Source organism: Streptomyces sp. NPDC048590 (assembly GCF_043199535.1).
Classification (GTDB): Bacteria; Actinomycetota; Actinomycetes; order Streptomycetales; family Streptomycetaceae; genus Streptomyces.
In genome coordinates this window covers 1-57671 of record NZ_JBICWC010000003.1, presented here as the reverse complement: position 1 = coordinate 57671, position 57671 = coordinate 1, and the positions used below count along the sequence as shown (strand labels likewise).

General features: G+C 69.9%; 47 protein-coding genes (1 of these 47 running past the window's edge). 27 read left to right on the top strand and 20 right to left on the bottom strand.

The features are described from left to right. Window positions 1-807: the 3' portion of a proline--tRNA ligase gene (locus tag ACGFNN_RS08535; protein WP_393554088.1), read on the top strand. 897 nt of this gene lie to the left of the window's left edge; 807 of the gene's 1704 nt are visible here — the last part of the coding sequence; its start codon lies off the left edge, out of view; its stop codon occupies window positions 805-807. Window positions 808-875: 68 nt separating this feature from the next. Here ACGFNN_RS08535 and ACGFNN_RS08530 read toward each other — a convergent pair whose 3' ends face one another. From ACGFNN_RS08530 to ACGFNN_RS08520, 3 genes are read right to left on the bottom strand one after another with little or no spacing between them, the layout of a single operon-like run. Beyond that, window positions 876-1790 carry an aminoglycoside phosphotransferase family protein gene (locus tag ACGFNN_RS08530; protein WP_393554086.1) on the bottom strand — a complete coding sequence of 305 codons (915 nt, stop codon included), beginning with the start codon at window positions 1788-1790 and terminating at the stop codon, window positions 876-878. Between the two features lie 28 nt (window positions 1791-1818). Continuing rightward, the gene (locus ACGFNN_RS08525; protein WP_393554084.1) at window positions 1819-2325 is read right to left on the bottom strand and encodes a ferritin-like domain-containing protein; all 507 of its coding nucleotides are present in this window, start codon (window positions 2323-2325) and stop codon (window positions 1819-1821) included. Further along, window positions 2322-2840 carry a hypothetical protein gene (locus ACGFNN_RS08520; protein ID WP_393554083.1) on the bottom strand — a complete coding sequence of 173 codons (519 nt, stop codon included), beginning with the start codon at window positions 2838-2840 and terminating at the stop codon, window positions 2322-2324. The genes ACGFNN_RS08525 and ACGFNN_RS08520 overlap by 4 nt, the downstream gene beginning before the upstream one ends. Before the next feature lie 171 nt (window positions 2841-3011). On the opposite strand from ACGFNN_RS08520, the gene rimP reads away from it, so the two are divergent. From rimP to ACGFNN_RS08470, 10 genes are all read left to right on the top strand, one after another. After that, entirely contained in the window at window positions 3012-3509 is a 498-nt protein-coding gene (gene rimP, locus ACGFNN_RS08515; RefSeq protein WP_362551407.1) for a ribosome maturation factor RimP, read from the top strand. A gap of 2 nt (window positions 3510-3511) precedes the next feature. Then, window positions 3512-4552, top strand: a complete 1041-nt coding sequence (gene nusA, locus ACGFNN_RS08510; RefSeq protein ID WP_362668784.1) for a transcription termination factor NusA — start codon at window positions 3512-3514, stop codon at window positions 4550-4552. 140 nt (window positions 4553-4692) lie between these two features. After that, window positions 4693-4971 carry a YlxR family protein gene (locus ACGFNN_RS08505; RefSeq protein WP_393554081.1) on the top strand — a complete coding sequence of 93 codons (279 nt, stop codon included), beginning with the start codon at window positions 4693-4695 and terminating at the stop codon, window positions 4969-4971. A 149-nt stretch (window positions 4972-5120) separates the two neighbouring features. Beyond that, entirely contained in the window at window positions 5121-8231 is a 3111-nt protein-coding gene (infB, locus tag ACGFNN_RS08500) for a translation initiation factor IF-2 (RefSeq protein WP_393554080.1), read from the top strand. Window positions 8232-8410: 179 nt separating this feature from the next. Next, entirely contained in the window at window positions 8411-8707 is a 297-nt protein-coding gene (locus ACGFNN_RS08495) for a DUF503 domain-containing protein (protein WP_362551395.1), read from the top strand. A 26-nt stretch (window positions 8708-8733) separates the two neighbouring features. Continuing rightward, window positions 8734-9195, top strand: a complete 462-nt coding sequence (gene rbfA, locus ACGFNN_RS08490) for a 30S ribosome-binding factor RbfA (RefSeq protein WP_362551393.1) — start codon at window positions 8734-8736, stop codon at window positions 9193-9195. Continuing rightward, window positions 9192-10106, top strand: a complete 915-nt coding sequence (gene truB / locus ACGFNN_RS08485; RefSeq protein ID WP_393554079.1) for a tRNA pseudouridine(55) synthase TruB — start codon at window positions 9192-9194, stop codon at window positions 10104-10106. Before rbfA ends, truB begins: the two co-directional genes overlap by 4 nt. 328 nt (window positions 10107-10434) lie before the next feature. Beyond that, entirely contained in the window at window positions 10435-13986 is a 3552-nt protein-coding gene (locus tag ACGFNN_RS08480) for a trypsin-like peptidase domain-containing protein (protein WP_393554077.1), read from the top strand. Window positions 13987-14029: 43 nt separating this feature from the next. Then, window positions 14030-14983, top strand: coding sequence for a bifunctional riboflavin kinase/FAD synthetase (locus ACGFNN_RS08475; protein WP_393554076.1), 954 nt, complete (start codon window positions 14030-14032; stop codon window positions 14981-14983). 77 nt (window positions 14984-15060) lie between these two features. Continuing rightward, the gene (locus ACGFNN_RS08470) at window positions 15061-16179 is read left to right on the top strand and encodes an XdhC family protein (RefSeq protein ID WP_393554075.1); all 1119 of its coding nucleotides are present in this window, start codon (window positions 15061-15063) and stop codon (window positions 16177-16179) included. A gap of 9 nt (window positions 16180-16188) precedes the next feature. Here the strand turns inward: ACGFNN_RS08470 and ACGFNN_RS08465 are convergent, their stop codons facing one another. The 9 genes from ACGFNN_RS08465 to eccE form a co-directional block, all read right to left on the bottom strand. Then, window positions 16189-17190, bottom strand: a complete 1002-nt coding sequence (locus ACGFNN_RS08465) for an oligopeptide/dipeptide ABC transporter ATP-binding protein (RefSeq protein WP_393554074.1) — start codon at window positions 17188-17190, stop codon at window positions 16189-16191. Continuing rightward, the gene (locus ACGFNN_RS08460; RefSeq protein WP_393554072.1) at window positions 17187-18248 is read right to left on the bottom strand and encodes an ABC transporter ATP-binding protein; all 1062 of its coding nucleotides are present in this window, start codon (window positions 18246-18248) and stop codon (window positions 17187-17189) included. The genes ACGFNN_RS08465 and ACGFNN_RS08460 overlap by 4 nt, the downstream gene beginning before the upstream one ends. After that, window positions 18245-19168, bottom strand: coding sequence for an ABC transporter permease (locus ACGFNN_RS08455; RefSeq protein WP_393554071.1), 924 nt, complete (start codon window positions 19166-19168; stop codon window positions 18245-18247). Before ACGFNN_RS08455 ends, ACGFNN_RS08460 begins: the two co-directional genes overlap by 4 nt. Continuing rightward, entirely contained in the window at window positions 19165-20256 is a 1092-nt protein-coding gene (locus ACGFNN_RS08450; protein ID WP_393554070.1) for an ABC transporter permease, read from the bottom strand. Before ACGFNN_RS08450 ends, ACGFNN_RS08455 begins: the two co-directional genes overlap by 4 nt. 3 nt (window positions 20257-20259) lie before the next feature. Next, on the bottom strand, window positions 20260-22134 hold the full coding sequence (locus ACGFNN_RS08445; protein ID WP_362668805.1) for an ABC transporter substrate-binding protein: 1875 nt from the start codon (window positions 22132-22134) through the stop codon (window positions 20260-20262). Window positions 22135-22331: 197 nt separating this feature from the next. Beyond that, window positions 22332-25355 (bottom strand): SCO5717 family growth-regulating ATPase, encoded by a 3024-nt coding sequence (locus ACGFNN_RS08440; protein WP_393554069.1) that lies wholly within the window; start codon window positions 25353-25355, stop codon window positions 22332-22334. A 314-nt stretch (window positions 25356-25669) separates the two neighbouring features. Beyond that, window positions 25670-25903 carry a DUF397 domain-containing protein gene (locus ACGFNN_RS08435; protein WP_362551359.1) on the bottom strand — a complete coding sequence of 78 codons (234 nt, stop codon included), beginning with the start codon at window positions 25901-25903 and terminating at the stop codon, window positions 25670-25672. An 81-nt stretch (window positions 25904-25984) separates the two neighbouring features. Beyond that, a complete protein-coding gene (locus ACGFNN_RS08430; protein WP_362668812.1) occupies window positions 25985-26695 on the bottom strand; it encodes a hypothetical protein in 711 nt (236 codons plus the stop codon). Continuing rightward, a complete protein-coding gene (gene eccE / locus ACGFNN_RS08425) occupies window positions 26692-28032 on the bottom strand; it encodes a type VII secretion protein EccE (RefSeq protein WP_393554067.1) in 1341 nt (446 codons plus the stop codon). Before eccE ends, ACGFNN_RS08430 begins: the two co-directional genes overlap by 4 nt. Window positions 28033-28215: 183 nt before the next feature. Between eccE and eccB the strand changes: the two genes are divergently transcribed. The 7 genes from eccB (at window position 28216) to ACGFNN_RS08390 (ending at window position 35405) form a co-directional block, all read left to right on the top strand. After that, entirely contained in the window at window positions 28216-29748 is a 1533-nt protein-coding gene (gene eccB, locus ACGFNN_RS08420) for a type VII secretion protein EccB (protein ID WP_393554065.1), read from the top strand. Window positions 29749-29759: 11 nt separating this feature from the next. After that, window positions 29760-31004, top strand: a complete 1245-nt coding sequence (gene mycP / locus ACGFNN_RS08415) for a type VII secretion-associated serine protease mycosin (protein ID WP_393554063.1) — start codon at window positions 29760-29762, stop codon at window positions 31002-31004. 174 nt (window positions 31005-31178) lie between these two features. Continuing rightward, window positions 31179-31625, top strand: a complete 447-nt coding sequence (locus ACGFNN_RS08410; protein ID WP_393554062.1) for a hypothetical protein — start codon at window positions 31179-31181, stop codon at window positions 31623-31625. Continuing rightward, a complete protein-coding gene (locus ACGFNN_RS08405; protein ID WP_393554061.1) occupies window positions 31622-33316 on the top strand; it encodes a hypothetical protein in 1695 nt (564 codons plus the stop codon). Before ACGFNN_RS08410 ends, ACGFNN_RS08405 begins: the two co-directional genes overlap by 4 nt. Before the next feature lie 26 nt (window positions 33317-33342). Beyond that, window positions 33343-34599: a S8 family serine peptidase gene (locus ACGFNN_RS08400; protein WP_393554060.1), complete on the top strand. Its 1257-nt coding sequence runs from the start codon at window positions 33343-33345 to the stop codon at window positions 34597-34599. Between the two features lie 87 nt (window positions 34600-34686). Beyond that, window positions 34687-35040 (top strand): WXG100 family type VII secretion target, encoded by a 354-nt coding sequence (locus ACGFNN_RS08395; RefSeq protein WP_393554059.1) that lies wholly within the window; start codon window positions 34687-34689, stop codon window positions 35038-35040. An 86-nt stretch (window positions 35041-35126) separates the two neighbouring features. Then, window positions 35127-35405, top strand: a complete 279-nt coding sequence (locus ACGFNN_RS08390) for a WXG100 family type VII secretion target (RefSeq protein ID WP_393554058.1) — start codon at window positions 35127-35129, stop codon at window positions 35403-35405. Between the two features lie 85 nt (window positions 35406-35490). Here the strand turns inward: ACGFNN_RS08390 and ACGFNN_RS08385 are convergent, their stop codons facing one another. The 6 genes from ACGFNN_RS08385 to eccCa all read right to left on the bottom strand — a co-directional run bounded on the left by ACGFNN_RS08385 (window position 35491) and on the right by eccCa (window position 45187). Continuing rightward, on the bottom strand, window positions 35491-36564 hold the full coding sequence (locus tag ACGFNN_RS08385) for a (+)-(1(10)E,4E,6S,7R)-germacradien-6-ol synthase (protein ID WP_393554056.1): 1074 nt from the start codon (window positions 36562-36564) through the stop codon (window positions 35491-35493). Between the two features lie 300 nt (window positions 36565-36864). Further along, entirely contained in the window at window positions 36865-37440 is a 576-nt protein-coding gene (locus ACGFNN_RS08380; protein ID WP_393554055.1) for a hypothetical protein, read from the bottom strand. Window positions 37441-37543: 103 nt separating this feature from the next. Further along, entirely contained in the window at window positions 37544-38089 is a 546-nt protein-coding gene (locus ACGFNN_RS08375; RefSeq protein ID WP_393554053.1) for a hypothetical protein, read from the bottom strand. Between the two features lie 48 nt (window positions 38090-38137). After that, the gene (locus ACGFNN_RS08370) at window positions 38138-40243 is read right to left on the bottom strand and encodes a hypothetical protein (protein ID WP_393554052.1); all 2106 of its coding nucleotides are present in this window, start codon (window positions 40241-40243) and stop codon (window positions 38138-38140) included. A 187-nt stretch (window positions 40244-40430) separates the two neighbouring features. Further along, window positions 40431-40844, bottom strand: a complete 414-nt coding sequence (locus ACGFNN_RS08365; protein WP_393554051.1) for a hypothetical protein — start codon at window positions 40842-40844, stop codon at window positions 40431-40433. A gap of 374 nt (window positions 40845-41218) precedes the next feature. Further along, the gene (eccCa, locus tag ACGFNN_RS08360) at window positions 41219-45187 is read right to left on the bottom strand and encodes a type VII secretion protein EccCa (protein ID WP_393554050.1); all 3969 of its coding nucleotides are present in this window, start codon (window positions 45185-45187) and stop codon (window positions 41219-41221) included. Between the two features lie 240 nt (window positions 45188-45427). Between eccCa and eccD the strand changes: the two genes are divergently transcribed. From eccD to ACGFNN_RS08330, 6 genes are all read left to right on the top strand, one after another. After that, entirely contained in the window at window positions 45428-46936 is a 1509-nt protein-coding gene (gene eccD, locus ACGFNN_RS08355; protein ID WP_393554049.1) for a type VII secretion integral membrane protein EccD, read from the top strand. Window positions 46937-47177: 241 nt separating this feature from the next. After that, the gene (gene rpsO, locus ACGFNN_RS08350) at window positions 47178-47468 is read left to right on the top strand and encodes a 30S ribosomal protein S15 (protein WP_003965855.1); all 291 of its coding nucleotides are present in this window, start codon (window positions 47178-47180) and stop codon (window positions 47466-47468) included. A 272-nt stretch (window positions 47469-47740) separates the two neighbouring features. After that, the gene (locus ACGFNN_RS08345) at window positions 47741-49954 is read left to right on the top strand and encodes a polyribonucleotide nucleotidyltransferase (protein WP_393555079.1); all 2214 of its coding nucleotides are present in this window, start codon (window positions 47741-47743) and stop codon (window positions 49952-49954) included. Continuing rightward, window positions 49951-51330: a M16 family metallopeptidase gene (locus tag ACGFNN_RS08340; RefSeq protein ID WP_393554047.1), complete on the top strand. Its 1380-nt coding sequence runs from the start codon at window positions 49951-49953 to the stop codon at window positions 51328-51330. The genes ACGFNN_RS08345 and ACGFNN_RS08340 overlap by 4 nt, the downstream gene beginning before the upstream one ends. Before the next feature lie 20 nt (window positions 51331-51350). After that, complete coding sequence (gene dapB, locus ACGFNN_RS08335; RefSeq protein WP_362668842.1) at window positions 51351-52103, top strand: 4-hydroxy-tetrahydrodipicolinate reductase; 753 nt, start codon at window positions 51351-51353, stop codon at window positions 52101-52103. 12 nt (window positions 52104-52115) lie between these two features. Next, window positions 52116-52568, top strand: a complete 453-nt coding sequence (locus ACGFNN_RS08330) for a hypothetical protein (protein WP_365095449.1) — start codon at window positions 52116-52118, stop codon at window positions 52566-52568. Window positions 52569-52606: 38 nt separating this feature from the next. On the opposite strand, the gene ACGFNN_RS08325 is transcribed toward ACGFNN_RS08330, so the two are convergent. After that, window positions 52607-53158, bottom strand: a complete 552-nt coding sequence (locus ACGFNN_RS08325) for a hypothetical protein (protein ID WP_393554046.1) — start codon at window positions 53156-53158, stop codon at window positions 52607-52609. Between the two features lie 93 nt (window positions 53159-53251). Beyond that, the gene (locus tag ACGFNN_RS08320) at window positions 53252-53491 is read right to left on the bottom strand and encodes a hypothetical protein (RefSeq protein ID WP_362551305.1); all 240 of its coding nucleotides are present in this window, start codon (window positions 53489-53491) and stop codon (window positions 53252-53254) included. Between the two features lie 174 nt (window positions 53492-53665). On the opposite strand from ACGFNN_RS08320, the gene thyX reads away from it, so the two are divergent. The 3 genes from thyX (at window position 53666) to ACGFNN_RS08305 (ending at window position 57270) form a co-directional block, all read left to right on the top strand. Further along, entirely contained in the window at window positions 53666-54403 is a 738-nt protein-coding gene (gene thyX, locus ACGFNN_RS08315; RefSeq protein WP_393554045.1) for an FAD-dependent thymidylate synthase, read from the top strand. A 151-nt stretch (window positions 54404-54554) separates the two neighbouring features. Next, complete coding sequence (dapA, locus tag ACGFNN_RS08310) at window positions 54555-55454, top strand: 4-hydroxy-tetrahydrodipicolinate synthase (RefSeq protein WP_393554044.1); 900 nt, start codon at window positions 54555-54557, stop codon at window positions 55452-55454. Between the two features lie 130 nt (window positions 55455-55584). Then, window positions 55585-57270, top strand: a complete 1686-nt coding sequence (locus ACGFNN_RS08305) for a ribonuclease J (protein WP_362551296.1) — start codon at window positions 55585-55587, stop codon at window positions 57268-57270. The last annotated feature ends 401 nt before the right edge of the window (window positions 57271-57671 follow it).

Below are 57671 nucleotides of genomic sequence, written 5' to 3'. Positions count from 1 at the left end.
GGCGACCGCGAGGTCGACCTGGGCAAGCTGGGTGAGCACCTGGCCCCCGCCGTCGTGGAGCTCGTCACCGCCGAGGACTTCGTGGACCGTCCCGACCTGGTGCGCGGCTACGTCGGCCCGCAGGGCCTGGAGAAGGTCCGCTACATCGCCGACCCGCGGGTCGCCGCCGGCACCGCCTGGATCACGGGTGCCAACAAGGAGGGCAAGCACGCGAAGAACGTCGTCGCGGGCCGCGACTTCGAGGTCGACGAGCACCTCGACGTCGTCGTCGTCGAGGCGGGCGACCCCTGCCCGAAGTGCGGCACCGGCCTCCAGGTGGACCGCGCCATCGAGATCGGCCACATCTTCCAGCTCGGCCGCAAGTACGCCGACATCTTCTCCCTCGACGTCCTCGGCCAGCAGGGCAAGCCGGTCCGCGTCACGATGGGCTCCTACGGCATCGGCGTCTCCCGCGCCGTGGCCGCGCTCGCCGAGCAGACCGCCGACGACAAGGGCCTCTGCTGGCCCCGCGAGATCGCCCCGGCCGACGTTCACGTCGTCGCCGCCGGCAAGGCGCTGCAGACCGAGCTCGCCCTCGACGTCTCGGAGAAGCTGAACGCCGCCGGTCTGCGCGTCCTCGTGGACGACCGCGCCGGTGTCTCCCCCGGGGTGAAGTTCACCGACTCCGAGCTCATCGGTGTCCCGAAGATCCTGGTCGCCGGCCGTCGCGCGGCCGAGGGCGTCCTGGAGCTGAAGGACCGCCGCACCGGTGAGCGCGAGGAGCTCACCGTCGACGAGGCGATCGCCCGCCTGACCCAGCGGGGCTGACGTCCCGCACACGGACACGAGGAAGGGCCCCGCGCACCGCGCGGGGCCCTTCCTCGTGTCCTGCCTGCCTATAGCCAGCCGGCGAACTCCAGGGAGAGCTCACCGTCCTGGGTACGGCCCACCGTCAGCGCGCGGGTGCCGGACTCGACGGCGCGGAAGAGCGTCCAGCCGCGCAGCCTGGCCTGGTCCACCTCCAGGGAGTCGGCGAGCTTCTTGATCCGGCGACGGGCCGTCGCGGCGCCACCGGGCGACGCGACGAGGTCCTCCACCCGGTCCCGCGCGAGGCGCGCCAGGTCGTAGGCCCGCTCGCCGGTCAGCGGTTCCGGGCCGACCGCGAGCCACGGGGCGCGCTCACCCGACAGGACCTTGCTCTGCCGGAAGTTGCCGTGCAGCAGGAAGTCCTCGGGGGACTCCCGGACCAGTTCGTCCCGTGCCTCGACGGCCGCCCGTACCAGCGGTTCGAGCGCCGGGTCCCGCTCCGCCGCCGCCCGCATGGGCTCCGTCTGCCGGGCGGTGCGTTCCGCGACGGTCTCGAAGCCGTGGCCGGCCGGCGGCTCCACCCACAGGCGCCGCACCGTGCCCGCGGCCTCCAGAAGGGCCTTGGCCTCCGGCAGCGAGCGCAGCGACACCTCGTGGTGGAGCCGTTCGAGCAGCAGCGCGTCACCGGGGACCTCGCCCGCCGGTGCGGCGAGGAGTTCGACAGCGCCCCAACCGCCCCAGTGCGCGAGCGCCGCCCGTTCGAGGTCCGGTCCGGCACCCGCCGGAGCGACCTTCACTACCGCGGGTGTGCCGTCCGCCCGGTGCACCAGGAGCACGAGGCTCGTGCGTCCGCCCGGGGCGCACACCCGGTCGAGCGAGACCGAGAGCGTGGACAGCGCGTCGTCCGCGAGTGCGGGGAGCCGGTCGAGCCACGCGGCGCCGGCCGCGTCCCCGTACGTCTCGCCGAGCGCTCGCACCAGACGCTGCGGCGGTTCGAAACCCATACGTGCCTTGTTCCCTTTCAGAGTGTGCTCAGTGCGTGTCGCCCGTGGCGCCGGCCTCCGCCGTGTTCTCCGGCGGGGCGGCCTTCTCGGCGAGCCCGGGAAAGGCTACGCCGGTGCCGCGCCAGCGCACCGCGCGTACCGCGGCCTCCCGGAGCGCGCCCGCCGCGTCCTTCCGCAACGGCCCCTCGGCCGCCCGGACGAGGTCGGAGTAGACGCCGGCGACCCGGTCCTCCACCAGAGCGGCGAGCCGTATGGCGCTCGCGGGGTCCCGCACCGCGAAGGGCAGAGCGTACGCCGCGCGGGCGGGAACCGGCGCACCGCCCAGGTCACGCACCGTGCGTGCCAGCGCGTCACGCCGCGAGCGGTGCGCGTCGACCGCCGCCGTCGCGTCGGAGCGGCGGTCGCCGTCCAGCCGGCCGCCCAGGACCCCGTACCCGTAGACCGCGGCGTGCTCGGCGGCGAGCGCGGCCTGCGCGGCGCGCAGCGATTCCTCGGAGTCGGTGTCCGTGTCGGCGGTCCGGGCCCGTCGTGTCATGCCGCGGTCTCCTTGGCCAGTTCGGTGAGCAGATAGGCGTGAGCCGCGCCGGCGGCGGCGACCGAGGCCAGCAGCCTGGCCAGCTCGGGGTCGGCGGTCAGCAGGGCCGCCGCCCGGCCGTCGGCCACCCGGCGCTCCTCGCCCGCCAGTTCCCTGAGAGCGGCCCGTGGGTCGGAGGCCGGGGCGGTCGGTGCCGGGGAGGCGGCGGAAGCCCGGGCGGCGCCACCGAGGGCCTTCAGATGTTCGCGTACGGTCTCCCGCATCGGCGCGATCCCGGCCTCCGCGACCGGGTGGGCGGCCGCGACCTGGTCGTACCGTGCGAGCAGGGCGGCGCTGTCACGTGCGGCCGCCGCCCGCAGCGCCTTGCCGGCGCGGAGCGAGGCGGCCCGCGCGTCCGTGCCCCCGGAGGCCGACGGCCCCTCGGGGCCGTCCCCGCAGCCTGTCAGTACCGCACCCAGGGCGAATGCTCCCGTAGCGGTGAGCGCACTCCTGCGCGTCGTCCCCGTGCGGCGCACTTGTCTCCTTCAGCCTGGTTTCTGACAGTTTCTGACTTGAAGTGATCACCGGAGGTGAGCGTACCCGTGGCAGGGCGGGAGGCGGACGGCAACACCCCTGAGGACCGGATACCCTTTGACCTGACGCACGACGTTCCCCACAACAGCACACGCGGCCGAGGAGTCACCCGGATGAGCACCACCCAGAGCGACAGGCTGCGCGAACTGCTGGAGCCGCTCGTCAGCGCCAAGGACCTCGACCTCGAGGAGATCGAGGTGTCCCGGGCGGGCCGCCGGCGGGTGCTGAGAGTGGTCGTGGACTCCGAGGACGGCGTGGAGCTCGACGCCTGCGCGGAACTCAGCCGCGGTATCTCCGAGACGCTGGACGAGACCGACGCCATGGGCGAGGGCGAGTACGTACTCGAAGTGAGCTCGCCGGGCGCCGACCGCCCGTTGACGGAGCACCGCCACTACGTACGCGCCACCGGCCGGCTGGCCCGGCTCACCCTGGGTGAGGGCGGCGAGCTCGTGGCCCGCATCCTCGAGGTGGACGACGAGGGTCTCGACCTCGAAGTGCCGGGCGTGAAGGGGCGCAAGCCCACGGCACGCCGTGTCGCCTTCGACGAGATCATCAAGGCGCGCGTCGAGATCGAATTCAACCGCAAGGACAAGAAGGAAGAGGAGGCGTAGCCGTGGACATCGATGTGAAGCTTCTGAAGGGCTTGGCGCAGGACAAGGAGATCCCCTTCGACGTGCTCGTCGGGGCGATCGAGTCGGCCCTCCTCATCGCGTACCACCGCACCGACGGCAGCCACCGCAGGGCGCGCGTCGAACTGGACGCCGCCGGACACGTCACGGTGTGGGCGAAGGACGACCCCGCCGAGCTCGAGGAGGGCCAGGAGCCCAAGGAGTTCGACGACACGCCGTCCGGCTTCGGCCGTATCGCCGCGACCACCGCCAAGCAGGTCATCCTGCAGCGGCTGCGCGACGCCGAGGACGACAGGACGTTCGGCGAGTACGCGGGACACGAGGGTGACGTCGTCACCGGCCTGGTCCAGCAGGGCAAGGACCCGAAGAACGTCCTCGTCGACATCGGCAAGCTGGAAGCGATCCTGCCCGTGCAGGAGCAGGTTCCGGGTGAGGAGTACACCCACGGGCTGCGTCTGCGGACGTACGTCGTACGGGTGGCCAAGGGCGTCCGGGGTCCGTCGGTGACCCTCTCGCGCACCCACCCGAACCTCGTGAAGAAGCTCTTCGCGCTGGAGGTCCCCGAGATCGCCGACGGGTCGGTCGTCATCGAGGCCATCGCCCGCGAGGCGGGGCACCGCACCAAGATCGCCGTACGCTCCACCAGGGCAGGCCTGAACCCCAAGGGTGCGTGCATCGGCCCGATGGGCAGCCGGGTCCGCAACGTCATGGCCGAACTGCACGGCGAGAAGATCGACATCGTCGACTGGTCGGACGACCCCGCGGAGATGGTGGCCAACGCGCTGTCACCCGCGCGGGTGAGCAAGGTCGAGGTCGTGGACCTCGGCGCGCGCTCCGCACGGGTGACCGTGCCCGACTACCAGCTGTCGCTGGCGATCGGCAAGGAGGGGCAGAACGCCCGCCTGGCCGCCCGCCTCACCGGCTGGCGGATCGACATCCGCCCGGACACCGAGACGGACGCCGAGCGTGACGTCGCCGACCGTGAGCGCGCCGAGCGTGCCCGGGAGCGGTCCGAGCGGGGCTGACCCCGGGCGTACGGGGAACCGAGCCGGGCAGGAGCGGTTCCAGGGAATAGATCACGGCGCTGCGGCGCTGTGATCACGACAACATCCGTTCGATTTTTGCCCCAAAGGGGTGAGGTCGGTGCGGGGAGGTAGACTTAGCCGTGTCTGGCCGGACGCACGCCCGCGCTTACCCCGAGCGAACCTGTGTGGGATGCCGGGAGCGAGCGGCCAAGAGCGAACTGCTGCGCATCGTGGTGGGCGAGGGAGAAGTAGTTCCTGATCCACGCGGTACGCTGCCCGGCCGGGGTGCGTATGTGCACCCCGCCTCTGTCTGTCTCGACCTGGCGGTCCGCCGCCGGGCGTTCCCCCGGGCCTTCAAGGCCAAGGGGCCGTTCGACCCCGCCGCAGTGCAGCGGTTCGTCGAGCGGGTGACACCGTAGGAAAAGAGAACGGCACGGGTCCCCGTGCGGTCAGGTACCTCGCGAGTTGGAAGTAGGTCGAGATTGCGATGAGCACTCGATGAGTACGCGATGAGTACGCCCATGAAGTAGCGACGGTCCGGCGGTAACCCGGACCTAAAAGGAGCGAAGTGGCTAAGGTCCGGGTATACGAACTCGCCAAGGAGTTCGGCGTGGAGAGCAAGGTCGTCATGGCCAAGCTCCAAGAACTCGGTGAATTCGTCCGTTCGGCGTCCTCGACGATCGAGGCGCCGGTTGTACGCAAACTGACTGACGCACTGCAGGGTCCCGGCGGCAACGCCGGCAAGACCGCTGCCAAGCCTGGCGCGCCTCGTAAGGCCGCCCCCGCGAAGCCCGCGGCGCCGTCCCCGGCGTCCGCGGCACGTCCCGCTGCCCCGAAGCCCGGCGCCCCGGCCCCCAAGCCGGCCGCCGCGGAGACCCCGGCGAGCAGCACCCCCGCGGCGCCCTCCGCGCCGTCGGCGCAGTCGGGCGGTCCTCGTCCGGGCCCCCGGCCCGCGCCGAGGCCCGCACCGGCCAACCCGGTGCCCGCGGCGGAGTTCTCCGCCCCGGCCCCGGCCCAGCAGCCGGCCGCGCCGCAGCAGGCGCCGCGTCCCGCCGGTGCCACGCCCGGCCCCCGTCCCGCCCGCCCGGCTCCGGCCGGCGGTCAGCGTGACGGCGGTCAGCGTGACGGCGGCCGTGGCGGCGAGCGCGGCGGAGACCGTCCCGCACGTCCGGCCGGCCAGGGCGCACCGCGTCCCGGCGGCGCACGTCCGGCCGGTCCCCGTCCGGGCAACAACCCCTTCACCTCCGGCGGCTCCACCGGCATGGCGCGCCCCCAGGCGCCCCGTCCCGGCGGTGCCCCGCGCCCCGGCGGCGGTCAGGAGCGCCCCGGCGCCCCGCGTCCGCAGGGTGGTCCCGGTGGCGCCCCGCGTCCCCAGGGTGGTCAGGGCGGCGCCCGTCCGACCCCGGGCGGCATGCCCCGTCCGCAGGCTCCCCGTCCGGGCGGCGCGCCCTCGGGTAACCGTCCGAACCCCGGCATGATGCCGCAGCGTCCCGCTGCGGGCCCCCGCCCCGGCGGTGGCCCCGGTGGCGGTGGCCGTGGTCCCGGTGGCGGCGGCGGTCGTCCCGGTGGCGGCGGTCGTCCCGGCGGCTTCGCCGGACGTCCGGCCGGTCCCGGTGGCGGTGGCGGCGGCTTCGCCGGCCGTCCCGGTGGTCCCGGTGGCGGTGGCGGCGCAGGCCGTCCCGGTGGTGGCGGCGGCTTCGGCGGTCGTCCCGGCTTCGGTGGCCGTCCCGGTGGCCCGGGTGCCCGTGGTGGCACACAGGGTGCCTTCGGCCGTCCCGGTGGTCCCGCGCGTCGTGGTCGCAAGTCCAAGCGTCAGAGGCGCCAGGAGTACGAGGCCATGCAGGCCCCGTCGGTGGGCGGCGTCATGCTGCCTCGCGGCAACGGGCAGGCTGTCCGGCTGTCGCGCGGTGCGTCCCTGACCGACTTCGCGGAGAAGATCAACGCCAACCCGGCGTCGCTCGTCGCCGTGATGATGAACCTCGGCGAGATGGTCACCGCCACGCAGTCCGTCTCCGACGACACGCTCAGGCTCCTCGCCGAGGAGATGAACTACGTCCTGGAGATCGTCAGCCCGGAGGAGGAGGACCGCGAGCTTCTCGAGTCCTTCGACATCGAGTTCGGCGAGGACGAGGGCGGCGAAGAGGCCCTGGTCTCGCGTCCGCCGGTCGTGACCGTCATGGGTCACGTCGACCACGGTAAGACGCGACTGCTGGACGCGATCCGCAAGACGAACGTCGTCGCGGGCGAGGCCGGCGGCATCACCCAGCACATCGGTGCCTACCAGGTCTCCTCCGAGGTCAACGGCGAGGACCGGAAGATCACCTTCATCGACACCCCGGGTCACGAGGCGTTCACCGCCATGCGTGCCCGTGGTGCGAAGTCCACCGACATCGCGATCCTCGTGGTGGCGGCGAACGACGGTGTGATGCCCCAGACGATCGAGGCGCTGAACCACGCCAAGGCGGCCGAGGTGCCGATCGTGGTCGCGGTCAACAAGATCGACGTCGAGGGTGCCGACCCGACCAAGGTGCGCGGTCAGCTCACCGAGTTCGGTCTGGTGGCCGAGGAGTACGGCGGCGACACGATGTTCGTCGACATCTCCGCCAAGCAGGGCCTCAACATCGAGGCGCTGCTGGAGGCCGTCGTCCTCACCGCCGACGCCTCGCTCGACCTGCGGGCCAACCCGGAGCAGGACGCGCAGGGTATTGCGATCGAGTCCCACCTCGACCGCGGTCGCGGTGCCGTCTCGACCGTCCTCGTCCAGCGCGGAACGCTGCGCATCGGCGACACGATGGTCGTCGGCGACGCGTACGGCCGTGTCCGGGCGATGCTCGACGACAACGGCCAGAACGTCGAGGAAGCGGGTCCGTCGACCCCCGTCCTGGTCCTGGGTCTCACCAACGTCCCGGGTGCCGGCGACAACTTCCTGGTCGTCGACGAGGACCGTACGGCCCGTCAGATCGCCGAGAAGCGTGCCGCCCGCGAGCGCAACGCCAACTTCGCCCGCAAGGGTGTCCGGTTCTCCCTGGAGAACCTGGACGAGGCGCTCAAGGCCGGTCTGGTCCAGGAGCTCAACCTCATCATCAAGGGCGACGCGTCCGGTTCGGTGGAGGCTCTCGAGTCCTCGCTGCTCCAGCTCGACGTCGGTGAAGAGGTCGACATCCGGGTCCTGCACCGCGGTGTGGGTGCGGTCACCGAGTCGGACATCGACCTGGCGACCGGTTCCGACGCCATCGTGATCGGCTTCAACGTGCGCGCCGCCGGGCGTGCGCAGCAGATGGCCGAGCGCGAAGGTGTGGACGTCCGGTACTACTCGGTCATCTACCAGGCGATCGAAGAGATCGAAGCGGCCCTCAAGGGCATGCTCAAGCCGGAGTACGAAGAGGTCGAGCTCGGCACGGCGGAGATCCGCGAGATCTTCCGCTCGTCCAAGCTGGGCAACATCGCCGGTGTGCTGGTCCGCTCCGGCGAGGTCAAGCGCAACACCAAGGCGCGCCTGCTGCGCGATGGCAAGGTCATCGCGGAGAACCTCAACATCTCCGGTCTGCGTCGCTTCAAGGACGACGTCACCGAGATCCGCGAAGGCTTCGAGGGCGGTATCAACCTCGGAAACTTCAACGACATCAAGATCGACGACGTCATCGCGACGTACGAGATGCGCGAGAAGCCGCGAGGCTGATCAACGGGGATTCCCGGGGGGGGGGGGGGGGGGCACCCCCGGGAATCCCCACCGGAGTCGGGGCCGGTCGACGGGTCGTATTTCCGTCGATCGGCCCCGGCCGTTCCGTGTACGGTTCTGGTGTCCCCGCCAAGCGATGGCGGGGCACGACCCCGAACCGGCGGGACATCCGGACATACATGTATGTGGGGACTCTGTCCTTCGACCTGCTCCTCGGCGACGTACGGTCGTTGAAGGAGAAGCGTTCCGTCGTCCGGCCGATCGTGGCCGAACTCCACCGCAGATTCGCGGTGAGCGTCGCGGAGACGGGCGACCAGGACCTCTACCGCAGGGCCGAGATCGGCCTTGCCGCGGTCTCCGGAGACACCGGACACCTCACAGACGTACTCGACCGGTGCGAACGCATGATCGCGAGCCGGCCGGAAGTGGAGCTGCTGTCCGTACGGCGGCGGCTGCACAGCGACGAAGACGATTGAGCAAGGCTTGAGAAGGAGAAGGACCAGTGGCCGACAACGCGCGGGCGAAGAAGCTGGCAGACCTCATCCAGGTGGTGGTCGCCGAGAAACTGCAGCGCGGTATCAAGGACCCGCGTCTGGGCACGCACGTGACCATCACGGACACCCGGGTCACCGGCGACCTGCGGGAGGCCACGGTCTTCTACACGGTCTACGGCGATGACGAGGAGCGGGCCAGCGCGGCCGCCGGCCTGGAGAGCGCCAAGGGAATCCTGCGCTCGGCGGTCGGTGCCGCGGCGGGGACGAAGTTCACCCCGACGCTGGCCTTCGTGGCGGACGCCCTGCCGGACAACGCCAGGGCGATCGAGGACCTGCTCGACCGGGCACGTGCCTCGGACGCGAAGGTCCGTGAGGCGTCCTCGGGTGCCACCTACGCCGGTGACGCGGACCCGTACCGCAAGCCGGAGGACGAGTCCGCCGAGAACGACGAGGACTCGCCTTCCGCATGACGCAGAACAAGCAGGGCAAGCAGGACAGGACGCCGGACGGACTTGTCATCGTCGACAAGCCGTCCGGCTTCACCTCGCACGACGTCGTGGCCAAGATGCGGGGCATCGCCCGCACGAGGCGGGTCGGCCACGCCGGCACGCTGGACCCCATGGCGACGGGTGTCCTCGTCCTCGGTGTCGAGAGGGCGACCAAGCTCCTCGGCCACCTGGCGCTGACCGAGAAGGAGTACCTCGGGACGATCCGGCTCGGCCAGGACACCGTCACCGACGACGCCGAGGGCGAGATCACCTCGTCCACCGATGCCTCCGGGGTGACCCGCGAGGCCGTCGACGCCGGGGTCGCGGCCCTGACCGGGGCGATCATGCAGGTGCCGTCCAAGGTCAGCGCCATCAAGATCGACGGCAAGCGGTCCTACGCCCGTGTGCGGGGCGGCGAGGAGTTCGAGATCCCGGCCCGCCCGGTGACCGTCTCGTCCTTCCGTGTCTACGACGTCCGCGAGGACGTCGCCGAGGACGGTACGCCGGTCGTCGACCTGGTCGTCTCCGTCGTGTGCTCCTCGGGTACCTACATCCGCGCCCTGGCCCGCGACCTCGGCGCCGGGCTCGGCGTCGGCGGTCACCTGACGGCGCTCAGGCGCACCCGCGTCGGACCGTACGGCCTGGACGCGGCCCGTACGCTCGACGCGCACCAGGAGGAGCTCACCGTGATGCCGGTGGCCGAGGCGGCCGCGTCCGCCTTCCCCCGCTGGGACGTCGACGAGAAGCGCGCCAAGCTGCTGCTCAACGGGGTACGGCTGGACATGCCGTCCTACCCGCCGGGGCCGGTCGGGGTCTTCGGGCCCGACGGTGAGTTCCTGGTGCTCGTCGAGGAGCAGAAGGGCAAGGCCAAGAGCCTCGCCGTCTTCGTCTGAACGAGGGCGTCGCGGGACCGCGTGGCCGGGCCCCGCGGTCGTCGGCGCCCGGGGGCCCGCCCGGTCGCCGTGAAGGGACACGGGGGCCGTGGGCGAGGGTGCGAAGGGCCGTGAGGTCCGGCGCCACGAGAAACCGGTCCCATCGTGGAGCGGGCAACCCCCCTGGTGTCTGCCCGCTCCACGATCCCCCTCCAGCGACCATCCCTGTCCACCTGATCGCTTCGATTCACCCCTATGGAGGGGCGCTCGGAGCGGCAGGGGGGTGTGAGGGGGGCGCTTTCAGCTCGTGAGTTTCTCCTGCCGATCGGCCTGGACCTACGGTCGGACCATGGGCAGCGGGGACCGGTCGACACTTGTGAGAATCTGCGATCAGGCCGGCCGGCCGCGGGGGACCGGATTCGTCGCGGACGACCGGGGAACCGTCGTCACCGGGCACCAGGCCGTCGCGCGCCCCGGGCCCCTCACGCTGCACGGTGCCGAAGGCCGCAGCCGCACCGTCGCCGGCGACGACATCGTCGCACTGCCCGCACAGGGCCTCGCCCTGCTGCGCACCGGAGATCCTGACGCCCTGGGCGCGGAACCGCTCCCCATCGCCGTACGCGAGCAGATCGGCACCGGCACCTACGTGCGGATCGCCGCCCACGGCTGGCGAGAGGCGCGGGTGCTCGGGACGACCCCGGCGACGTACAGCGAGGGCGGACGCGACCACCCGGTCGCCCATGCGCTGGAGCTCGCCCTCGGCACCGACGGGAGGGACGCCCTGCGCTCCGGCGGGGCCGCCGTCGGAGGACCCGTGACGGACCCCCGCACCGGCGCCGTCCTCGGGGTGCTCTCGACCGCCCTGAGCGCCGGACGTGAGACCGCCGGACTCGCCCTCCCGCTGGCCGCCGAGGACGCGCCGGCTCCGCTGGCCGAGGTGCTCCGCCGCAACGCGAACGGCGTCCCCGGATACGGCAGCGACCTCAACCTCGCCGGCGCCCTGCAGCTGACCGCGATGTCGCTCGGCCACGCCGATGCCGGACCCGGCGGCACCGAGGCCGTCGAACGGCCCAGGATCAGCGCCGAGTTCACCGCCTTCGAGACCGGCACCGGACCTGTGCTCGCCCTGGTCGGAGCCCCCGGGACCGGTCGTACGACCGAACTCACCGCACTGGCCTCCCGCCGGACCCGCGGCCCCGTGCCCGCCCTCACCCTCTGGCTGCGCGGTGCCGACCTGCTGGCGGACGACGCCTCGGTCGCCGACGCCATGTCCCGCGCCCTGACGCGCTCCGGGAGGATCATCACCGCGGCCGGGGCACCCGGCGACATGCGGACAGCCACCCCGGAGCGGGTCGCCGCGCTCGCCGCGGCCTCGGGCAACCCGCTGCTCGTCCTCGTCGACGGCCCCGAGGAGATGCCGCCCCTGCTGGCCCACCGGCTCGCCCGGTACGCCGGGGCGACCACCGAATGGCTCCTCGCCCATGATGTCCGCATGGTCGTCGCGTGCCGCCCCGAGCACTGGGAGACCGCCGGAGCCCTCTACCCGCCGGACGCCCTGCACCGTCCCGAGCGGCCGGCCGGCGGGCTGCCGCCCTCGGTCAGGCTCACCGACCTCACGGCCGGACAGGCCGAGCGGGCGAGGGAGCGGTACGCCATCCCGCCCGGGTCGATCGCCCCCGGCGACGACCGGCACCCCCTCACCCTGCGGCTCCTCGCCGAGGTACGGGCCGCGCTGCCGCCCGACGTGGAAGGCAGGCCGGGGACCGAAGAGGTCTTCGCGGCCCACCTGGACCTCGCCTGCGTACGGATCGCCGTACGGATCGGCGCCGGGGCCGAACCCCCGCTGCGCGGCACGGCGATCCGCAGACTGGCGGCCAAGGTCGCGGGCCAGGTCCACGAGGCGGCGAGGCGCTGTCTCGGGCCCGGCCAGGGCGAGCTGGACCGGGAGGCGTTCGAGGAACTCTTCCCCTGGCGCACCGGATGGGCCTCCGCGGTCCTCACCGAGGGCCTGCTGGCCCCGGCGGGCGCGGGGTACCGCTTCGCCCACGAGGAGATGGGCGACTGGGTGCAGGGCGCCCACCTCGACCTGGACGCGGCCCTGCACGCCCTGGTCCACCGCTGGCACGCGGAAGAGGCACCCGCGGAGCCCGAACCGGCCCCGGACCCGGCGGAGCACCGCAACCTGCCCGTGCCCCGTCACCGCATCGGCCCGGTGCTCCAGGCGATGCTCCTCCTGGAGCGCAGGCAGGGGCACGCCGCGCTGGCCCACCGCATGGCGGACCTGATCGAAGCGATGGACCGCCTGCCATCCGGTCCCGGCGCGCCCCAGCGGCACACCGACGCCGCCTGGTGGGCCGCCCGCCTCCTCCGGGAGAGCCTGCTCAGGGTCGCCGACGCCCGGCCCTGCCTGGGCGTGCTGCGGGTCCTGGCCGGCCGGATCACCCGGCGTTCCCGGAGCGGTGGCGGCCGGGCCGCCCTCGGCCCCTACGCGGAGTTCGGCCCCTGGTTCTGGCGCCGGATCAGGCTCCCCGAGGCCGACCGCGTCGACCTCCTGCGCCGCCTGCTGCCCGCCGACGCCACCGCACGGCCGGACGGCGGCGAGCGTTATCTGGACGCGGTGTCCCGGCGCCTGGCCGCCCACCCCGCAACCGTTCAGAAGCTGCTCTGCGGCTGGTTCGGGGACGAGAGCCCGCTGCCCGCCGAGGAGGGCGTGCCGATGCGGCTCACCGTGGCCTCCGCCGCGCAGGCCCTCCTGTACGCCCGCCGGGACCAGGCGGTCGACGACCTGACCGAGGCTCTCGCCGACACCCCCCACGCCCGGGCCGCCGAACTGCTCGTCACCCTCGCCGAGGACGAGCCGAGCGCCCTCTGCCGGGCCGTCGACCGGTGGGCGCGCGACGACGAGCGGCCCGCGCGCCGCGCCGCCGCCGCCTTCCACGCCACGCTCGTCGCCGCGTCCGCACTCTCCGAGACCGACCGCGCCCTGCTGCGCGGCGCCGCGCTCACCCTCCTGGCCCGGCCGGACGACTCCGTCCTGCACGCCCAGGCGCTCACCGTCCTCGTACGGGACCCGAGGACGGGCGGTCGCTACCTTCCGCAGGCACTTCGGGTGTTCGCCGCCGGTGACCCACGGCTGCCGGTGTCCCTGCTGACGGAGGTCTTCCCGAAGTACCCCGAGCCCGTACTCGCCGCGCTGGGCGCCCGCCTCTCGCTGCCCGGCGAGGCTGCCGAGGGGGTCCTGCGGGAGCTCGCGGCCCTGGACACACCCGCCCTCGCCCTGCACGCCCCCGGGCTCGTACGCCGCTTCATCGACAGCCGTCCCGGGGAGGACGCCGGGGCGCAGGCGGCCGCGTACGTCGATCTCCGGCTGGAGCACAGCCCCGCCGCCCGTGCGCTGCTGCTGCCCCTGATGACGGGCCTGCTGCGGGACCGCCCGGCTCCGCCGCCGGTGCGCGCCGCGCTGGCACGGGTCCTCGCCGCTCCCGGGACCCCTGCGTCCAGACCGCTGAGGGCGGAACTGCTGGAAGTGCTGCTGGGCTTCGAGCAGGACACCGGACGGGACCCCGAGGTCCTCGACGCCCTGCTGCGGGCGGCCGCCGCGGGGGCCTCGGGGCGCCCCGAGGCCCGCACCCGGGCGCTGGTGCACCGCACCGCGATGCTCCTCGTACGGACGCCCGAGGGCGCGGCCCGTTTCGACCGGGGCCTGGTGGAGATCGCCGGGGAGATCCCCGGATTCGCGGCCCTCGTCGTCCGCTGGCTGGCCGACGCCCCGCAGGAATGGGCCCCCGTCGTGAGCCCCGGCGCCCGCCGGACGATGGAGGCCCTGGACGGGGCGCGTGCCGGGATCCCGATGCCGATGCAGGCCGCAGGGCGTGCGCATGGCAGTCTTAGACCTGCGTAATGGACATACACACGTACACAGGTTCGGGCGAGGAGCGGTCACAGTGCACTGCTGGCGTGGCTTGGAGGACATCCCTGAGGGCTGGGGACGCAGCGTCGTCACCATCGGCTCCTACGACGGGGTGCACCGCGGGCACCAGCTGATCATCGGACGCGCCGTCGAGCGGGCGCGCGAGCTCGGCGTCCCCTCCGTGGTCGTCACATTCGACCCGCACCCCAGCGAGGTCGTCCGCCCCGGTACCCACCCGCCGCTGCTCGCCCCGCACCAGCGGCGGGCCGAGCTCATGGCCGGGCTCGGTGTGGACGCGGTGCTGATCCTGCCGTTCACCGCCGAGTTCTCGCAGCTCTCGCCCGCCGACTTCGTCGCGAAGGTCCTCGTCGACCAGCTGCACGCGAAGCTGGTCATCGAGGGCCCCAACTTCCGCTTCGGCCACCGCGCCGCGGGGAACGTCGCGTACCTCGCCGAGCTCGGGCCGGCCTACGACTTCGACGTCGAGGTCATCGACCTCCACGTGAGCGGCGAGGCCGGCGGCGGCGAGCCGTTCTCCTCCACCCTCACCCGGCGCCTCGTCGCCGAGGGCGACGTCGAAGGGGCCGCCGAGATCCTCGGACGCCCGCACCGCGTCGAGGGTGTCGTGGTGCGGGGCGCCCAGCGCGGCCGCGCCCTCGGCTTCCCGACGGCGAACGTGGAGACCCTGCCGCACACCGCGATCCCGGCCGACGGTGTCTACGCGGGCTGGCTGAACGCCCAGGGCGAGGCCATGCCCGCCGCGATCTCCGTGGGCACCAACCCCCAGTTCGACGGCGTCGAGCGGACCGTCGAGGCGTACGCCATCGACCGTGTCGGCCTCGACCTCTACGGCCTGCACGTGTCCGTCGACTTCCTCGCATACGTCCGCGGCATGCTGAAGTTCGACACGGTCGACGACCTCCTCGTCGCGATGGCCGCCGATGTGAAGCGGTGCGGCGAGCTGATCGAGGCGTACGGGCGCGACTGACGCCCTCCTGTGGTGCGCACGGCGTCACCGGTGCATCGTCGGGGGCAGGAGCCGTCGACCGGCGAGGAGGTGCGTACGTGCGTGAACTGCTGACGGACCTGCGTGACTGGCACGCCGCCGGCACGTCCTTCGCCCTGGCCACGGTCGTCGCCGTGCGGGGCAGCGCGCCGCGGGCTCCCGGCGCGGCCATGGCGGTGACCGACACCGGCACGGTCGCCGGAAGCGTCTCCGGCGGGTGCGTGGAGAGCGACGTGCACGAGGTGGCCACCGAGGTCATCAGTACGGGCCGGACGGTCCTGCGGACGTACGGCATCAGCGACGACGATGCCTTCGGCGTAGGTCTCACCTGCGGCGGCACGATCGACGTCCTGGTGCGGCCCTTCGTCACGGCGGAGGCCAGGGAGCACCTGCGGGAACTCCTCGACCTGATCGCGGCGGGGGAGCCCGTCGCCCTCGCCACCGTGGTCTCCGGCGCGGGCCTCCAGGGCGCGGGCCGGGTGGTGAGGGCCGGAGGCGCGAGCGGTTCGCTCGGCGACGAGGGCCTCGACGTCGCTGTCACCGACGACGCCCGGGGACTGCTCGCCCAGGGGGCCACCGGCAGCGTCCGCTACGGGGCGCACGGCGAACGCAGGATGCAGGACGTCACCGTCTTCGTCCAGACCTTCGCCCCCGCGCCCCGGATGCTGGTCTTCGGCGCCATCGACCACGCGGCCGCCACCGCCCGCATCGGGTCCTTCCTCGGCTACCGGGTCACGGTCTGCGACGCCCGGCCGGCCTTCGCCACCCGGGAGCGCTTCCCCACGGCCGACGAGGTCGTCCGGGCCTGGCCGCACACCTACCTGGAGTCGACGGAGGTCGACGAGCGGACGGTCGTCTGCGTGCTGACGCACGATCCGAAGTTCGACGTGCCGCTGCTCGCCGCCGCCCTGCGCACACCCGCCGCCTACATCGGTGTGATGGGCAGCAGGCGGACCCACGCCGACCGGATCGCCCGGCTGCGGGAGGCCGGCGTGGGCGAGGCGGACCTGGCCCGCCTCGCCTCACCGGTCGGCCTCGACCTCGGAGCGCGTACCCCGGAGGAGACGGCGGTGTCCATCGCCGCCGAGATCATCCAGCACCGCTGGGGCGGCACCGGCCGGCCCCTGGGGGAGACCGGCGGGGCGATCCACCATCCCCAGGAGCCGGGACACGGCTGAGGACGGTCCTCAGGAGGACACCGGCTCCGCCGCCGCGGCCCAGTGGCAGGCCACCTGGGTGCTGCCGTCCCCCTCCAGCACCGGCAGGTCCTTCGTACGGCAGGCATCGGCGACACCCGCGCGCTCCGCCTCACCCGAGGCGAGGATCTGGCAGCGGGCGTGGAACCGGCAGCCGGCCGGAACCTTCGAGGGGTCCGGGGGCTCGCCCGTGAGGATGACCGGTTCGCCGTCCGCCTCGGGCAGCACGGACAGCAGCGCCTGGGTGTACGGGTGCCTGGGTGCCGTCAGGATCTGCTCGACGTCACCCGTCTCCACGATCCGGCCGAGGTACATCACGGCCACCCGGTCCGCGATGTTCCACGCGAGGCCCAGATCGTGCGTCACCACCAGCGCCGACAGACCGAGTTCGTCGCGCAGCCGCAGCAGCAGCGCCAGGATCTCCCCGCGCACAGACGCGTCGAGCGACGCCACCGGCTCGTCGGCGACGATCAGCTCCGGTTCCAGGACCAGCGCACCCGCGATCACCACCCGCTGGCGCTGGCCGCCGGACAGCTCGTGCGGGTACCGCAGCAGGAACCGCTCCGGAGGCCGCAGCCCCGCACGGGACAGGGCCTCGCACACGGCCGTGTGCTCGTCGCCGGTGTACCCGTGGATGCGCAGCCCCTCGGCCACCGCGTCGTACACCGTGTGGCGCGGGTTGAGGGAGCCGCTCGGGTCCTGCAGCACCAGCTGCACCCGCTTGCGGTACGCCTTCAGGGCCCGGCCCGCGTAGTCCAGGGGCTCGCCGCCGAAGGTGACCCGGCCGGCCGTCGGCGGGACCAGGCCCAGCAGGGAGCGGGCCAGAGTCGTCTTGCCGCAGCCCGATTCGCCGACCAGGGCGACGATCTCACCGGGACGGATGTCGAGGTCGACCCCGTCGACGGCGCGGGCGGTCGATGCCCCGCGCCGGCCCGGGAAGGCGACCTTCAGCGCCTGGGCGCTGAGCAGCGGGACCGGGGGAGTGGTGGTCATGAGGTGCTCCTTGCTTCCTCGGCTCCGCCGAGCGGGCCGGGTGCCGCGCCGCTGTCCGGCTCCACCAGCACGCAGGCCGCGCGCCGGGACGGTCCGGCGATCCGCAGCTCCTGGTCCTCGGTGGCGCAGGAGTCCAGCGCGGACGGGCAGCGCGGGTGGAACGTACAGCCGGACGGCAGGTCCGACGGGTCCGGGGGGTCGCCCGGAAGGCCCCGGGGCGCGTGCCGGGACGCGAGGTCGCCGATGCGCGGGAACGCGGCCGACAGAGCTGCCGCGTACGGGTGCCTGGCGTTCTCGTGGACCTGTTTGGCCGGCCCCTCCTCGACGATCCGGCCGGCGTACATCACCGACAGCCGGTCGCAGGTGTCGGAGAGCACCGCCAGGTCGTGGCTGATCATGATCAGTCCGAGGTCCTGGTCGCTGACGAGCTGTTCGATCAGCCGCAGGATCTGCGCCTGGATCATCACGTCGAGCGCGGTCGTCGGTTCGTCGGCGATGATCAGCCGGGGATCGCAGGCCAGGGCCATGGCGATCATCACGCGCTGGCGCTGGCCGCCGGACAGCTCGTGCGGATACGCGTCCACACGCGAGGCCGGGAGACCGACCTGCTCCAGCAGCTCGCCCGCGCGCCTGCGCGCCTCGGCCGGCGTCGCCCTGCGGTGCAGCAGGATCGGTTCGGCGATCTGGTCCCCGATGCGGTGCACCGCGTTCAGCGAGTGCATCGCGCCCTGGAAGACGATCGACGCCCCCGCCCAGCGCACCGCGCGGAGCCGTCCCCACTTCATGGTGAGGACGTCCTCACCGTCCAGCAGGATCTCCCCGCTCATGGTGGCGGACGCGGGCAGCAGGCGCAGCAGGGCGAGCGCCAGCGTGGACTTGCCGCAGCCGGACTCCCCGGCGATGCCCAGCTTCTGGCCCGCCTCGACCCGCAGGTCGACACCCCGGACGGCTGGGACGGCCGAGGCCCCCGATCCGTAGGTGATCCGCAGGTCGCGGACCTCCAGCAGCGGCTGACCGGTCTCCGGCTTCGGCGCGTTCTCGGTCTTCACAGCGGTCAACGGGAGACCCCCAGCTTGGGGTTGAGCACGGTCTCGATGGTGCGGCCGCACAGCGTGAACGCGAGCGCGACGACGGCGATGGCGAGTCCGGGCGGAGCGAGGTACCACCAGTTGCCGGAGCTGACCGCTCCGGCCTCACGGGCGTCCTGGAGCAGCCCGCCCCAGGAGACGATCGTGGGATCGCCCAGCCCGAGGAAGGCGAGGGTCGCCTCCGTGAGGATGGCGGTGGAGATGACCAGGGTGGTCTGCGCGAGCACCAGCGGCATGACGTTGGGCAGCACATGACGGGACATGATGTGGCCGTGCCCGCCGCCGAGCGCCTTGGAACGCTCGATGTACGGACGCGACTCCACCGACAGGGTCTGCGCGCGCACGAGGCGCGCGGTCGTCGGCCAGGTGGTCACCCCGATGGCGAGCACCGTCGTCCAGATCGACCGTGAGAGCACGGTGGCCAGGGCGATGGCGAGCACCAGCGTCGGCATCACCAGGAACCAGTCGGTGATCCGCATGATGACGTTGCCGTACCAGCCCTTGAAGTGACCGGCCGTGATGCCCACCAGGGTCCCGATGGCCACCGAGAGGAAGGCGGCGAGCAGTCCCACGGTCAGCGAGACCCGCGTACCCCACACGAGGAGCGCCAGGAGGCTTCGGCCGAACTGGTCCGTGCCGAGGGGGAACTTACCGCTGGGCGACTCCAGGGGGCCGCCAGGCGCGTCGGTGACGCTCTGCGAGTCCGCGCCCACCAGCCAGGGTGCCGCCAGCGCCGCGAGGGCGATCAGCGCGAGCACGGCGAGGCCGGCCAGCCCCGCCCGGTGGGTGCGGTACTGCTGCCAGAACCGGGCGGCGGCCCGGCGCCTGCGGGCCCAGCTCAGCGCCCGCGTGCTGGCGGCGGGCGTGGTGTCGGTCGTGGTCGTCGTCATCGGCCCACCCGGGGATCGAGGAGCGGATAGATCACGTCGGCGAGGGTGTTCATCAGGATCACCGCGGCGGCGAAGATGAAGAACAGCGCCTGCACGAGTGGCAGGTCGGGAACGCTCAGCGCCTGGTAGAAGAGTCCGCCCAGGCCGGGCCAGGAGAACACCGTCTCCACCAGGATCGCGCCCGCCACCGTGTTGCCGAGGTTGACGAAGAGCAGGGTCACGGTCGGCAGCATCGCGTTGGGAACGGCGTGACGGCGTCGTACGAGGTCGTCGCGCAGGCCCTTGGCACGGGCGGTCGTCAGGTAGTCGCTGCCCATCTCGTCGAGCAGCGAGGAGCGCATCACCAGCAGGGTGCGCGCGTACTCGACGGCGACGAGCGTGACGACGGGCAGGACGAGGTGGTGTGCCACGTCCAGGACGTACCCGAATCCGCTCGAGTTGCCGGACTCCATGCCGCCGGTCGGGAACATGCCCGGGATCGGCCCGATGCCCACCGACAGGGTGACGATCAGGAGCAGACCGAGCCAGAACGAGGGGACCGAGTACAGGGTCAGCGCGAAGGCGGTGTGGAAGCGGTCACCCGCCGAACCGTTGCGCCAGGCGGACCTGGAGCCCAGCCAGATGCCGATCACGGTGTAGATCACGAACGCGGTGCCGGTCAGCAGCAGCGTCGCGGGGAGAGCCTCGGTGATCTTGTCCATCACCGGGGCGCGGAACTGGTACGACGTACCGAAGTCCCCGGTCAGGGCCTTGCCGCAGTACTGCGTGAACTGCTGCCAGAGCGGCAGGTCCAGGCCGAATTCCTTGCGCATCGCGGCGATCTGCTCGGTCGACACCTGACGGCCGCCGGTCATCTGCTTGACCGGGTCGCCGGGGATCAGCCGGAACAGGAAGAAGCTGGTGACGAGCACGGCGAACAACGAGACGGCGGCGCCGCCCAGTTTGCCCGCCGCGTAGCGGAGATATGCGGCAGTGCTTCGGGAGCGCGGACTGCGGGCCGACGGCCCGGCCGGAGCCGGACCGTCGGTCTGCACAGCGTCCACGCCCGCCGCGCCCTTCAGGAGCGCGGGAGTGCTTTCTGTGCTCATGGACTATTCACGGTCTTCCGCGGTGGAACGGCGACGCATGGCGAACAGCAGCCCGCCACCGACGAGGACGACTACGGCGACACCGACCCCGATGAGGACTCCGGTGGAGCTGCCTCCGTCGTCGGACGAACCGCCCGACGCGGCGGCGGCCGGGACCGCCGACCACCAGCTCCAGTAACCGTCCTGACCGTAGATGTTGCCCGCGTCCGACGGCATCGTCGTGATGGACTTGATCTGGTCGGTGCGGTAGGCCTCGACGGCATTCGGGTACGCCATGACGTTCATGTATCCCGTGTCGTACAGCCGCGACTCCATCTGCTTGACGAGGTCGGCCCGTTTGGCGGGGTCGTATTCCGCCGCCTGCTTCGCGTACAGGTCGTCGTACTGCTTGTCGCAGATGAAGTTGTCGGTCGCCGCCGACGCCTTCGCCTTGGTCGGCAGCGCGGCACAGGTGTGGATGGACAGCACGAAGTCGGGGTCCGGGTTCACGGACCAGCCGTCGAACGCGAGGTCGTACTCACCGGCGTACCAGGGGTCGGAGACGTTGTCGAGGCAGTCGACCTTCAGGCCGACGCCGAGGTCTCCCCACCACTCCTGGAGGTACTTGCCGATCGCCTTGTCGTTGGGGTCGGTGGCGTGGCACAGGATGCGGAAGTCGAGCGGCTTGCCGTCCTTGCCGACGCGCTTGCCGGCACCGTTCTTCTTGTAGCCCGCCTCGTCGAGCAGCGCGCCGGCCTTGGCCGGGTCGTAGGCGAGCTTCTGCGCGCCCTCGGGCTTCCAGAAGTACGAGCCGTAGCGGGGAGGGATGTACCCCTCACCCTCCACGGCGTGGCCCTGGAAGACCTTGTCGATGATGGTGCTGCGGTCCACACCCATGAAGAGCGCCTGGCGGACCTTCTGGTCCAGCAGGGCCTTGTGCCCGTCGCCGAACTTCTCGCCGTCCTTGGTCCGCGCGCCCGGGTTGACGGCCAGGGCGTAGAAGCGGCGGCCGGGGGCGTCGTTCACCTTGATGTCGGGGGCGTTCTTCAGCGACGCCGACTGGGCGGGCGTCAGGCTGGGGCTGCCGGCGACGAAGGAGACCTCACCCTTCCGGAGGGCGGCGACCGCGGCGTCCTGGTCCTTGTAGTAGCGGAAGACCAGCTCGTCGAACTTGGGCGCGCCGCGCCAGAAGTCCTTGTTGGCCTTCAGCTTCACATAGCTGTCGACCTTGTAGTCCGTCAGGATGAAGGGGCCGTTGCCGACGATCGGGAACTTCGTGTCGTTGTTGAACTTGGAGAAGTCACCGACCTTCTCCCAGACGTGCTTGGGGACGATCGGCACGTCCAGCGCCGTCATCGTGGCCTGAGGCTTCTTCAGCTCTATGACCAGCTTGTCCGGGCTCGGAGCGGTGACCTTCTTGAAGTTGCTGACGAAGCTTCCGTTCGAGGTGGCCGCACCCTCGTCCGTCATCATCGTGTTGAAGGTCCAGGCCGCGTCCTCGGCGGTGGCCTTCTCCCCGTCCGACCACTTGGAGTCGGAGCGGATGGTGTACGTCCACGTCAGCTTGTCCGCCGAGGACTCCCACTCGGTCGCGAGGCCAGGGATCGTGTGGGAGTCCTTGGCGTCGTAGTTGGTGAGGTAGTCGTACATCAGGCGGTGGATGCTCGTGGAGACCAGCCGCTGTGCGAGGAACGGGCTCAGGGAGTCGACGCTCTGCGCGACCGCGACCGTGAGCACCGACTTCCCGTCGGCGGCCTGTGCCTGCTGCGGAGCGGGGGCGAGCGGGTTTCCGGGGACGACCGAACCGGCGGCCAGCGCCAGGGCGGCGGCTCCGGAGGCGAGAAGGATACGCAGACGGCCGCGTGGGTGACTGGAGCGTGGAGGGAATCTTGTGACCATGGACGTGGACCTCGCGTCGTGTCTCGCATGGTGAAGGCGGGTAGATCTTTGGTTCGCCAACTGGTGATGCGAAGGTTTATCAGCGCCGGTCGAGTCGCGTCAACGGTCCGCCAAACCGCGTGTGGTCTGCGGGAATGCAATGAGGGCTCGCACCGAGTCGACGGTGCGAGCCCTCATTGGTTTAGACCTCTGCTGCCTTACTGCTGAGGGGCGGACGGCGGCTGCGGAGGGTGCTGCTGACGGCCCGTCGGCGGCACCGGACCCTGCAGTTCGGGCTGTCCGGGCTGATGTGCCTGGCCACCGGGGTGAGGCGGCTGAGGAGGCGTCACGGCACCCGCGCCGGGCGGCGCCTGGGGCGGCTGCTGCTGCCAGCCGGTGCTCTGCGCGCCAGGACCGGAGTACGGGGGATACGGCTGCTGCGGTGCGGCCGCCTGCTGCGGGGGCTGCTGCCCACCGTACGGCTGCTGCTGTCCCCCGTACGGCTGCTGGGGCGGATACGGCTGACCGGGGTACGGCTGCTGGCCGCCGTACGGCTGCCCGGGGTAGGGCTGCTGTCCGGGCTGGGGCTGCTGTCCGGGCTGGGGCGCGTACGGCTGTTGTCCCGGCTGGGGCGCGTAGGGCTGTTGCTGTCCGGGCTGGGGCGCGTACGGCTGCTGACCGGGCGTCTGCTGCCCCGGCATCGGGGGAGCGAACTGCGGCGGCGGGTTGCCGTCCGCCGTCCAGAGGCCCTGCTGCTGCTGGGCCCGCTGGAAGTCCTCCGCCACGAGCGCGGAGAGGTTGAAGTAGGCCTCCCGGGTCTTCGGCCGCATCATGTCGAGGTCGACCTCGGCCCCCGCGGCCAGGTGCTCGTCGAAGGGGACGACGACCACGCCGCGGCACCGCGTCTCGAAGTGCTGCACGATGTCGTCGACCTTGATCATCTTTCCGGTCTCGCGGACACCGGAGATCACGGTCAGGGAGCGCTGCACGAGTTCGGCGTAGCCGTGCGCGGAGAGCCAGTCCAGGGTGGTGGAGGCGCTGGAAGCACCGTCCACGGACGGGGTCGAGATGATGATCAGCTGGTCGGCGAGGTCCAGCACCCCGCGCATCGCGCTGTAGAGCAGACCGGTGCCCGAGTCGGTCAGGATGATCGGGTACTGCTTGCCGAGGACGTCGATCGCCCGGCGGTAGTCCTCGTCGTTGAAGGTCGTGGAGACCGCCGGGTCCACGTCGTTGGCCAGGATCTCCAGACCCGAGGGCGCCTGCGAGGTGAAGCGGCGGATGTCCATGTACGAGTTGAGGTACGGGATCGCGCCCACCAGGTCGCGGATGGTCGCGCCGGTCTCGCGGCGCACCCTCCTGCCGAGGGTCCCGGCATCGGGGTTGGCGTCGATGGCGAGGATCTTGTCCTGCCGCTCGGTCGCCAGGGTCGAGCCGAGGGCGGTGGTGGTCGTCGTCTTGCCGACGCCGCCCTTGAGGCTGATGACGGCGATGCGGTAGCAGGACAGCACCGGTGTACGGATCAGATCCAGCTTGCGCTGCCGCTCGACCTCCTCCTTCTTGCCGCCCAGCTTGAAGCGTGAGGCGGCCGAAGGGGTGCGGCTGCTCTTCGCCTTCTGCTTGCCGCGGACCAACCGGTCGGAGGACAGCTCGACGGCCGCCGTGTAGCCCAGCGGCGCACCCGGCACGGAGCGTTCGCGCTGGTCGTGGGTGACGGGGGTCGGCCAGGCGGACCCGGCGCGCGGGTCGACGGGCTGCCCCTGAGGCGCGGGCTGCTGAGGCTGGTACGCCTCGGGCTGCTGCTGCTGCTGCGGGGCGGGCAGGTTCGGGGTGCCGGGGCCCAGCTGCTGCGGCGCGGGCAGGTTCGGTGCGCCCGGGCCCTGCTGATGGGGGATCTGCGGGGGCAGGGGCGTGCTCTGCGCGGGCGGCTGCGGGTGTGCCTGCGGGGCCGGGAACCCGTAGCCGCCGGGCTGGGCGCCCTGGGGCGGCGGGGGCGCCTGGTGGTGCGGCTGGGGTGCCTGGGGTGCGCCGCTCTGCGCCGGCAGCTGGGGCGGCTGATGCGGGAAGCCGTACCCGCTCGGCTGCGGAGCCTGAGGGAATCCGTAACCGCCTTGTGGGGCCTGCGCGTCGGGCCGAGCGGGCGGCAGGGGTGTCTGCGCTGCGGGCGGCACCGGTGGCACGGGTGCCTGCGGCGCGGGAGGGACCGCAGGAGGCGGCGTCTGCGGGAAGCCGTAGCCGCCCTGGTCGGCGGAGGCCGCGACCGGAGCGGTCCCGGGCTGCTGCGCGTGCCACTGCTGCGCGGGCGGGGGAGCGCTCGGCTGCGGCGCCGCGGGCTGGAAGGCGGGCGGCAGCGGTGGCAGTGCACCCTGGGGCGGCGGAGCCGGAGCCCAGGGCACCGGAGCGTTCGACGGGACGGCGTCCTCGGGGGTGCCGGTGGGAGTCCCGTCCGCCGGCGGTGTGTCCGTGTCCTCGGGCGCTGATCCCGTGGGTACGGCCGTCTCACCGACGGCCGCACCGCCGTCCGGTACCGGGCTGTCGTCGGAGTCCGAGGGGGAGTCCGAGGGGGAGTCCTGCGCGGCGGAATCCTCCAGGGTGCCGGATTCGTCCCGCGCCTCGGGGTCCGAGGGGGCCGTGCCGTCCGCGATCTCCGGGGCCGTCCGCTGCTCACCCACCGCGTCTTCGCGGTCCTCGTCGTCGTCCGTCGTCGGCGCGACGGGCGAGGGGGATGCCACCGGTTCGTCCGTGGAATCCGCGCGCTCCTCCTCGGCCTTGGCCGCCTCCCGCTCGGCGATCTCCCGCTTCAGGGCTCCGGGCGAGAACCGCATCGTGGCGCCGCTCTCCACGTCACCCCCGCCGAACGCGCCGCCCTCGGGGCCCTGATCGGCCGGCGCCGGGACTGGCGCAGGGGCCGGAGCGGCGGGCGCGGGCTCGAAGGAGGGCGCGGACGGCTCGGGGGAGGCCTGCGGTGCGGTTCCGGCCGGCGTCACCTGCGGGCGGCCGGTCTCGAATCCGCCGGGGATCCCCGGACCCGGCACGGACAGGGGAGCGCCCTGCGGCGGGGGAGGCGGAGCGAGGTGCGTCCCCGCCCCACCCGAGGAATCACCCGTCGCGTTCTGCGTGTACCAGGCGGGAGGGGTGTAGTCGATGGTGAACTCACCCGTCATCTCGGCGGGATCCGCGTCGGACGACTCGTCGACGGGCGTGTTCCATCCCCCGCTGATCTCGTCCCGATCGCCGTTCACTTTGCCTCCTGGTGTGGTCGAGCACCCTTGTGCCGTGGTGGGTGGGGGCGACCGATCCCGTCGTCCGGAGCGCCCGGCTCTCCCCCTTGCGACGCGCGGTGCCTGCCCTCAGGTTCCTCCGACGCGTGCCCCCACCCACCCTAATCGCCATGTGGCGCACAACGGCAGGGCGTATCGCCCAGCAGCGACTGTCCCGTGCGTCACGCCCTGCCCCCGAACGGCGAAGGGGGCGAACGTGGAGGCACGTCACCTGCCGGGACGCCCAGGGGGCGGACGGGACCGACGTCGGTCACGGCCGCCCGTCTCCGCGACCCCTACTCCAGGTCGAACTCGCCGTCCCGCGCCCCGAGGACGAACGCCCGCCACTCCGCCTCCGTGTAGCGCAGCACGGTCTCCGGGTCCAGCGACGAACGCATGGCGACCGCGCCCCCCGGGAGATGGGCGATCTCGACCCGCTCCTCGACGTTCTCGGTCCCGGGGGCGCTCAGCCACCGCACATCCGAGATGTCGAGAGCGTAGAGCTCGTCCTTTTCCTGCTGGGTGCCCATCGCACGCCCTTCCGTCGAACCGGTTCGTTCCCCCGACATGATCCTGAAAAGCGGAGCCTCAGGGGCCGGAACGACGAGGAATCAGTCCATCCTGCGCGCTGTGCCCAGGAGTCCGGTCTCGACGTCCGTCGCACTCGTCATCACCCAGTGGCGGTCACGGCCCGCCACCCAGAGCGTGACGCCGTCCGCCAGCGTGGGCAGCGCCTCGCTCTCGGTACGCGCGAGCCCCAGGATGCGGCCGATCTGCTCCGCCTCGGCCGGCGAGACGCGCTGGACGCCCACCAGGGTCGCCGAGCGCAGCAACCGGGGCGCCACGGGGCTCAGATAGGGCAGCAGTGTCAGCACCGACTGCCACGGCGACGACACCACGCGCCCACGCGGAGGACGCATACCGCAGTCGCGGACCACCACCACGGGGCTGCTGACGGTCGCCCCGGTGGGCGGAACCCTGCCCACGTCGTGCAGCGAGACGCACTCCAGTCCCGCACCGGCGGACTGCGCCAGTTGCGTCCAGGCCTGCGTACGCCCCGTCTCCACGGCCACCCGCGCACCGGTCGCCGCCGCCCGCAGCGCCAGCACCTGCGCGGTCCACAGGCCACCGATCAGCACGACGTCGTACGGCGTCGGCCGGTGGAAGCCGATCATCTGCGGCCTGCCCTCGGCGTCGTCGCCGATGATGACGCCGTCGTCCCCCACGGGGAGCGACAGCGCACCCAGGTGATCCGCGGCCAGGGTGTGGCCCGCGTGACGCGGGCCCAGCAGGCCCCTCCTCGGGGCGAGTCGCCGTGTCACTGCGCACCTCCGAGCGGGAGAGTGGCCAGGACACCCGGGAACTGCTCCCGGTCGAGCCGTACCAGCCCGACCCCGGCGTGCCGTGCCGCCTGCTCCAACGTCCTTCTCACTCCGACCAGTTCGGTGTCGGAACCACCGGTGATCCGCACATGCCCACGTACGGACAGGTGCCCCTGGTGACCGCCTCGGCGCACCGTCAGGCTGAACGTCGTCGCGTACGCGGGTACAGAGGTCAGCAGGGCGACGAGCCGCGGCAGCGGCGTCGCCCCCCGTCCCAGCTCGGGCCACCGGTCCACGGCGTAGCTGGTGTGCCAGCGGTCGTCGCAGCGCCAGACCCGGGCCGTCTCCGCCGTCCGCCGCTGCGGGGCGGCATCGGGGCGTCCGGCACGGGCCGACAGGATGGCGTTGGCGCAGGCGGACGTCGCGAGAGCGGAGTTGACCTCGTCCTGGTCCAGCACCGAGGCACGGAACCCGGCCCCCGTGATCCGGCTCGCCACATGGTCCGCGACCCGCACCAGACAGCGCTGGGCCCCGGCGATACCGCCGCCACGTGCCTCCACGGCCTCCCGGCAGAGCTCCGGATCCAGCTTCACCGCCACCCAGGTCATCCGCAGCGCGGGCGCCCCGGTCCGGTCCTGGAGCGGACCGTAGGACAGCCGGGCGACCGAACGCTCCGGAAGGTGGGGAGCGGGTGCGGGCCGCACCTGCTGCACCAGTTGCGCCGACTCCAGGACGATGTCGTCCACGGTGAGGGCCTCGCCCAGGAGGGACAGCGGGAGTGACCGCGCACCCATCGCCTGGCGCAGGGACTCACCGCTCGCCTCGACCCGGACGACCGCCGTCAGGAACGTGCCGTCACCGACCATGCCCACCGTGCGGCGGGCGCCGTCCACATAGATGTACGGAGCGAAACCCGGCACGCCTTCCGCCACCGGGGCCAGCTGCGGCTCCGTCCCGGCCGGAACCGCAGTGGCGGTGCGTCGGCGGTGGCGGAGGGACTGGACGGTCGCGAGCCAGTCCTGCACGGCCCAGCCCCGTCGGCGTACCACCGCGAGGAGGACCAGCAGACAGGCGATCACGCCGGCGGGGATCATCCAGGCGCCCCCGAGCACCGCGCCCACGGCCGCGACCGCGAGGGCCGCCTCGACCAGCACCATCCGACGCAGCGCGGGGCCGACGCGGCCGGTCCTGGAGATCGAGCGGAGCGTGGTCGCCGCGGGGGCGTCCGACGACGGCTGGGGGGTCTGTACGGCAGGCTCGTTGCTGCGTTGCCGCCGGGAAGGGCCGGGCGTCCGGCGGGCAGACCGCCTCGTGCGCTCCCCCGTCGCTGCACCCATCGCCGCGTTGCCCCCTCGTGTCCGTATTCACCGTTTTTTGTATGGGCGTTGATCGGGCGATCACCCTACCTGAGCGGTGAGAGCCAAGTGCCAACAGGCATAGTAGGGGGCCCGGTCGGCGGCGGCGGCCCACCGAGGGTGTGGGAACCTGGTCGCCCATCGGGGAGAAGGGGCAGCGCGCACATGGCATCACGGCGGGACGAACTCAATGCCTACACCTTCGCGAAGCGGAGGTTGGTCGCACAGTTCCTGCAGCCCCACCCGTCGGGTTCGGAAGAGGGCGCTCCGCGTCCACTTCGTGCGGTGGTGCCCGGCGTGATCGTCGGAGCGGTCACACTCGCCGTGTTCGGCGCCTGGGGCATGTTCAAGCCCGTCGCGCCACAGAAATGGGACACCCCGTACGAGAACGTCATCATCGCCTCCAAGTCGACCACGCGATATGTGGTGTTGAAGACCGACGGCAAGACGCAGCTCCACCCCGTGCTCAACATGTCGAGCGCCAAGCTCCTCCTCGCCCCCGACAAGGGCACCGTCGTCAAGGTCGACGAATCGGTTCTGGACAGCGGGAAGATCCCCCACGGCGCGACGCTGGGCATCCCCTACGCGCCGGACCGCCTGCCCGACGGGACCGAGGCCGGCTCCGCGAAGCGCTGGGCGGTCTGCGAGAGGCCCGGCGAGGGCGGCAGGGCCATCCAGAAGGCGGCGTTCGTCTTCGCGGAACGCGAGAAGGGCAGAACCGAAGGGGCGAGCAAGCTCCACGGCGGCGAGCTCATCTACGTCGAGGGCCCCGGACCCGACCGCACCCGCTACATCGTCGACGCCGGCGGCAAGGCGTACAGCCTGGAGAAGAGTGAACTCCTCCAGCGCACGCTCGTCGGCCACGGCCGCGACCCCCAGCGGGTCTCCGCCGACTGGCTCGACACCCTCCACACCGGGGACCCGGTCACCTTCCCCACCATCGAGGGAACGCCGGGCAGCGACGCGGGGGTTCCGGGCGAACTCCGGCCCCAGGACAACAGGGTCGGCATGGTCCTCGCCGCGACCTCCGGCACCACCACCCAGCACTACGTGGTGCTGCCCGGAAGGGTCGCACCGGTATCCGACTTCGTCGCCAAGCTCCTCCTCAGCAGCCGCAGCCTGGTCGGGCTCGACCAGGACGGCAAGGCCGAGCAGGTCAGCGCCGGCGCCTTCGAGCCCGGTGAGGCCTTCGGGCAGGAGCGGGACTGGCCCACGGACGAGCCCACCCCCGTCAACTCGGCGAGCACCGCCGACGGAAGCCGCAACACCGTCTGCAACGTCCTGCGCGGCGTCTCCGGCAAGAGCGGCTCCGCCACGCTCAGCACCTGGGCCGGGAAGGCGTTCCCCGCCACCCTCCCGACGGGCTCCAGCAGCGCCTACGTCACCCCCGGATCCGGCCAGCTCTTCCGCCAGTTCAAGGGATCCAGCCCCGAGTCGGGCCCGCTGTTCCTGGTCACCGACACCGGCCTGCGCTATGCCATGCAGTCCAACGGCGACAGCGCGCAGGACGACTCAGGCATCGGTGAGTCAGGTACCGCGGAGGAGCGGGAGCAGCGCCGGCAGGAGGCACAGCAGGCGCAGAACCGGCTCGGGTACAAGGACGTCGACCCCGCCCCCGTACCCGCGGCCTGGTCCGCCTTCCTGCCGACCGGCCCCCGGCTGTCGACCGGCGCCGCCCGCCAGCCGCAGGGTTCGTGAGGAGCCACCACGTGACCACGCACGCTTCGTACCGCCGACGGCTGCTCACGGCCGCGGGCGCCACCGCCGTCCTCCTGGTCACGCTGCCGGCGCTGCCCGCGGCCGCGGAGGACTCCACCCAGTGCACCTTCCCCGCCAAGCCGTACGCCGGGCGGCCCTGGGCGCTCCAGCGCGTGCTGATGGACGAACTCTGGGAGCAGTCCAGGGGGAAGGGCGTACGGGTGGCGGTCATCGACACCGGCGTCGACGTCAAGAACCCTCAGCTCGCCAAGGCCGTCGACGCCGGGAGCGGCAGCAACCTCCTGCCGAAGAACCTGAAGGACGACAACGGCTCCCCGATCGAGCGGGGCAAGGAGAACGGCACCACCGACGTGGTCGGCCACGGGACCAAGGTCGCCGGCATCATCGCCGCGCGCGAGGCGAAGGGCACCGGTTTCACCGGGCTGGCGCCGGACGCCACCATCATCCCGATCCAGCAGAACGACGCCGAGGGCCACGGAACGGCGGAGACGCTGGCGGCCGCCATCGGCCACGCCGTCCGGGAGGGCGCGGACGTCATCAACATCTCCCAGGACACCGCGAACGCCGTGAAGCCCGCGCCCGCGCTGCGGCAGGCGGTGGACGCGGCGCTGGCCAAGGAGGTCGTGGTCGTCGCCTCGGCAGGCAACGACGGACTGGACGGCACCCTCAAGGAGACCTACCCGGCGTCCTTCCCCGGAGTCCTCGCGGTGGCCGCGTCGGACCGGAACAACGAGCGGGCGGCCTTCTCGCAGTCCGGGGAGTTCGTCGGTGTCGCGGCACCGGGCGTGGACATGATCTCGACGGTCCCCGGCGGAGGCCACTGCGCCGACAACGGAACCAGCTTCTCCGCCCCGTACGTCTCCGGAGTCGCGGCCCTCATCAAGGCCAAGCACAAGGACTGGACGCAGGAGCAAATCGTCGCCCAGATCGAGCAGACCGCGGAACGGTCGATCGCGGGTCACGACCCCCTGGTCGGCTGGGGCGTCATCGACCCGGTGCGCGCACTGACCGAGGACGACAAGCCCATCGAGCGGCCGGTCGCGCGCGAGGGCGTGAGCAAGGGTGAGGCTCCTGTACCCGCCGCACTCCACCTCGGCGAGACCGCCGACGAGCGCAACGCCCGGCTGGCGACGTATGTCGTGGTCGGCGGAGCCGTCCTGGTCGCGGCCATCGCGGGCACGGCCGTGGCCCTGCGTGACCGGAAGCGGAGGCAGGGGCAGCCGGAAGGTTCCTGACGTGGTGGTCGAGGTACGGCTACCGGGAAGTTACGCCATGGACAAGACAGTTGGTCCTGTCAGTGGCATTGGTTAGAGTGATCTGATGTGGCCAGAGGTGTTCCCGTGGATGCGATAGCAACGTAGAACACTCTGTGCAAACGGGGCACACGGGGAACGGGGAAGGGCAGCGACGTGGCCGAAGGAAACGGGGATCTCCGCAAGGGCGTAGGCGCTCTGGAGAAGTTCCAGAGGAGCGTCAACGCGCTGCTTGCCGACCTGGAGAGTTCGCCGGCCGGCAAGTCCAAGGTGGCGGCACAGACGGTCTCGCGCTCCGCGCTCAGCGGCGGCAACGCCTGCTTCGCCGAGGCCGACGGCCTCTACACCCAGTACAACCGGGTCCACGAGTCGCTCGTCTCGCTCTCCAAGTCCCTGGGGGACCAGATCGAGTACCTGAGCCTCGGGGTCCACGCGGCTGCGGTCGGCTTCGACAACGTCGACGACGACACCCGGCGGCGGTTCTACGAGATCCAGGCGCACCTGGACGAGGAACGCGAGAAGGCCCAGGCGGAGCGGGAGAAGACGCAGAAGCCGGAGCAGAACGCCGACAAGCAGAGCGACGCGGGGTGGGGCGCGGAATGAGCGAGCCGAAGCAGCCGGAACAGAGCACCGAGGTTCCCCCGGAGCTGACCCCTGCGGAGCAGCGGGAGCAGGACCAGGAGCGGGTCCAGGGCCAGATCGTCGTCACCGATGTCACCCGCCAGATGCAGGCCGTCATGGAGACGTTCGGCTTCGGAGGCTCCGGATCCTCGGGGCGTACCTCCTTCGAGGGACACGAACTCAACGCGATGATCGACCTCATCGAGAACTCCAGTCCGGAGCACCTCGAAGAGGCAGGCCAAGCGCTCCTGAAGGCGCGGACCTCGCTGAACGACGCGGCGAAGGAACTCGGCGACTTCATCGGGGCGGTCGACTGGGAGGGCGAGTCCGGCTCGGCCTTCCGCGACTGGGGCAACGGCCTGGTCGCCCACGCCTACAAGCTGGGCGAGTACGCGCAGACCGCCGGTACCCAGATCACGGTCGCGGGCACGGGCCTTGCCTCGGTACGGAGCTCCCTGCCGCCCCGTGACACCCGTTTGGTCCGCAAGTCCCCGGAGGACATCGAGTCGCCCGCCCGCATCGAGGGCAACCCGGAGTACGCGGCGGCGGTGAAGGTCGAGAAGGACCGCCAGGAAGCGATCAACCAGGCGAACCGGCTGGCCTCGTACTACGCGGTCTCGGAGGAGACACTGGCGGCCCAGGAGCCGCCGCGGTTCGAGAAGACGCTGGATGTGGCGATGCCGCGGCCGTCGGGCTGGGGTGACGGGAGCGATACGAACTCGGCGACGTCTGGAGGCTCGTCGTTGCCAACCGGAACACGCCCCGAATCCGTGACTGGCCATTCAACAGTGGACAACTCAGGCACTGCGGTCCGTGACGATGGGTTTGCATCGCCGGTCATCGTCACGCCTGTACCCGACAGAACGACGTCGACAGAGATCAACAGTGTTGCCGTCGCGCAGACTCCTCCTGCCTCCCCCGCAGTTGCAACGCAGCCGACTCCTAGCGGCCCCACGGGGGCAGGCGGCCCTACTGCTCCTGTTCCGCCAGGGTTCACCAACCCAGTCAATAACGGCATCAGGGCATCCCAGGGTCCCGCCGGAGCCCTCAAGGCGGTCGGCCAGGGGGGCAACTGGGCAGCACGAGGCACAGGAACTGGGGGCGCCACTGCTAGTGGCCGCTCTGTGCCCACGGTGGGAAGGCCCTCACCCATGTCTGGTACTGGGCCGGCCTCAAGCAATGCCGGGCGGGTGAGTGGTGGTTCGTCTTCACCGATGGCGGGGCGTTCCGGCGTGACTGGCGGCAGACCCGTCGTGGGCGGTCACGCCAACGCCACTGGAACTGCGGGTCCGCGTGGCGGTCGGGCGAGCGGCATTGTGGGCGGAACTCCTCAGCGCGCCGTTCCCAGTTCTTCTGGAGGAGCCCGCAGCGTTCCGCGCGGCACTGTCGTCGGAGCTGGTGGCGCAAACAGTGCCACCCCTCGTCCCAGCGGCCGCAGCGCCCCCAATACGAGTGGAGTTGTGGGCGCACCCCGTGGCGGCGCGCAGCGGCCTGGCACGACCGGCAAGGGCTTCACGACCGGTGGTGCCGGACTCGTACGCGGACCTGCGGCCCGCAGGAATTCGGATCAGGAGAGCCAGGATGAGGTGACGCCAAGGCCGGACTACCTGACCGAGGACCCGGAGACGTGGGAGGCCGGTCGGCGTGGAACCACGCCGCCGGTGATCGAGTAGGGACAGGGAAGGTTCGGAAGTCAGGTATGACCGCAGGAATTAGCCAGACCCGAAAGCGTCGCACTTCCCTCGGATTGAGCGGACGCCTGCTCGGCGTAGCTTCTTTGGCTGCTGCTTGGACTGTCACATTCGCAGGTGTGGCTCCCTCTGCTCTCGCGGATGATACCCAATCGAAGCAGTGGTATCTGGGTGCGATGCAAGCCGAGGAAATGTGGAAGACCTCTACAGGCAGTGGAATCAAAATTGCCGTCATCGACACTGGGGTCAATCCATCGACGCCCTCTCTGGAGGGCCAGGTTCTCAAGGGCGTTGATGCTACGGGCGCCAAAGGGGATGAGACGGATGACTACGACGGTCATGGCACAACCATGGCTGAGTTGATCGCTGGCACGGGGCGTGGTGGAGGACTGAAGGGCCTTGCTCCTGGAGCCAAGATCATGCCGATGAGGGTCGCTGATGCAGATTGGCAGACGAAGGAAAAGCTGAATCCGCTCGATACCACGGATGCAATCCGCGCTGCTGCCGAAAGTGATGCCAAAATCATTAGCATGTCCTTCGGTAACGACTTTGCGTTGGACGAAGAGAGGGAAGCGGTAAAGTACGCCCAGAGTAAGGGAAAGCTCTTCTTTGCTTCCGTTGGTAACGAGGCCAAGAAGGGTAACCCGGTGAGGTATCCCGCCGCATATGAGGAGGTTGTTGGCGTCGCCTCGGCTGATCGCGAGGGAAAGGTAGCCGAATACTCCCAAAATGGGAGCACCGTTGATATCGCGGCTCCTGGTAACGACATCCCCCGTTGGTGTGACTCGTCCTTCCAGAGCTACTGCGACGGCGACGGCGGCACCAGCGCGGCCACCGCCATCGCCTCCGCCTCCGCAGCCCTCGTCTGGTCGGCCCACCCCGACTGGACCGCGAACCAGGTGCTCAACGTCCTCTTCGACACCGCTAGCCGGGACTGGGAGAAGGACACGGTCAGCAAGTACCTCGGCCACGGCCTGATCCGCCCGTCCATGAACATCCTGAAGGGCAAGGGCGACCCGGGCGACCCGGACGTCAGTCCGCTCACCAACGAGAAGACATCCGGCTCAGCCGGCTCAGCAGCCCCGTCCGCATCAGCTTCGTCACAGCCCGCCAAGAAGGACGAGGCTGGTGACGCGGCCATGGCAGGCTCCAGCGCGGAGACGGATGGCGGCGACAGGACGGGCCTGATCATCGGCGGAGTGGCTGTGGTGCTCGTGCTCGGCGGTGCGGCCTTCGTGTTCGCTCGCAAGCGCCGGGCTTCCTGACCCGTCCCACCGAACGTAGTTCCTCATACGCCTCACCCGGCACGATCGCCGGGACGAACCAAGAGCACCAGGAAGGAAGCCAGCACCATGGCAGATCAGAAGCTTTCAGATGAGATGCTCCTCAAGCTGGAGGGCGAACTCACCAGGCGGTTCGACTCCGTGCGGGGCCAGCTGAAGACCCTGCAGGCCACCATTGACAGCCTGGAAGGCACCTGGAAGGGCATCGGCGCCTCGGCGTTCAACGCCAAGCAGGCCGACATCAACCTGAAGATGGGCAACATCGCCACGCGACTGGTCAACTTCCAGGAAGCGATCAAGGCCGCGCGCACCATCTCGGGCAACACCGAGGACGAGATCCGACAGGCCCTCCAGGGCGTCGACGTCGTGGGCGGCTACTCGACGGGTTCCGAGGCCAAGACCTCGGCCATCAACAACCTCTGATTCTCCTCGTACGCGCAGCACGGACGAGAACCCCTACACCGAACTAGTTAGAACCGGAGGACCGCATGCCGCACAACGACGGCACGATGGTTGTCACTTACTCGAGCCTTGAGCAGGCCGCAGGTGACATCGACCGGCAGAGCAGGCAGCTTCAGGAAGACCTCGCGTCCATCAAGCGGATGGTCGGCAGCGCTTCCGAGCTCTGGGTCGGCGAAGCGAAGTCGGCGTACGACTCGGCGCAGGCCGGCTGGGACCGCGACGCGACGGCGATCCAGACCGCCCTCACGGAGATCTCCCGCAAGGTGCGCGACGCGGGCACCGCCTACCACGCGGGCGACAAGCGCGCGCGGGCCAACTTCGAGTAGACCTGCGACAGCAGACGAGCGGACAGGTCAGGGTGGGCACGCACGGGAGGTGCCCACCCTGTCCCATGCCATACGACGGCCCGGCTCAGCGATCCTTCAGCAGCGTCCACCACCACGCGATGCTGGGGATGGGCAACGGCTGATCCTCTTCCCCCTCCTGGAAGGGGGAAGAGGCGCTTCCGTGAGGCAGATCAGCGGGATCCTCCGGATTGACGTAACGATGAGTGGTGAGGGACCAGTCGTAGTCGGCGCGGATCCAGGAACTGCAGTCCGTGACCCAGCGGCGAAGCTCCGGGCCGGCGTCCTGCAGGATCTGGTCCCGCAGACGGAGATAGAGCGCCATGGCGCGGGTGTGCATCATGGCGGTCTCGTTGACCGCCTCAGCGAGCGAACAGCCCCGCTCATGGGCGATGAGGTCGACGATGTTCCCGAAGCCCTCCTGACTGCGCCGGTGCTCCTTGTGGTACGAGACCAGGTCGTTCGACCACCCGATGATCGAGGCGAACACCTCGACGAAGCCGCGGACGTCGTGGCGCTCGTAGTCCGCAGCGGGCAGGTCGTACCCGTGGATGATCTCGCTGAGCGTCGAGAAGATCTTGACCCCGGAGGAGTCGAGCCGGACCGCCAGATGATCCGAGAGCGTGGGGATTCGGCCGTGGGCGCTGTTGGCCGCCATCCAGATCTGGCCCTGCAGATAGGCCCGGAAGCTGGCTGCCCAGCGAGCGGTCTGCACGGGGGTGGTCAAGGTGTCGAGACGTAAACGCAGCTCACGCAGAGCGGCGGAGTAACCGTCGTCCGCCGGGGCTGTCCAAGGCACCTCGACGACACGTTGGAGCTTTGTGATGATCAACAGGGTCGCGTCCGGAGAGGCGGCGGCCGGCCCCTCGTCGCAGAACTCGTCGTCGAACGCGAACAGCCACATCAGGAAGTCCGAGGTCCACTGCAGGCCTTCGACCCGTCCGGAGGGCGCCCCCCGGCTGGTTATCTCACCGACAGCGATGTGTGTCAGCCGTTCACGCTGAGCCCGGTCGGAGAAGAGACCGAACCGATCGAGCCAGGCAGCCGAGCCCTCGTCGATCTCACGCCATCTCGGGTGGATCGCGGACGGGAGCGGAACCCACAGCTGGGGGATCTTCGGAGCCGGAGCATGGGAGGTCATGTACCGCCCTTTCACCTGTTCTTTTTCAACACCTCTGAGCCCCGGAAGTTAGCAAGGTGCCTGGGGTACGGGTACAGCCGTTTCAAGCCTGTTTGTGGCTTTGCAACGATGTCCTGGACGTTACGGCCTGGGACATCTCTCCATGTCGCGGACGCCTGCGTGAGCTCTCAAGGTGGTTGAACGCGCCACCATTGGGATGATCGACCCCCTCGGGCGGTTGGCCCGAAACTGCCTCTTGCCAGTTGAGGATTCACCGATTCAGCGGTGGATGACCAGATCCCCCGAAGGGGAACGGGACCCTCAGCACTCGCCCTCACGGCTCGTCACGGCGAAGTCGTAGTTCGGGACCGTCACCGTGCCGGCGCCCCCCGCCACGCCGGGGGGCGTGTAGTCCCCGTCCTCCGACGGGGTGCGCACGACGTGTACACAGAAGACCGCGTCCGCGCCTGCGGCCTGGACCGTGTAGTCGGCGTCGGAGGGCTTGTTCGAGGCTGCGGCGCTGGCCCCCACTCCATCCTGCGGGGCGCCACCGCCGCCGTTCTCGACGATCTCCTCCTCGATCATCGTCGCGAACTCCTCGTCGAAGCCGCTGTCATCACCGAAGATGTCACCGAAGCGGGAAGTGCCGTCCATTTCCTCCGCGGCCTGGCTGACCGCGCTGGACAGCTCGTCATCGCTCCACTCGGCGTCGGCGACTACGGTCATGAACTGGAACGCGGTGAACACGCCTATGCCTGCCATCCCGAAGAGGACGACGCGAGCCACGACGAAGGTGGAGTCGGGGAGCGCCGGTGCCGAAGGATTGAACGACTCGCGCCACGCACGGACCCGATCCGCTTTGACGCACCCCATGGCGACGAGCCCGGCTGTCAACACAAAGGTAAGTACAACCATCACATTCGATGCCTTTACTGTTCTCGCCCGTCGGACGCGTTAACCAAAGAAGTGAGACGTTCTTCGGGCGCTTGACTGGAATCTACTATGAGCAGTGGTCTGAATTTTTGAGCTTCTCCGAATATTCGCGGACAAGGTTCTTGAGTGCCTCCGCGCTAGGTTTCCCTCCTGAGACCCGGATGCTTGTGAAGACTCTCTCGCCGCTCGTCGGGGGCCGGAGGCAGGTCACTTCCCCGATCGCCCCGTTCTCGGAGTAGATGAACTTCCCGTCGTCCGTCATTTTGTCGCCGGGGTCGACATTATTGAACGGCATGGAGGCAACATCGAGCAGTGATGTGTCCTTGCGTAGCCACTCGGAACTTGCTGATAGTGCCTCCTTGTCGTCTACGTATACTCGGCACCTTCTGATACCTTCCGTTTCGTGGCGAGCCACTACGGATACTTTCTTTCCTGGCGGTAGCAAGGGGTCAAGTAGCTTCGGTGAGATAGATTTACCGCAGAGGGAGCCGGGGGTCTCGTAGGATTTCGCGGGAGCCGAACAGGCCGAACTGGAGATCGCCAAGATCGCCGCCCCCATGACTGCTGCTGAGGCCCTCAGTTTGGTGCGACTATCCAGGAGTGATCTGTTCATATTGATTCCTGTTTGTTTTCAATGCCGTACTGATGGCGTTCTCTGCGACTATGCGGGAATATCGGTGTCGAGGTCCTTGGCCATCTTCTGGCCTGCTGTGGAAGCGTCGTTAAATCCGTCCCGAGTCCCCTCTCGTGTCCACTCCTCGAACTGTTCAATGTTGGGCGACCTGTGTGCCCTTCCTGCGGTATCTGCTGCAACTCTGGCCAGTTCGGTATTCCTTTCCGTGCTATCTTCCCAGAGCTCCCCTACGGTCTTTCCTGCCTCCTTCAATTTATCGGGCTCTGTGTCCTTGAAAAGCTGTTCCAGTACAGCGCCGGTAACAGTCCCTGCCGCTCCACCCGCTGCGGCTCCTACGGCCGGGCTTGCGATGAAGCTCGTGCCAATTCCTACTCCTGTACCGATTACTCCCGAAGCGATGCCCTTCTTCTGATTCACGGCATGCTCGAAGTCGCCGTCAGCTTCGTTCGCTTCTCCCAGCACCGCTTCCTGGCGCCCGATTGCCAGGGTTCCTCCAATCTCACCGGACCGGCGAGTAATTTCTTTGATCGTTTCTTCGGTGGAGTGAGGGTACTTTTGGTCACCGGGGAGGTCGGGGTTCAGGTGATAGTCCATAAGGCTGGCCATGTACGATTTCTGACCGACTTCGACAGCGGCGTAGCCCTCAGGGTTCTGCTCTAGGCTTACCAATAGGCGAGTTACGTCTGTGTGCTCCAGGTCGGCAATGTGGCCTGAAATTGGGAAGAGTTTTGGAACGCTCGTGTTTTCTTCTCCGGCGTCGGTGGTTGCTCGATTGATGTCAGGTAGGTATTCGGATGCAATCTGCCCGATGCTGTCCGACATGTATCCATGCCCGGTCAAGCGCTCTGGGTCGTCGGAAATGGAGGCTGTGAGTCTTTCCATGAGCTTTGCCTGACCTGAGTTATGCGCCGGGAGGTCGGCTGTAGGGATTTCACCCGCCGGATGGCCGGTCGTCGCCGCTTCCAGCGCCAGAGCCATCGCGTTCCGCCCGGAGATACTGTCCTCCCCCTTGCTGGTGAAGTCCTTTGGCCAGTCTCGTTCGCCGAAGAGATAGTCGAAGTTGCTGAGCTCTCTCATCCCCTTCTTGCCGTCCCCGTCGGTGTCCTCCTTGAACTCGTGGTCCTCTTCCTTCGTCAGGAAGGTGTCGTTGAAGAACTCGGTCGCAGCGTCAGGGCTGCTCGACAGCGCCTTCATGAAGCCCGTCATCGGGTCGGTCCCGGAGTCCGACCCTGTCCGGTTGAGAGTCGGGTCCATGACGCCTGCTCGCCACGCCTCATCCCTGCCGTTGTCGGTGCGTTCCTTCTCCGCTTTCATCAGTTCGTTTCCGTAGTCGTCCAAGAACTTGTTGTCGAAGTTCCCCCAGCGCATGAGGTTGCTCATGACCTGGAAACCGACGATGCTCGAACTCCTGGAGACGGGCTGATTCCCCAGTTCCACCATCTCGCGCTTCCAGTCCGTCATGGCCGGGCTGTCGCTCCGAGTGGCGGTGGCGAGTGTGAGGCTCAAGTTCTCCTGCAAGTCGTCGAACTGGTCACCCCGGGAACTCTGCAGGTCGATGGGGGGCGTGTTCAACTCGGCCCAGAAGTCCAACGTCCCCTTCGGGCCCAGCTTCTCCGCGAATCGGGCAGCGAACAGTTCATCACCCGACATCTTCTTGAGGCCGGCGTTCAGCGCGTCGAACTCCTTGGCGCTGAGGTCTGCCGGGTCCTTCCTCGCGAGCGCCGACAGGTCGTCGGCCTCTTCGATCGCGTGTGCCGCAGAGTCCCGGTCCTTGTATGTGGCGCCGGAGAAGCCCAGAACGGCCTGGTCCACCAGTGCCCTCAGAGCGGCGGAGCCCGTGTGGTCGCTCTCGGTCGCCTGGTCGAGGATCTTCTGGATCTCGTCCCGGAGGCGATCGACATCGCTCTGGCTGTGGTCGGCGACGGTCGTCCCCTTGGCCGCGCTGTCGGGCCGGATGTTCATCGAGACCGTGAACCCGCCTCCGCCTGTGGCGACCACCGTGAGGTTCTTCGCCTGCCCATGCTCGATGGCCGCGTCGAGCAGGCCACGTTGCGCCTTCAACTCGTCTCGGGTGTCCTTGAGGATGTTCCACAGGGACTTCGCCTGCTTATGGGCGTCATCGAACTCAGCCACCGTTTTGTCGACGAAACCCTTGGTGACGTTGGCGTTCTCTCCCGACCAGTCAGCCTTCTCGGCTTTCGCCCTGAGTCCTTCACGGGCATCCGTCGCCAGGTGGCGAGGTTGGTGACCAGGGTGGACCAGTCGGCGACGGCGTCGTCCAACTGACCGAACCTGGCGGAGCGCAGAGTTTCCAGGTCCATCAGTTGTCCGCCTTGTTCTTCTCACCCTTGGGCGCGTTGTCGTCGTCGAAGGCCTGGTCGAGCGCGGCGATACTGCTGACCCGGCTTCTCACATACTGGTCGTCATCGCTGTGCAGGAACTTCGTGAAGTCCACATGGTTGGCGATGTGCCCACATGCGTCGAGCAGTGACTTGAGCTGGGTGTCCCACCGTTCCGCCACGTGTTGAAGTGCGCCACCGAGCTCGAATCCCTGGGTGTGGAGATTGCCTCCCGCTGTCTCGCTGGTAGGCGCCGCGACCCGAGCCTCCCGCCACAAGCGGTTCTTGAGACCTGAGGCTTCGTTTCGGACCCCTGACAGGTCGCCCTGATTGACGGCGAGGTCCCCCTTCTTCCCGCCGCCACCGTCACCGCTCCCGGCCGCGTTGACACGCATCCGAGAACCGTCCCTGCCGGCCGCATCGGCCTTCAGCTGTTCCCACTCGGCCCAAGCCATAAAGGCGTACCCCCTCATCCCGTGCTGTGGCACCCATGCTGTCCGACGGAAAGTCCGCACAGGCCCTGGCGCGTCGCCGTGGCGCAATACGGGAACACCTACGGCTGGAATGGCGAGTTTCCTTCCGTCGGTGGGATGACCGCCACCCGGACGCCTTGCCCGTACACCGCGTAATCGGCCACGCCCTTTGCCCCGCAAGCCGGAGCGGGCGGTAGCAGCCCTTTCGGTGCCGCCACCGCCCGCCCTGACCCCCCGTACCCGGAGGCCGAACACGCCGGCCAGGCGCGCAGAGCCGGAAGCGCTCCGCGAAGCCCCTACCGCGCCCCGTCCATGAGCCCCGTCTGCACCAGCGGGTTCCCTCGCCGGCGGGTCACGAAGATGCCGCGCCCCGGAGGCATCGGCCGAGGGCGAACGTTACCGAGGATGTCCCCCTCGATCGGGTCGCCCGAGAGCATCACGCCCTGCGCGCCCAGCTCCAGGATGCGCTGAAGGAAGGGCTCGTACAGCGCGCGGCCCGCCCCCGCCGTGCTGCGGGCGATGATGAAGCGCACGCCCACGTCCCGGGAGAACGGCAGCATCTCCGTGAGCTTGCCCATCGGGTTGCCGCTCGACGTGGAGACCAGGTCGTAGTCGTCGACGACCACGAACACGGACGGGCCGCTCCACCAGCTGCGGTCACGGAGCTCCTGCGCCGTGACGTCCGGCGAAGGCGTACGGCGCTTCATCAGGTCGTACAGCGCGTCCGTGTGGTGCTCCATGTTGTTGGACATGGGCACGTACTCCGCGAGATGAGTGGCCGGGGTGACGTCCAGCAGGGCCCGCCGGTTGTCGATGACGAAGAACTTGGCCTCGTTCCCCTGGTACCTCTCCGTCAGCTGCTTGATGAGCAGGCGCAGCAGGTTCGACTTGCCGGATTCGCTCTCGCCGAATACCAGGAAGAACGGGTCCCGTTCGAAGTCGAGGTGGACGGGCTCCAGGTTGTTCTCGTCGATACCGAACGCGATGCCCCGCTCCGGCTGCGCGTAGCCCGAGGGCAGTTCCTTGACCGGGAGTTCGCGGGGCAGCAGCCGGACCGCGGGGGCCGGCGCCGCCGTCCAGTGCCGGGCGACCTCCTGGTTCATGGCCGCGGTGGCCTCGGAGAGGTCGCTGTCGGAGTTGATGCCGTCGATCCGCGGCACCGCCGCCATGAAGTGCAGCTTCTCCGGCGTCAAACCGCGTCCCGGCACTCCGGCGGGCACGTTGACGGCCGCCTTGCGGTCGAGTTCGGAGTCCATGACGTCACCGAGCCGCAGCTCCAGCCGGTTCATCAGGTGGTCCTTCAGATTGGCCCGGACCTCCATCGAACGCGACGCCGTGACGATGAGGTGGATGCCGTAGCCGAGACCCCGCTGGGCGATGTCGAGGGCGGCGCCCTCCAGCGCCTCGTAGTCCGTACGGAAGTTGCCCCAGCCGTCGATGATCAGGAAGACGTCGCCCCAGGGCTGGTCGGTCACCGAGATCTCGCCCCGGGCCCGCAGCCTGCGGAAGGTGGCGATGGAGTCGATGCCCGCGCTGCGGAAGTACTCCTCACGGCGCGCCATGATCCCGTAGACCTCGGCGACCGTACGGCGCACCCGCTCGGGGTCGAGCCGGGAGGCGATACCGCCCACGTGGGGCAGGCCGGAGACGGAGGCCATTCCGCCGCCGCCGAAGTCGAGCCCGTAGAACTGGACCTCCTGCGGGGTGTGGGTGAGGGCGAAGCCGGCGATGAGCGTGCGCAGCAGGGTGGACTTGCCGGACTGCGGGCCGCCGGTGATCTGCATGTGCCCGGCGGCGCCGGAGAAGTCCCGGTACAGCGTGTCGCGGCGCTGCTCGTACGGCTTGTCGACCACACCGAGCGGTACGACGAGGCGTCCCGAGCCCTCGAATCCCGGCTGCGTGAGGCCGCGTCCCTCCACGGCGGAGAGGCCCGGCAGCAGTTCGTCCAGCGACGGAGGGTTGTCCAGCGGGGGCAGCCACACCTGGTGCGCGGATGCTCCGCGGCCCTCGAGCCGACGCACGATCACGTCGAGCACCGTGTCCGCCAGGGCGTCGTCCTCGGACTTGCGCGCGTCCGGCACGGCCGCCTGCGCCGTCGGCTCCACGTAGCGCACCGGTACCGGCGCGGCCGTGAAGAGCACCGGCCTGCGGTCCACGGGCAGCGGGCCCGAGGAGGCGGCCGGCTGGGACCCCGAGCGGTACACCCCGGAGACGTAGGCGGCCTTGAAGCGCACCATCTCGTCCGTGCCGTACTTCAGATAGCCCGAACCGGGCACGTTCGGCAGGTGGTAGGCGTCCGGGACACCCAGCGCGGCACGGGACTCGCCCGCGGAGAAGGTCCGCAGACCGATCCGGTACGACAGATAGGTCTCCAGGCCGCGCAGACGGCCCTCCTCGAGCCGCTGCGACGCGAGCAGCAGATGGACGCCCAGCGACCGTCCGATACGCCCGATCTGCACGAACATCTCGATGAAGTCGGGCTTGGCGGTCAGCAGTTCGCTGAACTCGTCGATCACCAGGACGAGTGAAGGGATAGGCTGGAGCGGAGCACCCGCTGCCCGCGCCTTCTCGTAGTCGTGGATGTTGGCGTAGTTGCCGGCGTCGCGCAGCATCTCCTGGCGACGGTTGAGCTCGCCGCTGATGGAGTCGCCCATGCGGTCCACCAGCGTCAGGTCGTCCGCCAGGTTGGTGATCACGGCCGCGACGTGGGGCATCTGGGCCATGCCGGCGAAGGTGGCACCGCCCTTGAAGTCCGCGAGGACGAAGTTCAGCGTCTCCGAGGTGTGCGTGACGGCCAGACCCAGCACGAGCGTACGGAGCAGCTCGGACTTGCCGGAGCCGGTGGCCCCGACGCACAGCCCGTGCGGTCCCATGCCCTCCTGCGCGGCCTCCTTGAGGTCCAGCATCACCGGACCGCCGTCCTCGCCGACACCGATCGGCACCCGGAGCCGCTCCGCCTGGGAGCGTGCGCGCCAGGTCCGGGTGACGTCGACCGAGGCGGCGTCGCCCAGGTTGAGCAGGTCGGTGAACTCCAGGTTGGCGAGCAGCGGCTCGTCGTCGTCGCCACCCGTGGCCACGTGCAGCGGCGCCAGCTGGCGGGCCAGCGCCTCCGCGGCCTCGTGGCTGAGCAGATCGGGCACACCGTCGTACACCAGGCCGTGCCCGGACTCCAGCTGGAGCGAGCGCGGGTCCACCGTGATCGAGAGCCCGCCCCGCGCACCGGTGACCTGCCCCGGGACGATCTCGATGACCGTCACACCCTGCAGCCCCTCGGCGGACGCGAGAGCGGACGTCGCCGGGACCGACTCACCGTCCAGGACGACCACCACGTGCGGCTGGTCGAGCAGCGGCTGACCGCCGGGCTGGAAGCGGGGGCGGCCGTCGAGGCGGCCGGCGAGCATCTCCTCCAGTTCGGCGACGCTCGTACTGACCAGCCTGCGGGTGCCCGCGCCGTCGACCGACCCGTGCGCCTGGACGTGGGGGAGCCACTTCGTCCAGTCCCAGCGCGGGGCCGCGTCGCGGCCGGTCGCGACGGCGATGATCAGGTCCTCGGGGGAGTGGAGTGCGGCGAGCGACCCCACCATCGCGCGGCCGGTCGCCCGCGCGGACTCCGCCTCGCCGCTGATCGTCAGGTGGTAGAAGGCCCGCAGCGAGACGGCCATCGGCAGGCCGTCGAGCGTGCTGTGCGTCGTCAGGAACTGCTGCATCGCCCCGGCGGTCAGCGGCTCCAGCTCGTCCACCGGGGCGGTCTCGGGCGCGATGAGAGGCGTGGCGAGCTCCTGGCTGCCCAGGCCGATGCGGACATGGGCGAAATCCGCGTCACCGACGCGGCGCTCCCACACCCGGCTGCCCTCCGCCACGAGCGCCCAGAGCTGCTCCGGCGACGGGTGGAGGTAGAACTGTGCGTCGCGCTGCTGACGCGCAGTCCTCAGCACCGCGCGCCTGGTCTGCGTCAGGTACTTCAGGTAGTCGCGCCGCATGTCGGCGAGCTGGCCCTGGGTGCCCCGCCGGAACCGGATGATCATCGCCACGGCCATCGCGATCGTCGACGCGATCATGATCATGCCCATGATCCGCATGATCGGGTTCGGCGTCATGAAGAAGAAGACGACGGAACCACCCATACCGAGCATCGGGAGCAGCTGCATCATCACCCCCTCCTGCTGCCCTCGGGGCAGCTCGGGCGGAGGTTGCAACTGCACCTGCTCGCCCGGAACTTCGGAGGGGAGGGCCCGCGGTGGGCGCTTGACGACGATCTGGCTCACAGCTCACCAATTCCCTTGCCGGACGGAACTGTTCCTATCGGCGCCCCCGTGGCGACGGGCTCCGTCCGCGGGAGGATCCTACTGGCGCCTCCGGGGACCCGAGGGCGGTAGGGTGTCGCGACGCGTGTACGCATCCGCTAACTACCGCAAAAAAACGGGTCATTCGGGACGCAGTCGCGACCCGTGGTCCAGGGGTGCGTTCCGGGAGATCCAGAAGAGAACCACGAGGGGGAGCAGCACGTGACAACGACGGCCCAGACGGCGGCCACCGGAACCGGTCGGCCGGGTCCCGGACTTCCCGTCGGCAACACGACGGGCTTCTGCCGGGTCACGGTCGTCGCGCCCGACAGCCGTGTCGACGTGGCGCTCCCCGAGGACATCGCCGTCGCCGACCTCTACCCCGAGATCCTCCGGCTCTCCGGGCAGAGCCCCGCCCAGGACGCACCGGTCGGCTACCACCTGGTGCGCCGCGACGGCACCGTCCTCGACAGCGGGCGCACGCTCGCGGGACAGCGCATCCTCGACGGGGAACTGCTCTCCCTGCGGCCCTTCTCCGAGTCCCTGCCCCCCGCGGTCTTCGACGACGTGTCCGACGCCGTCGCCAGCGCCGTCTCCAAGGACCGCACCCTCTGGGGCGACGGCCTCATGCGCTCCGCCGGACTCTTCGGCGGGTCGGTGCTGCTGGTCCTGCTCGGCTTCGTGCTGTGGACCTCCGACATCAGGCACGACATGCACGGCCTGCCGGGGATACTCGCCGCCGTCACCGCGGTGCTCCTGCTCGCTCTGGCCTGCGTACGCGCCCGCGTCTACGCCGACCGGGGCTCGTCCATCGCGCTCGGGATCGGCGCGCTCACCAGCGCGGCGGTCGCCGGTACGGGGCTGCTTCCGCTCAGCGACGGCCAGGGCATCGGGAAGCTGCAGTTCCTGCTGGCCTGCGCCGCCGTGCTGGTGGCCTCCGTGATCCTCATGATCGCGGCCCCCGAGGGCGACGGCACGTTCGTCGCGTTCGTCTTCGCCTCCGTCATCGGCGTACTGGTGACCTTCGTCGCGATCATGACCGGCATGGAGCCGTCCGAGACCGCCGCCGTCTGCGCACCCCTGTCCGTGGGGCTCCTCGCCTTCCTGCCGGGACTCTCCACCCGCTTCGCCCGTCTCCCGATCGGCTTCGAGCCGCCCCGCACCACCGTCGGTGACTACGGGACCTCCGACCCCGCCCCGCAGGGGCCGGTCGACGCCGCCCGTATCGCCGCCCAGGCCCGCCGCGGCCACGAACTGCTCCTCGGCCTCGTCGGCGGCTGCGCCCTGGTGGCCGTGGGAGCCGCGGCGGTCCTCGGCTTCTCCGACAGCGTCTGGGGCCAGCTGCTCGCCCTCGCCACCGGCGTAGCCATGCTGATGCGCGCGCACCTGTTCCGCTACACCGCCCAGGTCGGCTGCGCCCTCGGTGCCGGTCTCGCCGCCCTCGTGCTCCTCGGCCTCGGGCTGTCCCTCAACCCGCCGGCCGACCTGATCCAGGCCGCCTTCAAGGGCGACGGCACCGGGCTCGACATCCGTACGATCTGGCTCACCGCGGCGGTCGCGGCCGTCGCCGCGCTGATCACCGCCATAGGGCTGATCGTGCCGCGCAAGGGTGTCACCCCCTTCTGGGGGCGCTTCCTGGAGGTGGCCGAGGCCTTCGTCCTCCTGACCCTGCTGCCGCTGTGCCTCGCCGTCTTCGACGTCTACCACTCGATCCGCGCGCTCACCAGCTGATCCGGGGCGGCGGCGGGCGACGGGTGGCATTGAGCCCGGAGGGCTCTCCTCTTCGGGGCGGCGGCGGGCGACGGGTGGGCCCACGGCGGCTGGTACGCTGTGTGACGGCCGTTTGTGTACGCGCCTCCGGGATCACCCTGGGGGCTGCGCTCATCGGACCTTCGCCTCCGAGTCACGGAAGCTCCCCTGAGAACAAGACCAGGGGCACTCGTGGGCGCATCGAACATCAAGAGGAGTACGCGTGCCGCTCGACGCCGCTACGAAGAAGCAGATCATGTCCGAGTTCGCCCAGAAGGAGGGTGACACCGGATCCCCCGAGGTCCAGGTCGCCATGCTCTCCCGCCGGATCTCGGACCTGACGGAGCACCTCAAGACGCACAAGCACGACCACCACTCCCGCCGTGGTCTGCTGATCCTGGTCGGCCAGCGTCGCCGCCTCCTGCAGTACCTGGCCAAGAAGGACATCCAGCGCTTCCGTGCGCTCGTCGACCGCCTCGGCATCCGCCGTGGTGCGGCCGGCGGCGCCAAGTAAGGACGCTGTGAGAGGGAGCGGTACCCCGGTTCCAGGGGGCCGCTCCCTTTTGCTGTACGTGCGTGAACCGGGTCCGGCTCAGTAACCTGGACGTACGACAACAGAACGAGGAGAGGCGCCCCACGGCCGCCGCCGGTCCTCGGTAGTGGCCCCCGGGACAACGCCCGGGAGCTTCGATCGAAGACCGGCCCGCACACACGGTGCGCTTCTCCGCACCGTCCCCCGCCACACGGGCGCGGGGACGAAAGACGACGAGTATGGAGAAATCACTAGTGGAGAACGAGACCCACTACGCCGAAGCCGTGATCGACAACGGCACCTTCGGCACCCGCACCATCCGCTTCGAGACGGGCCGCCTGGCCAAGCAGGCCGCAGGCTCCGCCGTCGCGTACCTGGACGACGACACCATGGTGCTGTCGGCCACCACCGCTTCCAAGCGGCCCAAGGACCAGCTCGACTTCTTCCCGCTCACGGTGGACGTCGAGGAGCGGCAGTACGCCGCAGGCAAGATCCCCGGCTCCTTCTTCCGCCGGGAGGGCCGCCCCTCCGAGGACGCGATCCTCACCTGCCGCCTGATCGACCGCCCGCTGCGCCCCTCCTTCAAGAAGGGCCTGCGCAACGAGATCCAGATCGTCGAGACGGTCATGGCGCTCAACCCCGATCACCTGTACGACGTGATCGCGATCAACGCCGCCTCCTGCTCCACGCAGCTGGCCGGCCTGCCCTTCTCCGGCCCGATCGGCGGCACCCGTGTCGCCCTGATCAAGGGCCAGTGGGTCGCCTTCCCGACGCACACCGAGCTCGAGGACGCCGTCTTCGACATGGTCGTCGCCGGTCGCGTCCTCGAGGACGGCGACGTCGCGATCATGATGGTCGAGGCCGAGGCCACCGAGAAGACCATCCAGCTCGTCAAGGACGGCGCCGAGGCCCCGACCGAGGAGGTCGTCGCCGCCGGTCTCGAGGCCGCGAAGCCCTTCATCAAGGCGCTCTGCAAGGCCCAGTCCGACCTCGCCGCCAAGGCTGCCAAGCCCACCGGCGAGTTCCCGGTCTTCCTCGACTACCAGGACGACGTCCTGGAGGCGCTCACCAAGGCCGTCCGCACCGAGCTCGCCAAGGCACTCACCATCGCCGGCAAGCAGGAGCGCGAGGCGGAGCTGGACCGCATCAAGGAGATCGCGGCCGAGAAGCTCCTCCCGGCCTTCGAGGGCCGCGAGAAGGAGATCTCCGGTGCCTACCGCGCGCTGACCAAGAAGCTGGTCCGCGAGCGCGTCATCAAGGAGAAGGTCCGCATCGACGGCCGCGGCGTCACGGACATCCGTACGCTCGCCGCCGAGGTCGAGGCCATCCCGCGCGTGCACGGCTCGGCGCTCTTCGAGCGTGGCGAGACGCAGATCCTGGGCGTCACCACCCTCAACATGCTCCGCATGGAGCAGCAGCTGGACACCCTCTCCCCGGTGACCCGCAAGCGTTACATGCACAACTACAACTTCCCGCCGTACTCCGTCGGCGAGACCGGCCGCGTGGGCTCGCCCAAGCGCCGCGAGATCGGCCACGGAGCGCTCGCCGAGCGCGCCATCGTGCCGGTCCTGCCCTCGCGCGAGGAGTTCCCCTACGCGATCCGCCAGGTCTCCGAGGCGCTGGGCTCCAACGGATCGACGTCCATGGGCTCGGTCTGCGCCTCCACCATGTCGCTGCTGAACGCGGGTGTGCCCCTCAAGGCCGCCGTCGCCGGTATCGCCATGGGCCTGATCTCGCAGGAGATCGACGGCAAGACCCACTACGTCGCCCTCACCGACATCCTCGGTGCGGAGGACGCCTTCGGCGACATGGACTTCAAGGTCGCCGGTACGAAGCAGTTCGTGACCGCGCTCCAGCTCGACACCAAGCTCGACGGCATCCCCGCCTCGGTCCTGGCCGCCGCGCTGAAGCAGGCCCGTGACGCGCGTCTGCACATCCTGGACGTCATGAACGAGGCCATCGACGTCCCGGACGAGATGTCCCCGAACGCCCCGCGGATCATCACCGTCAAGATCCCGGTGGACAAGATCGGTGAGGTCATCGGCCCCAAGGGCAAGATGATCAACCAGATCCAGGAGGACACCGGCGCCGACATCACGATCGAGGACGACGGCACCATCTACATCGGTGCCCAGCAGGGCTCGCAGGCCGAGGCCGCCCGCGCCACGATCAACGCCATCGCCAACCCGACCATGCCGGAGGTCGGCGAGCGCTACCTGGGTACGGTCGTCAAGACCACCACCTTCGGTGCGTTCGTCTCCCTGATGCCCGGCAAGGACGGTCTGCTGCACATCTCGCAGATCCGCAAGCTCGCCGGTGGCAAGCGCGTGGAGAACGTCGAGGACGTGCTCGGCGTCGGCGCGAAGGTCCAGGTCGAGATCGCGGAGATCGACTCCCGCGGCAAGCTCTCCCTCATCCCCGTCATCGAGGGTGAAGAGGACGAGAAGAAGGACGACACCGCCAAGTGACGTCCCGTAGTCCCGTGACGACGGCCCGCCCCTCCTCGGAGGGGCGGGCCGTCGCCCGTACCCAAACGCTTCTCAAGGGCAGCAACGGGATCGGTACGGTCCGCAGGACCGTTCTCCCCGGCGGTCTCCGGGTGGTCACCGAGACCCTGCCCTCCGTCCGTTCCGCCACGTTCGGGATCTGGGCCAACGTCGGCTCGCGTGACGAGACGCCCTCCCTGAACGGCGCCACGCACTACCTCGAACACCTCCTCTTCAAGGGCACGGCCAAGCGCAGCGCCCTCGACATCTCGTCCGCGATCGACGCGGTCGGCGGCGAGATGAACGCCTTCACGGCGAAGGAGTACACCTGCTACTACGCGCGGGTCCTGGACACCGACCTGCCGCTGGCCATCGATGTCGTCTGCGACATGCTGACCGGTTCCCTGATCGCCCCCGAGGACGTCGACGCCGAGCGCGGCGTCATCCTCGAGGAGATCGCCATGACGGAGGACGACCCGGGCGACTGCGTGCACGACCTGTTCGCGCACACCATGCTGGGGGACACCCCGCTGGGCCGCCCCGTCCTCGGCACCGTGGACACGATCAACGCCCTGAACCAGGGCCAGATCGCCCGCTTCTACAAGAAGCACTACGACCCCACCCACCTGGTCGTCGCAGCCGCCGGCAACGTCGACCACGCCACGGTCGTACGCCAGGTCCGCAAGGCCTTCGAACGCGCGGGCGCCCTCGGCCGCACCGACGCCGTGCCCACACCGCCGCGTGCGGGATCCCGCACTCTGCGGGCCACGGGCCGTGTCGAGGTGCTGAACCGCAAGACCGAGCAGGCACACGTCGTGCTCGGCATGCCGGGCCTGGCCAGGACGGACGAGCGCCGCTGGGCCCTCGGCGTCCTGAACACCGCGCTCGGCGGCGGTATGAGCTCCCGCCTCTTCCAGGAGGTCCGGGAGAAGCGCGGCCTCGCGTACAGCGTCTACTCGTACACCTCGGGCTTCGCCGACTGCGGCCTCTTCGGCGTCTACGCGGGCTGCAGGCCCAGCCAGGTCCACGACGTCCTCAAGATCTGCAGGGACGAGCTGGACCGGGTGTCCTCGGACGGTCTCGACGACGAGGAGATCGCCCGCGCCGTCGGCCAGCTCGCCGGTTCCACCGTCCTCGGCCTCGAGGACACGGGCGCGCTCATGAACCGCATCGGCAAGAGCGAGCTCTGCTGGGGCGAGCAGATGTCTGTCGACGAGATGCTGGCGAAGATCGCGGCGGTCACCCCCGACGAGGTCAGGGCCGTGGCGGCCGACGTCCTGGGACAGCGCCCCTCGCTCTCGGTCATCGGCCCGCTGAAGGACAAGCAGGCTGACCGCCTCCAGTCAGCGGTCTCCTAACCACCCCTAAGGAAGAGCACATGAGCAAGCTGCGCGTGGCCGTTCTCGGAGCCAAGGGACGCATCGGGTCCGAGGCGGTACGGGCCGTCGAGGCCGCCGACGACATGGAGCTGGTGGCCGCGCTCGGCCGCGGCGACAGCCTCGAGGCACTGACGGAGAGCGGTGCCCAGGCGGTCGTCGAGCTGACCACCCCGTCGTCGGTGATGGACAACCTCGACTTCTGCCTCCGCCACGGCATCCATGCCGTCGTCGGCACCACCGGATGGACCGACGAACGGCTCGCGCAGCTGAACACCTGGCTCTCGGCCTCCCCGGAGACCGGAGTGCTCATCGCGCCGAACTTCTCCATCGGCGCCGTCCTCACCATGCGGTTCGCGGAGCAGGCGGCCCGCTACTTCGAGTCCGTCGAGGTCATCGAGCTGCACCACCCGAACAAGGCGGACGCCCCCTCGGGCACCGCCACCCGGACCGCCCAGCTCATCGCGGCGGCCCGGCACAAGGCGGGTGCTGCTCCGCAGCCCGACGCCACCGCCACCGCCCTGGAGGGCGCCCGCGGCGCGGACGTCGACGGTGTCCCGGTCCACTCGGTCCGCCTGCGCGGCCTCCTGGCCCACCAGGAGGTCCTGCTGGGAAGCGAGGGCGAGACGCTCACCCTGCGCCACGACTCGCTGCACCACAGCAGCTTCATGCCCGGCATCCTGCTCGGCACACGCCGCGTGGTGACCACTCCCGGCCTCACCTTCGGCCTGGAACACTTCCTCGACCTGAACTGACTGGGCCACCCCATGCGCGCAAAGCTTTCGTACGCCGTCACCGCCGCCGTCCTCGTCTTCTACTTCGTCCTGGCCGGCAGCCGTGGCGTCCTGCTCATCCGGCACGGCACGCTGCTCACGGTCACCTTCGGCGTGGCCGTGCTGATCCTGCCGGTCATCGGGGTGTGGTTCCTCTGGAAGAACACCCAGTTCGTCCGCAGGGCCAACGCGCTGGCCGCCGAGCTGGACGCGGAGGGCGGCCTGCCCGTCGACGAGCTCGAGCGCACTCCGTCCGGGCGCATCGACCGGGCCTCCGCCGACGCCGTGTTCACACGCCGCCGTGAGGAGACCGAGGACAGCCCCGACGACTGGCGCTGCTGGTTCCGGCTGGCCGTGGCCTACCAGGACGCCAGGGACACCCCCCGCGCCCGCAAGGCGATGCAGCGCGCCATCGCCCTGCACGCGAACAAGCCGGTACGCGCCTGAGCGGCGCCGTACCGGCTTGTGGAGGTGCGCGACGAGCTTCAGCCCGTGCGGTACTCGTCCCCCCACGCCTCGACGGAGTCCGTGGCGCGCTCGAACGCCTCCGCGCGGGCCAGGAAGTCCGCGTTGCGGTCGGTGACCAGCGGGGCGAGCGGCTCACCACCCTTGACCACCACGACCAGGGCCTGTCCCTGGACCGTACGCGGGAAACCGAGCCACTTCACCGGCTGCTGCACGGTGCGGACCGCCGCGACGTCCCGCCACCGCACGGTGGTCGTACGGAAGAACCCCACCCGGCGTACCCCGTGGCGGCTGACCCAGGCGCCGACGCGGAGCAGCCGCAGCGCGCTCACGATCACCACCGCGGACAGCACGAAACAGAGAGTGGCGCCGGACAGCGATCCGGCGAGGGTGATGATCATCGCGGCGAGCAGCACGAAGGACGCCAGCAGCAGCGATGTCGCCGCCGCCGCCACCCGCCACGGGCCGGGACGGTAGGGCCGCCGCCAGCTGTCGTGGTCGTCGAACGGCAGCGCGATGTCCTCTGCGTCCGCGTCGAATGCGCGGTCGGCCGTCAGGAAGGGCAGGGGCACGACTGATCCTCACTCACAAGCACGCTCGATTGCTGTGCCCGGTGAGGCTACCGAGCAGCCCCCTGGCCGACCACCCCAGGGGGCCCGTACGAGTCAGCGGTGCTGGGAGGCCTCGGACGTCTGGCTGTGCGACGGCGTCCGGTCGGTGTCGAGGGCGGGCAGACCGAAGAGCAGCGATCCGGCGAATCCCGCGATCAGAGTGAGCCCTACCAGGGAACGAGATGCCAGCTGCGTGCGGCTGACGCGCTGGCGGGGAGGCGGAGTGACGTTACTGCGGAATCGGTCGGCCTCGGCGACGAACGAGAACGGGACGGATTCACGCCGGCGGAACATGAGGAAGCTCTCCTTGAACTGCGAAACGGTTGCTGCTAGTGAATCAGACGTACGCCTGCCCGGATCGGTGCCCCGAAACGCCGACCACTTCCATTTTTTCGCTGGCGGACTCCTCTTCCGGCGGCCCGTAGAGTGGACGCCGCCCGAGCGAAGCAATTGGAAGGACCCCCGCCGGTGAGCGACACCCCCGAGCCCACAAAAGCCCACTTCCGCAGCGATGTCACCGTTGACCTGGTGAAATCCGCGGCCGCCGACTCGGACGTGCTCTTCGCCGCGCGCGTGTCGACGGCAGGGGAGCAGTCCCTGGAAGAGGTCACGAAGGACCCTGAGCGGTCCAAGGGGCTCATCAACTTCCTGATGCGGGACCGGCACGGCAGCCCCTTCGAGCACAACTCGATGACCTTCTTCATCAGCGCCCCCATCTTCGTGTTCCGCGAGTTCATGCGGCACCGCGTGGGCTGGTCGTACAACGAGGAATCGGGCCGCTACAGGGAGCTGGAGCCCGTCTTCTACGTCCCGGGGGAGTCCCGCAAGCTCATCCAGCAGGGCCGTCCCGGCAAGTACGAGTTCGTCGAGGGGACGGCGGAGCAGCACACCCTCACCACTCGCGCGATGGAGGACTCCTACCGCCAGGCGTACGACGCCTACCAGGAGATGCTCGCCGCCGGCGTCGCCCGCGAAGTTGCCCGCGCGGTGCTCCCCGTCGGCCTCTTCTCCACGATGTACGCCACCTGCAACGCCCGCTCGCTGATGCACTTCCTCGGACTGCGCACCCAGCACGAGATGGCGAAGGTCCCGTCGTTCCCGCAGCGCGAGATCGAGATGGTCGGCGAGCAGATGGAACAGCACTGGCAGAAGCTCATGCCGCTCACTCATGCCGCCTTCAACAAAAACGGACGGGTCGCCCCGTAGGCGGTGTCCGTATTGCGGCGTTTCGTGAAGTTCATCTAGGCTGATCAAACGGACCCGGCACTGCTTGAACCCCCGAGCAGGCAGTGCCGGGCTCCTCTTCCCCGTCCCCCGAGGGGGCGCGAGGCTCCGAGCAACGAGTAGCGTGTTACCCATGGCTCCGATCTCCACTCCGCAGACCCCCTTCGGGCGGGTCCTCACCGCTATGGTCACGCCCTTCACGGCGGACGGCGCACTCGACCTCGACGGCGCCCAGCGGCTCGCCGCCCATCTGGTGGACGCAGGCAACGACGGCCTGATCATCAACGGCACCACGGGTGAGTCCCCGACCACCAGCAACGCGGAGAAAGACCAGCTCGTACGGGCTGTCCTGGAAGCCGTAGGAGACCGGGCCCACGTCGTCGCCGGCGTCGGCACCAACGACACGCGGCACAGCATCGAGCTGGCCCGGACGGCCGAGCGCACCGGAGCCCACGGCCTCCTCGCGGTCACCCCGTACTACAACAAGCCCCCGCAGGAGGGCCTCCTCCGCCACTTCAACGCCATCGCGGACTCCACGGACCTCCCGGTGATGCTGTACGACATCCCCGGCCGCAGCGGTGTGCCGATCGACACAGAGACGCTCGTGCGCCTCGCCGAGCACCCGAGGATCGTCGCCAACAAGGACGCCAAGGGAGATCTGGGCCGCGCCAGCTGGGCCATCGCCCAGTCCGGCCTCGCCTGGTACTCCGGCGACGACATGCTCAACCTGCCCCTCCTCTCCGTCGGAGCCGTCGGTTTCGTCTCCGTCGTCGGCCACGTCGTCACCCCGGAGCTCCGCGCGCTCGTCGAGGCGCACCTGGACGGCGACGTGCAGAAGGCCACCGAGATCCACCAGAAGCTGCTCCCCGTCTTCACCGGGATGTTCCGCACACAGGGTGTGATCACCACGAAGGCCGCACTCACCCTGCAGGGCCTGCCCGCCGGCCCGCTGCGCCTCCCGATGGTCGAACTCACCGAACAGGAGACGGCCCAGCTCAAGATCGATCTGGCTGCCGGTGGGGTACAGCTCTGACCACGGACTTCACAACTGAATACGCGAGGACACTCGCGGCGGAAACACCACCTGACAACAGCAAGTGCACGAATGACATGCGCGCCACGTGCCCTCAGCGGTACGTGGCGCGCGTGGTAAGGAGAGTCTTTTGAGTCATCCGCACCCTGAACTCGGTACGCCGCCGAAGCTGCCCAAGGGCGGTCTGCGGGTCACCCCGCTGGGCGGTCTCGGCGAGATCGGCCGCAACATGACGGTCTTCGAGTACGGCGGCCGTCTGCTCATCGTCGACTGCGGTGTGCTCTTCCCCGAGGAGGAGCAGCCCGGCATCGACCTGATCCTTCCGGACTTCACCACGATCCGGGACCGCCTGGACGACGTCGAGGGCATCGTCCTCACGCACGGCCACGAGGACCACATCGGTGGAGTCCCCTACCTGCTCCGCCTGAAGCCGGACATCCCGCTGATCGGCTCCAAGCTGACCCTCGCGCTCATCGAGGCGAAGCTCCAGGAGCACCGCATCCGTCCGTACACCCTCGAGGTGGAGGAGGGGCAGCGCGAGCGCATCGGCGTCTTCGACTGCGAGTTCATCGCCGTCAACCACTCCATCCCGGACGCCCTCGCCGTCGCCATCCGCACTCCCGCGGGCATGGCCGTCGCCACGGGTGACTTCAAGATGGACCAGCTCCCGCTGGACGGGCGTCTCACCGACCTCCACGCCTTCGCGAGGCTCAGCGAGGAAGGCATCGACCTTCTTCTCTCGGACTCCACGAACGCCGAGGTCCCCGGATTCGTTCCGCCCGAGCGGGACATCTCCAACGTGCTGCGCACGGTGTTCGCCAACGCCCAGAAGCGCATCATCGTGGCCAGCTTCGCCAGCCATGTCCACCGCATCCAGCAGATCCTGGACGCCGCTCACGAGTACGGTCGCAGGGTCGCCTTCGTCGGGCGTTCGATGGTCCGGAACATGGGCATCGCCCGTGATCTGGGGTACCTGAGGGTTCCCGCGGGCCTTGTGGTCGACGTCAAGACCCTCGACGACCTCCCGGACGACGAGGTCGTGCTGGTCTGCACGGGGTCCCAGGGCGAGCCGATGGCAGCCCTCTCCCGGATGGCCAACCGCGACCACCAGATCAGGATCGTCCCGGGCGACACGGTGATCCTCGCGTCGTCGCTGATCCCCGGCAACGAGAACGCGGTCTACCGCGTGATCAACGGTCTGACCCGCTGGGGCGCGAACGTCGTCCACAAGGGCAACGCCAAGGTCCACGTCTCGGGCCACGCGTCGGCCGGCGAGCTGTTGTACTTCTACAACATCTGCAAGCCGAAGAACCTGATGCCGGTGCACGGCGAGTGGCGTCACCTGCGCGCCAACGCCGAGCTCGGCGCGCTGACCGGCGTCCCCAAGGACCACATCGTCATCGCCGAGGACGGGGTCGTCGTCGACCTCGTCGACGGCAAGGCGAAGATCGTGGGCAAGGTCCAGGCCGGCTATGTGTACGTCGACGGCCTCTCGGTCGGCGATGTCACCGAGACCTCCCTCAAGGACCGCCGGATCCTCGGCGACGAGGGCATCATCTCGGTCTTCATCGTGGTCGACACGTCGTCCGGCAAGATCGTGGGCGGACCGCACATCCAGGCCCGCGGCTCGGGCATCGACGACGCGGCCTTCGGCGCCGTGGTGCCGAAGATCGAGGACGCGCTCAACAAGTCGGCGCAGGACGGGGTCATGGAGCCCCACCAGCTCCAGCAGCTGGTCCGGCGGACGGTCGGCAAGTGGGTGTCGGACACCTACCGCCGGCGCCCGATGATCCTTCCCGTCGTGGTCGAGGTCTGACCCGACGGAGCCCGAAGGGTCCGCCAATCTGGAGCGGGGTCCCTCGATTTGCATCGAGGGACCCCGCTCCAGTACGTTTACGGCTCCACCAGACCGGGAAGCGACCGGCGCACGTGTGCGCAGGGAGCCCCTCGAAGAGGTGGAAAATTCGACTCAGAACCTCTGATAAAGTCGGATCAGCCGAAAGGCAAAGGCCACTCCACAGGCCACCGGAATCAAATTCGGACCGGAAACGGAACGAAAAAGAGTCTGGTAAAGTTGGAACCGCCGGAAAGGGAAACGCGAAAGCGAAGAACTGGAAAGCGAAACCCGCTTCGGCCGGGAATCGGACACGAAAGAGTCTGATAGAGTCGGAAACGCAAGAACGAAGGGAAGCGCCCGGAGGGCCCCGGTGAAACGGG

Bases quoted from the DNA above. Each gene is read 5' to 3' on its own strand.
- ACGFNN_RS08530 (WP_393554086.1), bottom strand. From the start codon at position 1,790: ATGGGTTTCGAACCGCCGCAGCGTCTGGTGCGAGCGCTCGGCGAGACG.
- ACGFNN_RS08525 (WP_393554084.1), bottom strand. From the start codon at position 2,325: ATGACACGACGGGCCCGGACCGCCGACACGGACACCGACTCCGAGGAA.
- rimP (WP_362551407.1), top strand. From the start codon at position 3,012: ATGAGCACCACCCAGAGCGACAGGCTGCGCGAACTGCTGGAGCCGCTC.
- ACGFNN_RS08495 (WP_362551395.1), top strand. From the start codon at position 8,411: ATGTATGTGGGGACTCTGTCCTTCGACCTGCTCCTCGGCGACGTACGG.
- truB (WP_393554079.1), top strand. From the start codon at position 9,192: ATGACGCAGAACAAGCAGGGCAAGCAGGACAGGACGCCGGACGGACTT.
- ACGFNN_RS08480 (WP_393554077.1), top strand. From the start codon at position 10,435: ATGGGCAGCGGGGACCGGTCGACACTTGTGAGAATCTGCGATCAGGCC.
- ACGFNN_RS08465 (WP_393554074.1), bottom strand. From the start codon at position 17,190: ATGACCACCACTCCCCCGGTCCCGCTGCTCAGCGCCCAGGCGCTGAAG.
- ACGFNN_RS08455 (WP_393554071.1), bottom strand. From the start codon at position 19,168: ATGACGACGACCACGACCGACACCACGCCCGCCGCCAGCACGCGGGCG.
- ACGFNN_RS08450 (WP_393554070.1), bottom strand. From the start codon at position 20,256: ATGAGCACAGAAAGCACTCCCGCGCTCCTGAAGGGCGCGGCGGGCGTG.
- ACGFNN_RS08445 (WP_362668805.1), bottom strand. From the start codon at position 22,134: ATGGTCACAAGATTCCCTCCACGCTCCAGTCACCCACGCGGCCGTCTG.
- ACGFNN_RS08435 (WP_362551359.1), bottom strand. From the start codon at position 25,903: ATGGGCACCCAGCAGGAAAAGGACGAGCTCTACGCTCTCGACATCTCG.
- eccE (WP_393554067.1), bottom strand. From the start codon at position 28,032: ATGGGTGCAGCGACGGGGGAGCGCACGAGGCGGTCTGCCCGCCGGACG.
- eccB (WP_393554065.1), top strand. From the start codon at position 28,216: ATGGCATCACGGCGGGACGAACTCAATGCCTACACCTTCGCGAAGCGG.
- ACGFNN_RS08405 (WP_393554061.1), top strand. From the start codon at position 31,622: ATGAGCGAGCCGAAGCAGCCGGAACAGAGCACCGAGGTTCCCCCGGAG.
- ACGFNN_RS08400 (WP_393554060.1), top strand. From the start codon at position 33,343: ATGACCGCAGGAATTAGCCAGACCCGAAAGCGTCGCACTTCCCTCGGA.
- ACGFNN_RS08395 (WP_393554059.1), top strand. From the start codon at position 34,687: ATGGCAGATCAGAAGCTTTCAGATGAGATGCTCCTCAAGCTGGAGGGC.
- ACGFNN_RS08390 (WP_393554058.1), top strand. From the start codon at position 35,127: ATGGTTGTCACTTACTCGAGCCTTGAGCAGGCCGCAGGTGACATCGAC.
- ACGFNN_RS08385 (WP_393554056.1), bottom strand. From the start codon at position 36,564: ATGACCTCCCATGCTCCGGCTCCGAAGATCCCCCAGCTGTGGGTTCCG.
- ACGFNN_RS08375 (WP_393554053.1), bottom strand. From the start codon at position 38,089: ATGAACAGATCACTCCTGGATAGTCGCACCAAACTGAGGGCCTCAGCA.
- ACGFNN_RS08365 (WP_393554051.1), bottom strand. From the start codon at position 40,844: ATGCGTGTCAACGCGGCCGGGAGCGGTGACGGTGGCGGCGGGAAGAAG.
- dapB (WP_362668842.1), top strand. From the start codon at position 51,351: ATGAGCAAGCTGCGCGTGGCCGTTCTCGGAGCCAAGGGACGCATCGGG.
- ACGFNN_RS08330 (WP_365095449.1), top strand. From the start codon at position 52,116: ATGCGCGCAAAGCTTTCGTACGCCGTCACCGCCGCCGTCCTCGTCTTC.
- ACGFNN_RS08320 (WP_362551305.1), bottom strand. From the start codon at position 53,491: ATGTTCCGCCGGCGTGAATCCGTCCCGTTCTCGTTCGTCGCCGAGGCC.
- dapA (WP_393554044.1), top strand. From the start codon at position 54,555: ATGGCTCCGATCTCCACTCCGCAGACCCCCTTCGGGCGGGTCCTCACC.